46 protein-coding genes and 5 pseudogenes are annotated in these 56,971 nt (G+C 74.4%); 29 read left to right on the top strand and 22 right to left on the bottom strand.

Annotation, left to right across the window (positions count from 1 at the left end):
• The first annotated feature begins 250 nt into the window (after window positions 1-250).
• Window positions 251-733, top strand: coding sequence for an ATP-binding protein (locus ACFF45_RS07865; protein WP_381343789.1), 483 nt, complete (start codon window positions 251-253; stop codon window positions 731-733).
• Between the two features lie 47 nt (window positions 734-780).
• Here the strand turns inward: ACFF45_RS07865 and ACFF45_RS07870 are convergent, their stop codons facing one another.
• Window positions 781-1,827: a DUF2637 domain-containing protein gene (locus tag ACFF45_RS07870; RefSeq protein WP_381343792.1), complete on the bottom strand. Its 1,047-nt coding sequence runs from the start codon at window positions 1,825-1,827 to the stop codon at window positions 781-783.
• 316 nt (window positions 1,828-2,143) lie between these two features.
• Window positions 2,144-2,992, bottom strand: a complete 849-nt coding sequence (locus ACFF45_RS07875) for a (2Fe-2S)-binding protein (RefSeq protein WP_381343794.1) — start codon at window positions 2,990-2,992, stop codon at window positions 2,144-2,146.
• 175 nt (window positions 2,993-3,167) lie between these two features.
• Here ACFF45_RS07875 and ACFF45_RS07880 point away from each other — a divergent pair, with 175 nt between their 5' ends.
• Window positions 3,168-4,013 (top strand): GntR family transcriptional regulator, encoded by an 846-nt coding sequence (locus ACFF45_RS07880; protein ID WP_381343797.1) that lies wholly within the window; start codon window positions 3,168-3,170, stop codon window positions 4,011-4,013.
• A 741-nt stretch (window positions 4,014-4,754) separates the two neighbouring features.
• Here ACFF45_RS07880 and ACFF45_RS07885 read toward each other — a convergent pair.
• Both ACFF45_RS07885 and ACFF45_RS07890 read right to left on the bottom strand, forming a co-directional pair.
• Window positions 4,755-5,522, bottom strand: a complete 768-nt coding sequence (locus ACFF45_RS07885; RefSeq protein WP_381344064.1) for a hypothetical protein — start codon at window positions 5,520-5,522, stop codon at window positions 4,755-4,757.
• Between the two features lie 141 nt (window positions 5,523-5,663).
• Window positions 5,664-7,337, bottom strand: a complete 1,674-nt coding sequence (locus ACFF45_RS07890; protein ID WP_381343799.1) for a PucR family transcriptional regulator — start codon at window positions 7,335-7,337, stop codon at window positions 5,664-5,666.
• A 367-nt stretch (window positions 7,338-7,704) separates the two neighbouring features.
• Between ACFF45_RS07890 and ACFF45_RS07895 the strand changes: the two genes are divergently transcribed.
• The 5 genes and pseudogenes from ACFF45_RS07895 (at window position 7,705) to ACFF45_RS07915 (ending at window position 13,277) form a co-directional block, all read left to right on the top strand.
• Window positions 7,705-8,595 carry an FAD binding domain-containing protein gene (locus ACFF45_RS07895; RefSeq protein ID WP_381343802.1) on the top strand — a complete coding sequence of 297 codons (891 nt, stop codon included), beginning with the start codon at window positions 7,705-7,707 and terminating at the stop codon, window positions 8,593-8,595.
• Window positions 8,595-9,176, top strand: a complete 582-nt coding sequence (locus tag ACFF45_RS07900) for a (2Fe-2S)-binding protein (RefSeq protein ID WP_381343804.1) — start codon at window positions 8,595-8,597, stop codon at window positions 9,174-9,176. The genes ACFF45_RS07895 and ACFF45_RS07900 overlap by 1 nt, the downstream gene beginning before the upstream one ends.
• Before the next feature lie 2 nt (window positions 9,177-9,178).
• Window positions 9,179-11,578: a xanthine dehydrogenase family protein molybdopterin-binding subunit gene (locus tag ACFF45_RS07905; protein WP_381343807.1), complete on the top strand. Its 2,400-nt coding sequence runs from the start codon at window positions 9,179-9,181 to the stop codon at window positions 11,576-11,578.
• Window positions 11,579-11,790: 212 nt separating this feature from the next.
• A pseudogene (locus ACFF45_RS07910) lies at window positions 11,791-12,042 on the top strand (NCS2 family permease); the annotation flags it as partial.
• Window positions 12,043-12,122: 80 nt separating this feature from the next.
• Entirely contained in the window at window positions 12,123-13,277 is a 1,155-nt protein-coding gene (locus ACFF45_RS07915; protein ID WP_381343810.1) for an XdhC family protein, read from the top strand.
• 289 nt (window positions 13,278-13,566) lie between these two features.
• Here the strand turns inward: ACFF45_RS07915 and ACFF45_RS07920 are convergent, their stop codons facing one another.
• On the bottom strand, window positions 13,567-14,007 hold the full coding sequence (locus ACFF45_RS07920; RefSeq protein WP_381343812.1) for an SRPBCC family protein: 441 nt from the start codon (window positions 14,005-14,007) through the stop codon (window positions 13,567-13,569).
• A gap of 427 nt (window positions 14,008-14,434) precedes the next feature.
• Here ACFF45_RS07920 and ACFF45_RS07925 point away from each other — a divergent pair, with 427 nt between their 5' ends.
• Genes ACFF45_RS07925 through ACFF45_RS07935 form a run of 3 tightly spaced genes read left to right on the top strand, consistent with a single transcriptional unit; the run spans window position 14,435 to window position 15,959 of the window.
• Window positions 14,435-15,436 (top strand): glycosyltransferase family 2 protein, encoded by a 1,002-nt coding sequence (locus ACFF45_RS07925; RefSeq protein ID WP_381343815.1) that lies wholly within the window; start codon window positions 14,435-14,437, stop codon window positions 15,434-15,436.
• Entirely contained in the window at window positions 15,433-15,744 is a 312-nt protein-coding gene (locus tag ACFF45_RS07930) for a hypothetical protein (RefSeq protein ID WP_381343817.1), read from the top strand. The genes ACFF45_RS07925 and ACFF45_RS07930 overlap by 4 nt, the downstream gene beginning before the upstream one ends.
• Window positions 15,687-15,959 carry an HAD hydrolase-like protein gene (locus ACFF45_RS07935; protein WP_381343820.1) on the top strand — a complete coding sequence of 91 codons (273 nt, stop codon included), beginning with the start codon at window positions 15,687-15,689 and terminating at the stop codon, window positions 15,957-15,959. Before ACFF45_RS07930 ends, ACFF45_RS07935 begins: the two co-directional genes overlap by 58 nt.
• A 757-nt stretch (window positions 15,960-16,716) precedes the next feature.
• On the opposite strand, the gene ACFF45_RS07940 is transcribed toward ACFF45_RS07935, so the two are convergent.
• Together ACFF45_RS07940 and ACFF45_RS07945 are read right to left on the bottom strand one after the other, a co-directional pair.
• Entirely contained in the window at window positions 16,717-17,655 is a 939-nt protein-coding gene (locus tag ACFF45_RS07940) for a polysaccharide pyruvyl transferase family protein (protein WP_381343823.1), read from the bottom strand.
• 48 nt (window positions 17,656-17,703) lie between these two features.
• Complete coding sequence (locus ACFF45_RS07945) at window positions 17,704-19,770, bottom strand: SpoIIE family protein phosphatase (RefSeq protein ID WP_381343825.1); 2,067 nt, start codon at window positions 19,768-19,770, stop codon at window positions 17,704-17,706.
• A gap of 176 nt (window positions 19,771-19,946) precedes the next feature.
• Here ACFF45_RS07945 and ACFF45_RS07950 point away from each other — a divergent pair, with 176 nt between their 5' ends.
• Window positions 19,947-22,580, top strand: a complete 2,634-nt coding sequence (locus ACFF45_RS07950) for a SpoIIE family protein phosphatase (protein ID WP_381343827.1) — start codon at window positions 19,947-19,949, stop codon at window positions 22,578-22,580.
• 265 nt (window positions 22,581-22,845) lie between these two features.
• Here the strand turns inward: ACFF45_RS07950 and ACFF45_RS07955 are convergent.
• Window positions 22,846-23,025, bottom strand: a pseudogene (locus ACFF45_RS07955) (CorA family divalent cation transporter); the annotation flags it as partial.
• A gap of 1,001 nt (window positions 23,026-24,026) precedes the next feature.
• On the opposite strand from ACFF45_RS07955, the gene ACFF45_RS07960 reads away from it, so the two are divergent.
• Entirely contained in the window at window positions 24,027-24,497 is a 471-nt protein-coding gene (locus ACFF45_RS07960; RefSeq protein ID WP_381343829.1) for a hypothetical protein, read from the top strand.
• A gap of 61 nt (window positions 24,498-24,558) precedes the next feature.
• Here the strand turns inward: ACFF45_RS07960 and ACFF45_RS07965 are convergent, their stop codons facing one another.
• The 5 genes from ACFF45_RS07965 to ACFF45_RS07985 form a co-directional block, all read right to left on the bottom strand.
• Complete coding sequence (locus ACFF45_RS07965) at window positions 24,559-25,242, bottom strand: restriction endonuclease (RefSeq protein WP_381344067.1); 684 nt, start codon at window positions 25,240-25,242, stop codon at window positions 24,559-24,561.
• The gene (locus tag ACFF45_RS07970) at window positions 25,242-25,454 is read right to left on the bottom strand and encodes a hypothetical protein (RefSeq protein ID WP_381343832.1); all 213 of its coding nucleotides are present in this window, start codon (window positions 25,452-25,454) and stop codon (window positions 25,242-25,244) included. The genes ACFF45_RS07965 and ACFF45_RS07970 overlap by 1 nt, the downstream gene beginning before the upstream one ends.
• A gap of 257 nt (window positions 25,455-25,711) precedes the next feature.
• Window positions 25,712-26,725, bottom strand: coding sequence for a magnesium and cobalt transport protein CorA (locus tag ACFF45_RS07975; protein WP_381343834.1), 1,014 nt, complete (start codon window positions 26,723-26,725; stop codon window positions 25,712-25,714).
• Window positions 26,726-27,045: 320 nt separating this feature from the next.
• Window positions 27,046-27,837 (bottom strand): S1 family peptidase, encoded by a 792-nt coding sequence (locus ACFF45_RS07980; protein WP_381343837.1) that lies wholly within the window; start codon window positions 27,835-27,837, stop codon window positions 27,046-27,048.
• Between the two features lie 188 nt (window positions 27,838-28,025).
• The gene (locus tag ACFF45_RS07985; protein WP_381343840.1) at window positions 28,026-30,842 is read right to left on the bottom strand and encodes a helix-turn-helix transcriptional regulator; all 2,817 of its coding nucleotides are present in this window, start codon (window positions 30,840-30,842) and stop codon (window positions 28,026-28,028) included.
• A gap of 435 nt (window positions 30,843-31,277) precedes the next feature.
• On the opposite strand from ACFF45_RS07985, the pseudogene ACFF45_RS07990 reads away from it, so the two are divergent.
• From ACFF45_RS07990 to ACFF45_RS08025, 8 genes and pseudogenes are all read left to right on the top strand, one after another.
• Window positions 31,278-32,503 (top strand): annotated as a pseudogene (locus tag ACFF45_RS07990) (AMP-binding enzyme).
• Window positions 32,504-32,551: 48 nt separating this feature from the next.
• The gene (locus tag ACFF45_RS07995) at window positions 32,552-32,980 is read left to right on the top strand and encodes a VOC family protein (RefSeq protein WP_381343842.1); all 429 of its coding nucleotides are present in this window, start codon (window positions 32,552-32,554) and stop codon (window positions 32,978-32,980) included.
• Between the two features lie 120 nt (window positions 32,981-33,100).
• On the top strand, window positions 33,101-33,607 hold the full coding sequence (locus tag ACFF45_RS08000; protein ID WP_381343845.1) for a hypothetical protein: 507 nt from the start codon (window positions 33,101-33,103) through the stop codon (window positions 33,605-33,607).
• 55 nt (window positions 33,608-33,662) lie between these two features.
• Window positions 33,663-33,917 carry a hypothetical protein gene (locus ACFF45_RS08005; protein WP_381343848.1) on the top strand — a complete coding sequence of 85 codons (255 nt, stop codon included), beginning with the start codon at window positions 33,663-33,665 and terminating at the stop codon, window positions 33,915-33,917.
• Window positions 33,918-34,051: 134 nt separating this feature from the next.
• Complete coding sequence (locus ACFF45_RS08010; protein WP_381343851.1) at window positions 34,052-35,074, top strand: LacI family DNA-binding transcriptional regulator; 1,023 nt, start codon at window positions 34,052-34,054, stop codon at window positions 35,072-35,074.
• Window positions 35,075-35,746: 672 nt separating this feature from the next.
• Window positions 35,747-36,874 carry a GH12 family glycosyl hydrolase domain-containing protein gene (locus ACFF45_RS08015; RefSeq protein WP_381343853.1) on the top strand — a complete coding sequence of 376 codons (1,128 nt, stop codon included), beginning with the start codon at window positions 35,747-35,749 and terminating at the stop codon, window positions 36,872-36,874.
• A gap of 322 nt (window positions 36,875-37,196) precedes the next feature.
• Window positions 37,197-39,422, top strand: coding sequence for a glycoside hydrolase family 6 protein (locus ACFF45_RS08020; RefSeq protein WP_381343855.1), 2,226 nt, complete (start codon window positions 37,197-37,199; stop codon window positions 39,420-39,422).
• Between the two features lie 143 nt (window positions 39,423-39,565).
• Entirely contained in the window at window positions 39,566-40,663 is a 1,098-nt protein-coding gene (locus ACFF45_RS08025; protein WP_381343858.1) for a lytic polysaccharide monooxygenase auxiliary activity family 9 protein, read from the top strand.
• 67 nt (window positions 40,664-40,730) lie between these two features.
• On the opposite strand, the gene ACFF45_RS08030 is transcribed toward ACFF45_RS08025, so the two are convergent.
• Complete coding sequence (locus ACFF45_RS08030) at window positions 40,731-41,372, bottom strand: hypothetical protein (RefSeq protein ID WP_381343861.1); 642 nt, start codon at window positions 41,370-41,372, stop codon at window positions 40,731-40,733.
• Between the two features lie 559 nt (window positions 41,373-41,931).
• Window positions 41,932-42,753, bottom strand: a complete 822-nt coding sequence (locus tag ACFF45_RS08035) for a TIM barrel protein (protein WP_381343864.1) — start codon at window positions 42,751-42,753, stop codon at window positions 41,932-41,934.
• Window positions 42,754-42,887: 134 nt separating this feature from the next.
• On the opposite strand from ACFF45_RS08035, the gene ACFF45_RS08040 reads away from it, so the two are divergent.
• The 7 genes and pseudogenes from ACFF45_RS08040 to ACFF45_RS08070 form a co-directional block, all read left to right on the top strand.
• On the top strand, window positions 42,888-43,139 hold the full coding sequence (locus ACFF45_RS08040) for a hypothetical protein (protein ID WP_381343867.1): 252 nt from the start codon (window positions 42,888-42,890) through the stop codon (window positions 43,137-43,139).
• A 47-nt stretch (window positions 43,140-43,186) separates the two neighbouring features.
• A complete protein-coding gene (locus ACFF45_RS08045; RefSeq protein WP_381344069.1) occupies window positions 43,187-43,498 on the top strand; it encodes a helix-turn-helix domain-containing protein in 312 nt (103 codons plus the stop codon).
• A 183-nt stretch (window positions 43,499-43,681) separates the two neighbouring features.
• Window positions 43,682-44,197 carry a 2-oxo-4-hydroxy-4-carboxy-5-ureidoimidazoline decarboxylase gene (gene uraD, locus ACFF45_RS08050; protein WP_381343870.1) on the top strand — a complete coding sequence of 172 codons (516 nt, stop codon included), beginning with the start codon at window positions 43,682-43,684 and terminating at the stop codon, window positions 44,195-44,197.
• Window positions 44,194-44,598, top strand: a complete 405-nt coding sequence (gene uraH, locus ACFF45_RS08055; protein WP_381343872.1) for a hydroxyisourate hydrolase — start codon at window positions 44,194-44,196, stop codon at window positions 44,596-44,598. The genes uraD and uraH overlap by 4 nt, the downstream gene beginning before the upstream one ends.
• Before the next feature lie 6 nt (window positions 44,599-44,604).
• Window positions 44,605-45,528 carry a factor-independent urate hydroxylase gene (pucL, locus tag ACFF45_RS08060; protein WP_381343875.1) on the top strand — a complete coding sequence of 308 codons (924 nt, stop codon included), beginning with the start codon at window positions 44,605-44,607 and terminating at the stop codon, window positions 45,526-45,528.
• Between the two features lie 127 nt (window positions 45,529-45,655).
• On the top strand, window positions 45,656-47,035 hold the full coding sequence (locus ACFF45_RS08065; RefSeq protein WP_381343878.1) for an 8-oxoguanine deaminase: 1,380 nt from the start codon (window positions 45,656-45,658) through the stop codon (window positions 47,033-47,035).
• 283 nt (window positions 47,036-47,318) lie between these two features.
• Window positions 47,319-47,605 (top strand): annotated as a pseudogene (locus ACFF45_RS08070) (solute carrier family 23 protein); the annotation flags it as partial.
• A gap of 235 nt (window positions 47,606-47,840) precedes the next feature.
• Here ACFF45_RS08070 and ACFF45_RS08075 read toward each other — a convergent pair.
• From ACFF45_RS08075 to ACFF45_RS08090, 4 genes and pseudogenes are all read right to left on the bottom strand, one after another.
• Entirely contained in the window at window positions 47,841-48,263 is a 423-nt protein-coding gene (locus tag ACFF45_RS08075) for an acyl-CoA thioesterase (protein WP_381343880.1), read from the bottom strand.
• Between the two features lie 47 nt (window positions 48,264-48,310).
• Window positions 48,311-48,940, bottom strand: coding sequence for a hypothetical protein (locus ACFF45_RS08080; protein WP_381343883.1), 630 nt, complete (start codon window positions 48,938-48,940; stop codon window positions 48,311-48,313).
• A 47-nt stretch (window positions 48,941-48,987) separates the two neighbouring features.
• A pseudogene (locus ACFF45_RS08085) lies at window positions 48,988-49,573 on the bottom strand (histidine phosphatase family protein).
• A gap of 36 nt (window positions 49,574-49,609) precedes the next feature.
• Window positions 49,610-50,818, bottom strand: coding sequence for a pyridoxal phosphate-dependent aminotransferase (locus tag ACFF45_RS08090; protein ID WP_381343886.1), 1,209 nt, complete (start codon window positions 50,816-50,818; stop codon window positions 49,610-49,612).
• 85 nt (window positions 50,819-50,903) lie between these two features.
• On the opposite strand from ACFF45_RS08090, the gene ACFF45_RS08095 reads away from it, so the two are divergent.
• Window positions 50,904-51,530 carry a winged helix-turn-helix transcriptional regulator gene (locus ACFF45_RS08095; RefSeq protein ID WP_381343888.1) on the top strand — a complete coding sequence of 209 codons (627 nt, stop codon included), beginning with the start codon at window positions 50,904-50,906 and terminating at the stop codon, window positions 51,528-51,530.
• Between the two features lie 53 nt (window positions 51,531-51,583).
• Here ACFF45_RS08095 and ACFF45_RS08100 read toward each other — a convergent pair whose 3' ends face one another.
• The 3 genes from ACFF45_RS08100 to ACFF45_RS08110 all read right to left on the bottom strand — a co-directional run bounded on the left by ACFF45_RS08100 (window position 51,584) and on the right by ACFF45_RS08110 (window position 55,227).
• Complete coding sequence (locus tag ACFF45_RS08100) at window positions 51,584-52,360, bottom strand: hypothetical protein (protein WP_381343890.1); 777 nt, start codon at window positions 52,358-52,360, stop codon at window positions 51,584-51,586.
• Window positions 52,360-53,634, bottom strand: coding sequence for a VWA domain-containing protein (locus tag ACFF45_RS08105; RefSeq protein WP_381343893.1), 1,275 nt, complete (start codon window positions 53,632-53,634; stop codon window positions 52,360-52,362). Before ACFF45_RS08105 ends, ACFF45_RS08100 begins: the two co-directional genes overlap by 1 nt.
• 99 nt (window positions 53,635-53,733) lie before the next feature.
• Window positions 53,734-55,227, bottom strand: coding sequence for an IucA/IucC family protein (locus ACFF45_RS08110; RefSeq protein WP_381343896.1), 1,494 nt, complete (start codon window positions 55,225-55,227; stop codon window positions 53,734-53,736).
• A gap of 111 nt (window positions 55,228-55,338) precedes the next feature.
• Between ACFF45_RS08110 and ACFF45_RS08115 the strand changes: the two genes are divergently transcribed.
• Complete coding sequence (locus tag ACFF45_RS08115; RefSeq protein ID WP_381343899.1) at window positions 55,339-56,853, top strand: IucA/IucC family protein; 1,515 nt, start codon at window positions 55,339-55,341, stop codon at window positions 56,851-56,853.
• Window positions 56,854-56,971 lie beyond the last annotated feature (118 nt).

Below are 56,971 nucleotides of genomic sequence, written 5' to 3' on the forward strand. Positions count from 1 at the left end.
CTCCGCCCGTGCCCGGCGGCCACGGCCGGACCGGCAGGCCGGAGTCGGCCGCCGGGGCCGAAGCGGGCGGGCCGGACCGCGCCGGACGTACGGTGCGGCGACCGGGCGGGGTGCCCGGGACGGCCGCGGTCGTGGCCGAACACCTGGTCGTCGGCAATCCCGGATGACTGTCCCGTTGCCCATCGGGCAAGGATCCCCGTGAACGTGTTCGAGCAGGAGGGGAACCGACATCGGCACGCGGGCGGGGGACATGAAGAGGCAGGCACGAGGGGGCGGCCCCGCGGCGGCCGGGGCGTTCCCGGCGGGGACGGTGGAGGAAGAGGCCGACGGCGCGACGGCGCGGGCCCGCGCGCCGCAACTGCGGCGCAGACTCGGGCGGGCCGACCTGCGCGCGGTCCCGGAGGCCCGCAGGGAACTGCGCGACCTGCTGCGGCACTGGGGACAACCCGGCCGGGCGGAGATCGCGGAACTGCTCACCAGCGAACTCGTCACCAACGCGATCGTCCACACCGACGACGACGCGGTCCTGACGGCCACCGTCGGCCCCCAGGGACTACGGGTGGAGGTGCGGGACTTCGTGCCCGGCCGGCCCCGGCGGCGGGTGGCGCACAGCGACGAGGACACGCACGGGCGGGGGCTGGTGCTGGTGGAGTCCCTCGCGGACGCGTGGGGGGTGCGGCCGCACGAGGTGGGCAAGTCGGTGTGGTTCGAACTGGACGCGGACGCCGCCTGAACGGCACGGGGGTGCGGCCCCGGTCGGACCGCACCCCCGTCCGGTGACTAACCGAACTGCTGCTCGAGGTCCTTGAGCTTGCGCTCCAGGGAGTCCAGGCGCGGCAGGGCCATGGTGTCGTCCTCCGCGGTGAGGTCGACGGTGACCGGCTCAGCGCCGCTGCGCACGGGCTGCAGTGAGGGCCGCGCGCGGACGGGCAGTTGCTCCGCCGTGGATAGGGCAGGCTCCGCGGTGACACGCTCGGCGCCCTGCTCCACCGGGGGCAGCTCGGCCTGCCGTCCGCCGGCCCGGCCGACGAAGCCGCGCCCGTGGCCCCGGCTGATCGCCTTCAGCTGCGCCCGCTCCAGCCGCTCCTGCTCGCGCCGCCGCAGCCGCGCCTGGTCCTTCTGCCGCTTGTCCTCGCGCACCTCGTCGACCGCCTCGTCGAGGGTGCGGACGTTCTCCAGGAGCATCAGCGACCAGGCCCTGTACGTCTCACGCGGCGCCCGCAGCCAGCGGACGATGCGGATCTGCGGCAGCGGGCGCGGGATCAGGCCCTGCTCGCGCAGCGCGGCCCGGCGGGTCTGCTTCAGGGCGCGGTCGAAGAGGACCGCCGCCGACAGGGACATGCCCGCGAAGAAGTGGGGGGCGCCGTCGTGGCCGAGACCGCGGGGGGCGTGCACCCAGTTGAACCAGGCCGCCGCGCCCGCGAACGTCCACACCAGTATCCGGGAGCCGAGCGCGGCGTCACCGTGGCTGGCCTCGCGCACCGCGAGCACGGAACAGAACATCGCCGCGCCGTCCAGGCCGAACGGCACCAGGTACTCCCAGCCGCCGGAGAGGCCGAGGTTCTGCTGGCCGAAGCCGACGAGTCCCTTGAAGGAGAGGGCCGCGGCGACCGCGGCGCAGCAGAACAGGAGCACGTAGGAGGCGGTGCCGTACATGGCCTCCTTGCGCCTGCGGCGCTCCTCCATACGCTCCCACGAGTCGTCCGCGCTCGTGTCCTTCCCCGCGGAACGCTTGCCGCGCTGGAGTACCGCAACCGCCGTCAGCATGCCCGCGAGCAGTACGGCGCACGGAAGTAGCCAGTTCAGCGATATGTCGGTCAGTCTCATCTGGGGTCCCTTGCATTGGGATAGGGCGTAACGCCCGCCATGGTGGCCCAAACCCACCGGCCCTCAGGGGGTTTCGGGGCAAGAGGCCGCCAGCGAAGTGCAAGTGGGATGCCCGGGACGGCGTTCTGCTCGAACTGCCGCTTGAGGGGCGGGAGTTGAGTTCGAACAAGACTACCCGTACGGGTGGTTCTTGGGAAAGTTCCCGCGACTCGTGAGGAAGTTGTGAACTCATCATCCGGGTGGGGCCGCACGGGCGGGCCGTGCGCGGACGATCTTACGGCACGTCACGGGGTGGGAGTGACACCGGGCGGCAGGCTCAACCGGAGGCGGCGGCCAGCAGCTTGGTGACGCGGTCCGCGTCGCAGGTGCGCGGGCAGGTGGCGCAGGCGTCGTCGGGGCGGAGCGTGTAGAACATGCAGCAGCTCGCCCGGTCCCGGGTCGGCAGCGTCTCGCCGTTCGGACCGGTCAGCTCGCGGAAGGCGGCCGAGCCGACGTACGGCCCGGTCGCGCCCGGCAGCAGCAGTTCCAGTTCCCGGCGCGCGCGGTCCTGTGCGCCGAGGAGGTGCGCGACGTACCACAGGCTCTCGACGATCTCGTCGGTCGCCATGCCCCACAGGGCGCGGCCGCGGCGGCGCATCCGGGGGCCGAAGGCGGCCAGGACCGGTTCGAGGTGCTCCGCGACCGCCGCGCGCACCTCTGCGCGCAGCGCCTCCTCGTCCGGGACCACGCGGGCGCCGGGCAGGGCGGCGGCGGGGTCGCCGGGCAGGCAGGCGAAGCCCTGCGGGCGCACCGCCAGGCGGCCCATGGCCAGGCCCGGGGCCGTGCGGTCGTACGCGACGTGCGTCACGGGGCAGCGAGGGACGCGGCGGCCGAGGAACCACGGGACGGTGATCAGCAGGCAGGCCGGCCAGGCGTAGCGGTGCAGGCCGAAGCCGGCGACCACGTCGGGGCGGGCCCGCAGGCCGTAGTCGCGGATCACCTGGGCGTCGTCGTGGGCGAGGAAGCCGTCGAGGGCGGTGCCGCCCGCGGCGAGGGCGGCGGTGGTGAGCCATCCGGAGCCGGCGGGGAGGGGGTCGGCGAGGCCGAGTTCCGTGATGCCGAGGCTGGGGACGGCCTCCGTGAGGCGGGCGTACGCGTCTGCTGTGGCCGAGGCGGGCGCGGGCATGCGGGGACCACCCATCATCGACGTTCGGGGCCGGGGCCCGGGGCCAAAAGGTAAGGCTTACCTTATCTCGAAAGTGGGAGATTTGAACGGATGAGTTCTGGCCTAAGGTGCTTGACGGATGAGTGACAAGCCGCCGTAATGACCCGAAGTGCTGACACGTCCGGAGGAGGGCCCCGTGGAGCGAGGTGTGCAGGGGGCCTCCGGCGTGTGGGTGCCGTGGGTGGGGGTGCCGGCGCAGGCGTCGGGGGTGGGGCGGGGGCCGGAGCGGGGTCGGGATCGGGAGCGGGAGCAGGAACGGGTGCGGGGGTGCGGGTCCGGTGCCGGGTCCGGGGCCGGGGCCGGGGCCGGTGGGGCGGGGGCGGTTGTGCGGGGGGAGCACACGCACGGTGAGCAGGTGGCGCGGTCGGTGCAGCGGGCGTCCGTGCGGGGGCAGATCCTCGACGCCCTGCGTACGGCGCTGGTGCGGGGGGAGCTGCGGCCCGGGCAGGTGTATTCGGCGCCGGTGCTGGGGGAGCGGTTCGGGGTGTCGGCGACGCCCGTGCGGGAGGCCATGCAGCAGCTGGCCCTGGAGGGCGCGGTGGAGGTCGTGCCCAACCGGGGGTTCCGGGTGGTGCAGCGGGACGCGCGGGAGCTGGCCGAACTGGCGGAGGTGCGGGGGCTGATCGAGGTGCCGGTCATTCTGCGGCTGGCCCGTACGGTGAGCGCGGAGCGGTGGGCGGAGGTGCGGCCGGCGGCGGAGGCGACGGTGCGGGCGGCGTCGTCGGGGTGCCGGGCGACGTACGCGGAGGCGGATCGGGCGTTTCACCGGGCGGTGTTGTCGCTGGCGGGGAACGAGCAGTTGGTGCGCATCGCGGACGATGTGCACCGGCGGGTGCAGTGGCCGTTGGGGGCGGCGGCGCGGGGGCGTACGGAGATGGTGGCCGACGCGGCCGAGCATGCGGCGTTGCTGGATGCGTTGGTGGTGCGGGATCTGGAGGCGGTGCGGGTGTTGGTGGGGGTGCACTTCGGGGTGGAGTGCTGACGGTGTCGTGCCGGGTGTCTGCGGGTACCTGTGGCGCCGGGTGTCTGCGGGTACCTGCGTGCCGGGGGCCTGCGGGTATCTGTGGTGCCGGGTGCCTGCGGGTATCTGTGGTGCCGGGTGCCTGCGGCGGCCTGTGCGGGAGGTGCGTGGTTGCTGTGGCGCTGTCTGCCGGTGGGTGGGTCGGGGCCGTGCCGGGGGGTGTCCGTCCTCGGAACGGCGCGGAATCGGTTGCTTACCGACGTACCCGGGTTGACGCGCCAACCGCTGCGGGCGGACACCCCCCGGCACGTCCCCTTCCCGCCGTGGGCGGGTGCGGGCAGCGCCCCAGGAGGGTCTGTCCTTTCCCGCCGTGCGCGGGTGCCCCCTCACGGGGGGTCTGTCCTTTCCGGCCGTGCGCGGGTGCCCCCTCACGGGGGGTCTGTCCCTTCCCGCCGTGCGCGGGTGCCCCCTCACGGGGCGTCCGTCCCCTCCCGCCGTGCGCGGGTGCGGGCAGCGCCCCAGGAGGGTCCGTCCCTTCCCGCCGTGCGCGGGTGCCCCCTCACGGGGGGTCTGTCCCCTCCCGCCGTGCGCGGGTGCCCCCTCACGGGGGGTCTGTCCCCTCCCGCCGTGGGCGGGTGCGGCCTTTGGGGGCGGTTCCTTTCCGTCGTGGGCGGGTGCCGCCCTCATGGGGGTCCCTTCCTGCCGTGGGCGGGTGCGGGTCGTGCCTCCGGGGGCCTTTCTTTTCGCGGGCGGCGGGCTGGGTCATGCCCTTGCCGTTCCCGGGGCGGGTGGGGAGAGTTGGGTGGCCAGCCAGGTGGGGACGCCGCCCAGCAGGCGAAACAGGCGGCGGGCCTCCTCACGCAGGCGGGACGCCTCCGGTTCGGGCTGGGTGTCGGCCAGGGACGCGAGGGCGGGGGCCGTTCCGACGAGGTAGCCCAGTTCCTCGCGGATGCGCAGGGACTCGGCGAAGCCGTGGCGGGCCTCGGCCAGTTCGCCCTCGCGCAGGGCCAGGCCGGCCAGGTGGCGCCAGGTGAAGGAGAGGAGCAGGGCGTTGGCGTGGGCCGTGGCGCCGGTGTGGGCGCGGCGGTAGGCGGCGAGGGCGGCCTGCGGGGAGTGGGCGAGGTTCTCGGCGAGCAGGCCGCGGCGGAAGTCCAGCAGCGGGCGGCCGGGGGCGTCCGGGGGGATCAGGGCCGCCGCCCGGCCGAGGGCCGCCCGGGCCTCGTCGGCGCGGTCGCGGACGGTGTGCAGGGTGGCCGCGTAGGCGAGCTGGCCGCGTTCGCAGGCGGCCGCTCCGCGCTCCTCGTCGGTGTGGGCCAGCGCCTCGGCCGTGCGCAGGGCGTCCTCGGCCTCCTCCCAGCCGCGCTCGGTGTAGAGGCAGCGCTCGACCAGCAGGGCGGCGCGTTGCAGCGCCGCCGCCGGGGTGGCCGGGGGCAGCAGGGCCGCCGCGTCGACCCAGCAGGCCCGGGAGCGCAAGCGCCAGACCGCGGTCTGGAGGGGATCGTCGTCTGCGGTCGTTCCGGTACCGGACATGGCGGTATGCGCCACGTTGCCCTCCCCGAGCGCGCCATCGAGCTGTTGAGTGGTGGCATTCCAACACCTATCCGGCTGCCTGGCCAAGGGGGCGGGTGAAGGATTTCACAAAGTCGTGGGACTCGTCGGCCGGGGGGTGTCTCAGCTCATGCGCAGCGCCAGGAAGAAGTCGAGCTTGTCCTCCAGGCGCGAGAGGTCCCGGCTCGTCAGCTGCTCGATCCGGCCGACTCGGTAACGCAGGGTGTTGACATGCAGGTGGAGGCGGGAGGCGCAGCGGGTCCAGGAGCCGTCGCAGTCCAGGAACGCCTCCAGGGTCGGGATGAGTTCGGCGCGGTGACGGCGGTCGTACTCCCGCAGCGGGTCCAGGAGGCGGGCGGTGAAGGCGCGGCGCACGTCGTCGGGGACGAAGGGCAGGAGCAGGACGTGCGAGGCCAGTTCCTGGTGGCCCGCGGCGCAGACCCGGCCCGAGCGGGCCGCCGCCACCCGGCGGGCGTGCCGGGCCTCCTCCAGGGCGCCGCGCAGGCCCTCCGCCGAGTGGACGGCGGCGCTGACGCCGAGGGTCACGCGGCCGTCGTCGTGCAGGCCGGCCGAGAGCGGGTCCCTGACCGACCGCAGCAGGGCGTCGGCCAGGACGCCGCTCTCCGAGCCGTCGTGCCCGGCGGCGACGGCCGGCAGGGGGACCAGGGCGATCGCCTCGTCGCCGGTGTGGGCCACGGCGATGCGGTCGGAGGGCTCGGGACCGGTGGCCGAGGGGTCCACCAGGATCTCCTCCAGCAGGGACTGGGCCACCGGGCCGGTCTCGAGGCCGGCGCCGTCCCACTCGACGCGGGCCACGACCACCTGCCAGTGGGGGGCCGCGCCCAGGCCGGGCAGCAGTACCGGGGCGGCGACCCGCAGACGGGCCGCGATCTCGGCGGGGGCGGCGCCGGTCTGAACGAGTTCCAGGACCTCCTGGGCCAGCCGGCGGCGGACCGTGCGGGCGGCGTCGCGGCGGTCGCGTTCGACCGCGATCAGCTGGGTGACGCCGTGCAGCAGGTCCAGGCGCTCCTCCGCCCAGTCGCCGGCGTCCGCCTCGACGGCGAGCAGCCAGTCCGACAGGACCGTCTCGCGCACGTCCCGGGGGCCCTGCGGGGAGCGGCCGCTGCTGCGGATCGGGAAGAGGGAGTAGGTCGTGGTGCCGAGGATCAGACGGTGCGGGCCGTGCCGGCCCGTGCGGGCGGCCGCCAGGTGTTCGGCCGCCAGCCCGGCGCACGCCTCGGGGGGCAGCGCGGGGCCGCCGACCCTCGGGCCGGCGATCAGCCGTCCGGTGGGGGAGAGGACCCAGGCGCGCAGGTCCAGGTCGGAGCCGAGCAGGTCGAGGACCACGTCCGGGCCGCCGCCCGCCGGGCCCGAGGTCATCATCCGGCGGTGCCGGTCGACCACGGCGGCCAGGTCTCCGGCGCGCTCGCCGGAGACCTGCCGCACGACGTGCTCGGTGATCGTGGCGAAGGCCACCGACTCGTGCACGGCGAACAGGGGGAGGCGGTGCCGGGCGCACGCCTGGACCAGGTCCTCGGGCACGTCGCCCAGCTCGGCCTCGCCGGCCGCGAGGGCCGCGACCCCGGCCTGCGCCAGGAGCCGCGCGAAGGGCTCGGAGTCGTCCGCGTTCCGGCGCCAGGCCAGACCGGTCAGCACCAGTTCACCGCCGGAGAGGTAGCGGCTGGGGTCCCGCAGGTCGGTGGTCATCACGCCCCGCACGGCGCGGTCCAGCTCGTCCTCGCCGCCGAGCAGCTTGAGGCCCAGCGCGTCGGTGTCCAGCAGTGCGCGCAGCCGCATTCTCGTCGCCGCCGTTCTGTGTCCGGGAAATCGCGGTGGATCGTGACGGGTCCCTCCGGTGAGCGGCCCGCGCGGTGGCCGGTCGCGCGGTGCCCGCCGTCTCCCGTGCTGTGTCCCAGGTCACGCCGGCTGTGCCGGACGTTTCCCCGGGACATCGGAGAGGTTGCCAATGACCTCCGTTCATACGAATCTACAAGATGACTGTCGTGGCCAGCCAACTCCTTCATGGTTTCGGTGACTGACCCCGTTGGAGCACGGCACGGTGTACTGACGTCGATCCGCGTCAACAGCACATGGACGAGCCGGGCCCGCCGCACCCGGATCGGCTCAATCCGTACGCCCCACGAGACGAAGAAGAGAGCCGGTCATGGACTTCCTTCGCCCCGCCAGCTGGGAGGAGGCGCTCGCCGCGAAGGCCGAGCACCCCACCGCTGTGCCGATTGCGGGCGGCACCGACGTGATGGTCGAGATCAACTTCGACCACCGCCGGCCCGAGTACCTCATGGACCTCAACCGCATCGGCGACCTCTCCGAGTGGGAGGCCGGCGAGGACTCCGTGCGGCTGGGTGCCTCCGTCCCCTACTCCCGGATCATGCAGCACCTGCGCGCCGAGCTGCCGGGTCTGGCCCTCGCCTCGCACACCGTCGCCTCCCCGCAAATCCGCAACCGCGGCGGCGTCGGCGGCAACCTCGGCACCGCCTCCCCGGCCGGTGACGCCCACCCCGCCCTGCTCGCCGCCGGTGCCGAGGTCGAGGCGGAGTCGGTACGGGGCTCCCGGCGCATCCCGATCGACGCGTTCTACACCGGCGTCAAGCGCAACGCGCTGGCACCCGACGAGCTGATCCGCGCCGTGCACGTCAGGAAGGCGGACGGGCCCCAGCAGTACTCGAAGGTCGGCACGCGCAACGCCATGGTCATCGCCGTGTGCGCCTTCGGACTGGCCCTGCATCCCGAGTCGCGGACCGTCCGGACGGGGATCGGCTCGGCCGCTCCCACGCCCGTACGGGCCGAGGCAGCCGAGGAGTTCCTGAACGCCGCGCTGGAGGAGGGCGGCCTCTGGGACAACGGGAAGGTCATCGCCCCGTCGGTCGCCAGGCGGTTCGCCGAGCTGTGCTCGGGCGCCTGCAACCCGATCGACGACGTCCGGGGCACGGCGGGCTACCGCCGGCACGCGGTGGGCGTCATGGCCCGCCGGACCCTGACCTGGGCCTGGGAGTCGTACCGCGGCACCGCCGCCCACACGGAGGGAGTCGCGTGATGCGCGTCAGTTTCACGGTCAACGGCCGTCCGCAGGAAGCCGACGACGTGTGGGAGGGCGAGTCCCTGCTGTACGTGCTGCGGGAGCGGCTCGGACTGCCCGGTTCCAAGAACGCCTGCGAGCAGGGCGAGTGCGGCTCCTGCACGGTCCGGCTGGACGGGGTGCCGGTGTGCTCCTGCCTGGTCGCCGCCGGACAGGTGGAGGGCCGCGAGGTCGTCACCGTGGAGGGACTCGCCGACTACGCCCGGCAGCGCTCCGAGGGCGGCTGCGCGTCCGGCGCCCGCGGGACCTCGCTCCAGGACGCCCGGGGCTGGGCCGCGCGGGGACAGGACTCGCAGACCGGCGAGGGCGCCGGCCTCTCCCCGGTCCAGCAGGCGTTCATCGACGCCGGCGCCGTGCAGTGCGGCTTCTGCACGCCGGGCCTGCTGGTCGCCGCCGACGACATGCTGGAGCACAACCCGAAGCCGACCGACGCGGACATCCGCGAGGCGCTGTCGGGCAACCTGTGCCGCTGCACCGGCTACGAGAAGATCATGGACGCGGTCCGGCTGGCGGCCGCACGGCAGGCAGAGGCGGTGTGACCATGGCTTCCCCCGGCGGAACCCCCGCCAAGCTCACCCAGGGCGCGCGGACCAGGGGCGGCATCGGCGAGTCCACGCTCCGCCCGGACGCCACCCTGAAGGTCACCGGCGAGTTCGCGTACTCGTCCGACATGTGGCACGAGGACATGCTGTGGGGGCAGATCCTGCGCTCCACGCTCGCGCACGCCGAGATCGTCTCGATCGACACCGCCGAGGCGCTGGCCATGCCGGGCGTGTACGCCGTGCTGACGTACGACGACCTGCCCGCCGAGGTGAAGAACTACGGTCTGGAGATCCAGGACACCCCGGTCCTCGCGCACGGCAAGGTACGGCACCACGGTGAGCCGGTGGCGATCGTCGCCGCCGACCACCCGGAGACCGCGCGCCGCGCCGCCGCCAAGATCAAGGTCGACTACCGCGAACTGCCGGTCGTCACCGACGAGGCCGCGGCGACCGCTCCGGACGCGATCCTGATCCACGAGGGCCGCGACGACCACCACGCCGGGCACGTCCCGCACCCGAACATCGTGCACCGCCAGCCGATCGTCCGCGGCGACGTGGCGGAGGCCCGCGGGCGGGCCGACGTGATCGTCGAGGGCGAGTACACCTTCGGCATGCAGGACCAGGCCTTCCTCGGCCCCGAGTCCGGGCTCGCGGTGCCGGAGGAGGACGGCGGCGTCCACCTCTACATCGCCACCCAGTGGCTCCACTCCGACCTGCGCCAGATCGCGCCCGTCCTCGGCCTGCCCGAGGAGAAGGTGCGCATGACGCTGGCCGGCGTCGGCGGCGCGTTCGGCGGCCGCGAGGACCTGTCGATGCAGATCCACGCCTGCCTGCTGGCGCTGCGCACCGGCAAACCCGTCAAGATCGTCTACAACCGGTTCGAGTCCTTCTTCGGGCACGTCCACCGCCACCCGGCCAAGCTGTACTACGAGCACGGCGCCACCAAGGACGGCAAGCTCACCCACATGAAGTGCCGGATCGTCCTGGACGGTGGCGCCTACGCCTCCGCCTCCCCGGCGGTGGTCGGCAACGCCTCCTCCCTGTCGGTCGGCCCGTACGTCCTCGACGACGTCGACATCGAGGCCATCGCCCTCTACACCAACAACCCGCCCTGCGGCGCCATGCGCGGCTTCGGCGCGGTCCAGGCCTGCTTCGCCTACGAGGCGCAGATGGACAGGCTGGCGCAGAGGCTCGGCATGGACCCGGTGGAGTTCCGGCAGCTCAACGCCATGGAGCAAGGCACGATCATGCCGACCGGGCAGCCGGTCGACTCCCCGGCGCCGGTCGCCGAACTGCTGCGCCGCGTCAAGGCGATGCCGATGCCGCCGGAGCGCCAGTGGGAGTCCAGCCAGGGCGCCGACGTACGGCAGCTGCCCGGCGGCCTGTCCAACGCCACGCACGGCGAGGGCGTCGTGCGCGGGGTGGGCTACGCGGTCGGCATCAAGAACGTCGGCTTCTCCGAGGGCTTCGACGACTACTCCACCGCCAGGGTGCGCATCGAGGTCGTGGGCGGCGAGCCCGTCGCCACCGTCCACACCGCCATGGCGGAGGTCGGCCAAGGAGGTGTCACCGTCCACGCGCAGATCGCCCGCACCGAGCTGGGCGTCGACCAGGTGACCATCCACCCGGCCGACACGCGGGTGGGCAGCGCCGGTTCGACGTCCGCCTCGCGGCAGACGTACGTCACCGGCGGCGCCGTGAAGAACGCCTGCGAGCTGGTCCGGGAGAAGGTGCTGGACCTCGGGCGCCGCAGGTTCGGCTCCTGCCACCCCGCGTGGGCCACCGCCGCGCTGCTGCTGGAGGGCGGCAAGGTCGTCACCGACGCCGGTGAGGCGCTGGCGGACCTGGTGGACGTGCTGGAGGGCGAGTCCGTCGAGGTCGAGGAGGAGTGGCGGCACCGGCCGACCGAGGCCTTCGACCTGCGCACCGGCCAGGGCAACGGTCACGTCCAGTACTCCTTCGCCGCGCACCGCGCCGTCGTGGAGGTCGACACCGAGCTCGGCCTGGTCAAGGTGGTCGAGCTGGCCTGCGCGCAGGACGTGGGCAAGGCGCTCAACCCGCTGTCCGTCGTCGGCCAGATCCAGGGCGGCACGACCCAGGGGCTCGGCGTGGCGGTCATGGAGGAGATCGTCGTCGACCCCAGGACGGCGAAGGTGCGGAACCCCTCCTTCACGGACTACCTGATCCCCACCATCCTCGACACGCCGGCCATCTCGGTCGACGTCCTCGAACTCGCCGACGAGCACGCCCCGTACGGGCTGCGCGGCGTCGGCGAGGCCCCCACCCTGTCCTCCACCCCGGCCGTCCTCGCGGCGATCCGCGAGGCGACCGGCCTGGAGCTGAACCGGACGCCGGTCCGCCCCGAGCACCTGACCGGCACGCAGCTCCCCGAGGGCTGAGAAGACCCGCCGGGTGGCTCCGCCCCCGGCACCCGTTGTCCGTCTCGGGCCGTCCCACGAGTCGTGCGCGTCCCACGTCCCGCGACCGCCCCGGCGGTCGACGCGGGTGCCCCTGTGAACCTTGGGAGACGACCCCATGCCCCAGCAGTCACTGGAGTCGGGGACCGCTGCCGACGACGCGGGCGAAGCAGTCCTCGTCCCGGCCGGCCGGGCCGGGCGAGGTCGCGGCCGCCGCCCCGGTGGTGATCGGGGCCATGACGATGACGAACGCCCGGCACGTGGACCGGTCCGACCGCGCCACCGCGGTCCCGCTCTTCCCGACCGTCGTGATCACGCCGTTCACGTACCCGATCACCGCCGGGGTCGCCGCCGGCGTCATCTCGTACGCCGCCGTCCGGGTCGCGCGGGGCAGGTCGCGGGAGATCGGTGCCCTCGTGCGGGCGCTGATGGTGATCTTCGCACTCGACGCCGACGAGGGCCGCCCGGGTGTCTGCCACCACCCGGCTGCCCGCCCTTTCCCCATCGCCGTGAAGGAGACCGAGAGATGCTGGACATCGCCGACGAGCTGCACCGGTGGGTCGAGCAGGGACGTGACTTCGCCGTGGCCACCGTGGTGGCCGTGGGCGGCAGCGCCCCGCGCCCGCCCGGCGCCGCCCTCGCGGTGGACGCCGACGGCACGGCCGTCGGCTCGGTCTCCGGCGGCTGCGTGGAGGGCGCGGTGTACGAGCTGTGCCGGCAGGCTCTGCGGGACGGCGAGCCCGTCCTGGAACGCTTCGGCCCCAGCGACGAGGACGCCTTCGCGGTCGGCCTGACCTGCGGCGGTGTCATCGACGTCCTGGTCACCCCGGTCCGCGGCGGCGATCCGGTCCGGCCGGTGGCGGCCGCCGCGGTGGCCGCCGCGGCGCGGCGCGAGCCCGCCGCGGTGGCCCGGATCGTCTCCGGCCCCGGCGGGCCGGCCGGCGGCCGCGCGCTGCTGGTCCGCCCCGACGGCTCGTACGAGGGCGGCTTCGGCGCCCGTCCGGGGCTGGACCGCGCGGTCGCGGCCGAGGCGGGCGCCTTCCTGGACGCCGGCCGCACCGGCACCCTGGAGATCGGGGAGCGGGGCTCCCGGTGCGGTGCGCCGCTGACGGTGCTGGTCGAGTCGTCGGTCCCGGCCCCCCGCATGATCGTCTTCGGTGCGATCGACTTGGCCTCGGCGCTGGTCCGGGTCGGCAAGTTCCTCGGCCACCACGTCACGGTGTGCGACGCCCGCCCCGTCTTCGCGACGCGGGCCCGTTTCCCCGAGGCCGACGAGATCGTCGTCGAGTGGCCGCACACGTACCTGGAGCGCACCGGCGTGGACGGCCGCACCGTGCTGTGCGTGCTCACCCACGACGCCAAGTTCGACGTACCGCTGCTGAAGCTGGCGCTGCGGCTGCCGGTGGCGTACGTCGGCGCCATGGGGTCGCGCCGCACCCACCTGGACCGCGACAGGCGGCTGCGCGAGGCCGGCGTCAGCGACCTGGAGCTGGCCCGCCTGCGCTCGCCCATCGGCCTGGACCTGGGCGCCCGGACGCCGGAGGAGACGGCCCTGTCCATCGCCGCCGAGATCGTCGCCGCCCGGCGCGGCGGCAGCGGGGCGCCGCTGACCGGCGCGCACACCCCGATCCACCACGACCCGCCGGGGGCGCCGGCCGGGCGGACCGGGTCGGTGGCCTGACCCGGTTCCCAGCGGTCGGTCTCCTGGTGGAGTCGGAGCAGGTCCACGCCGTGGTCGCCGCCGTCGGGGGCGCGGACGACCGCGGGGACGTGCTGCTGGGCGGGTGTGCCGTTCGTGCCGCCCATGCCGCCGCCGCTGTCCCTGGTGCCGTAGGCGAGCGGGGGCCTGGGGGAGCCCGTCGAGGGACGCCTGCGCGGCCTTGACCAGCGCGTCGGTGGAGACGGCCGGTGGAGTGGATGGCGCAGAGGTCGTCGACGACCGTGCCGTCGGTGGTGACGTGGTGGACCGGTCACCGCCCGCGCAGCAGGCGGTTCGCCGCGCGGCCGAACATCAGCCGGGACGCCTTCCCCAGGGCGCCGTCGAGGACGGGCGGCAGCAGCCGTACGTCGATCTCCTCGCGCCAGACCACCCGGGCGCGCCCGCCCGGGCCGGGGCGCACCTCGATCTCCGCCCAGCCGAGCACCACGCGGCCGCGTTTCTCCAGCCGGCACCGGCCGGGGGCGTCGTCGGCGGGCGGCTGCCAGACGGTGACCTCCATCCGGTCGTCGAAGGCCAGCGGCCCGAGGCCGGAACGGGCGACGAACACCGTGCCCACCCGGGTCGGCGGCGGCGTCAGCACGGTGATCCGGGTCAGCGGGACGGCGTCACCGTGCCGGGGCCAGTCCGTGAGCCGGCGCCAGGCCTCGGACGGGGGGAGGGGCGCCGTGCGTTCGAGGAGGAAGGTGGCCACGGGGCGATCCTAGGGCGGGACACCCTCTGGAGCGTTTCCCTGCGGGCGGAGTCATCCGCCGGTCGGATGTCCGTCGGCCGGATGTCCGTCGGCCGGCACGTTCCTCCGTCGCGATCGGTGTTCTGCTCGGCGCGCCTGTGGCCGACGCCTGCTGCTCCGGCAGCGGTCACGCGGTGACCGGTTCGCCCACCGTGCGGTGCACCACGCTGTCCGGCGGTGTCGTCATCCCGATGTCATGCACCCGACCCGGCAAGGGACCCCGTGGTCACCGCGATCCTCCAGAACCACTTCGGCTACCCGGCCCGGTGCGCGTCACCCGCGCCTCGGGACGGACCGCCTCGCGCGATACCTGCGGTGTGCAGCCGCTTGTCGTGCCCCGTGGGCCCCGGGAGGGTTTGAGACGGCCGCACTCTGGCACCCGCCAGTCATGACCACCGCCTACGCCGTGGTGATCCCCACGCTCGTCCGTGACACCCTCGCCGACTGTCTCGCCGCGCTGGCCGCCGCGACCGGCCCGCCACCGCGCGAGATCGTCCTGGTCGACGACCGGCCCGTCCCGGATCCGGGCCCGCTGGAGCACCCCTTGAACGTCCTCGGCGACCTGCGCGACCGTACGACCGTGCTGCACGGCGGCGGACGCGGACCCGCCGCCGCCCGCAACACCGGCCTGCGCGCCGTCGCCTCGCCCTGGGTCGCCTTCCTCGACGACGACGTGCAGGCCGGCCCGCACTGGTGCGAGCAGCTCACCCAGGACCTCGCCGCCGCGGGCCCGGACACGGCGGGCGTGCAGGGCGTGATCGCCGTACCGCTGCCCGGCCGCCGCCGCCCCACCGACTGGGAGCGCGAGACCGTCGCCCGGGCGCGGGCCCGCTGGGGCGCCGTCGACATGGCCTACCGCACCGACGCCCTCAAGCAGGCCCGCGGCTTCGACGAACGCTTCCTGCGCGCCCACCGGGAGGACGTCGACCTGGCGCTGCGGCTGCTCGACGCCGGGTGGGGCATCCGGCAGGGTCGGCGCACCACCCGCCACCCGGTGCACCCCGTGGGCCGCTGGGCCTCGCTGGCCGCCCAGCGCGGGCACGCCGACGACGCGCTGATGCTGCGGCTGCACGGCGCCGGGTGGTGGCACAGGGTGGCCGCGCCGCGCGGCCGTATCCGCGGCCACCTCGCGGTGACAACGGCGGGTGCCGCGGCGTGCGTGCTCGCCGGGGCCGGACGCCGTACGGCCGCCGCCGTCGCCGCCCTGGGCTGGGCCGCGGGCACCGCCGAGTACGCCTGGGCGCGCGTCGCGCCCGGGCCGCGCACCCGGGACGAGGTGACCACCCTGCTGCTGACCAGCGCGCTCATCCCGCCGACGGCCAGCTGGCACTGGCTGAGCGGACTGTGGCGGTACCGGGGCGCACCCGCGTGGCGGGAGGTGGCGTCGTGAGCCGGATCCGCGTCGTGCTCCTCGACCGCGACGGCGTCCTGGTCGAGGACGTCCCCGACAACGCCGACCCCGACCGCGTCCGCCCCGTCGCCGGGGCCCGGGAGGCGCTCGCGCTGCTGCGCGCCCACGACGTGCGCACCGGCTTCCTGACCCGGCAGCCCGGCGTCGCCGGCGGCCGGCTCACCGAGGCCGACGTACGCCGGGTCGACGCCCGGGTCGAGGACTCCTCGGCCCCTTCGACCTGCGCGGGGTGTGCCCGCACGCCCCCGCGGACGGCTGCCGCTGCCGCCCGCCCGAGCCGGGCCTGATCCTGTGGGCCGCCGGACGCCTGTGCACGCCCCCCGCCGGCTGCGCCGTGATCGGCGACACCGACGCCCACCTGGAGGCCGCCCGCCGGGCGGGGGCGCGGGGCGTCCTCGTGGCCTCCGGCCGCACCCGGCCCGGGACGACCGCCCCCGACCTGGGCACGGCGGTACGGTCCCTGCTGCTGGGCGACGATCCGGCGCCCCGCGCTCCGCGCTGAGCCGCACGGGGGCGCCGCCGGAAGTTCCGTCCGGGACGTCCGGTGGTCATGCACCGGACCCGGCGCCGCTGCCGGCCGAGGTCCGGCCGGGGGCCGGCCGCGGTCGGGCGGGTTCCCGTCAGCGCCGGCGCGGTCGTCCGTGCTGTCGTGGGCGGGGGCGGGACTTGGCCGAAGGGTCTCCCGGCAGCCTCAGCGGCGCTGTCCGTGTTCCCGTGGTCAGGGGCGTGGTCCGGCCGGGTGCCGGGTCGGGGGTTCTGCCGTCAGTCCTGGCGCAGCTGTCCGTGTTCTCGTGGTCAGGGGCGTGGTCCGGCCGGGTGCCGGGTCGGGCGGGTTCCCGTCAGTCCCGCGCCGCCGCCCGCGCCCTCGTGGTCAGGGGCGTTGGCCTGGCCGGGCGGCGGGTCGGACGGTCCGCCGGGCGTCGGGTCGGGCGGGCTCTCGTCGGGCGTCGGGTCGGGCGGACTGTCGTCGGGCGGCGTGGCGTGCGGTCTCCCGTCAGGCGTCGGGTCGGACGGTAAGCCGTCGGTGCCGGTGCCGGTGCCGGTGCCGGTGCCGCCGCCCGCGCCCCGTGGTCAGGGGCGTTGGCCTGGCCGGGCGGCGGGTCGGACCGTCTGCCGGGCGTCGGGTCGGGCGGGCTCTCGTCGGGCGTCGGGTCGGGCGGACTGTCGTCGGGCGGCGTGGCGTGCGGTCTCCCGTCAGGCGTCGGGTCGGACGGTAAGCCGCCGGTGCCGGTGCCGGTGCCGCCGCCCGCGCCCCGTGGTCAGGCACGCGGCCCGGCCGCCCTCGGGTGGCCCCCCGCCAGCCCCAGCGCCGCCGTCAGCGTCTCCGTACCGTCGTCTATGCCGGTGCCGTCACGGAAGCGGTCCCGGGTGTGCCGGGCGGTCTCCCGGCCGGTGGTCAGGCACCATTCCCACCAGTGCTCCAGCCCGGCCACGGCGAGCCGTTCGGCGGGGATCAGCGCGGGCCAGCCGCAGGCGCGCGCCTGCGCGGTCACCTTCGCGCCGCCCGTGACCGGGTCGACGGCCAGCGCCGCGGTGCCCGCGCGCAGCGAGAGCACCAGCCCGTGCAGCCGGTCCGTGACGACGAGGTCGAGCCGGCCCAGCACCGACGACAGCTGCGCCGGGGTCGCGCTCAGCCGCCAGTCGTGGATGTCGAGCCGGGTCTCCAGCTCCAGCCGCGCACAGTCCTTCCCGGCCAGCCACCGCGTGACCGTCCCGGCGACCTCGGCGTGCCGCCGCCGGCCGCCGTACTCGTGCTGCCCGTGGGTGAGGATCACCCCGACGACCGGCCGGTCCGGCACGGCGGGCGCGCGGGCCGACAGGTCCACCAGCGGCTCGGCGGACGGCGCGTCGCGGGCCAGCACCCGGTGGAAGCCGGCGACGGCCGGACCGGCGGGATCCACGACCGAGGTGCCGACGGCGACCCGTACGCAGCGCGCGAACCGCCGGTGCAACTCCTCGACCTGCGGCCCGTGCACCGGCCCGCACACGAACACCAGGTGGGAGTACGCCTCGGGCCGCACCTGCGCCAGGTGCAGCGCCGCCGGCCGGAACCCCGGGCTCCAGGCGACGTCGTACGGCGCCCCGGCCCGCCGCAGCACGTCCTCCACCCGCCGCAGGGCCAGCACGTCGCCGGCGGTCGCCTCGCCGTCCCGGAAGCTGAACCACCCGGTGAGCAGGATCCGTCGCAGGTGCTCCATGGTGCCGACGGGTGCCCCGCGCCCCCAGCGGCCAATCGCCGCCACCCCCTACAGGGCGCGCGCGACGAGCAGGGCCACGTCGTCGTGGTCCTCGGGGTGGCGCAGGCCGTACAGCAGCAGGTCGCAGGTCTCCTCCAGGGGCCTGCGGGGTTCGTCGAGCAAGGTGAGCAGCACGTTCAGGCGTTCGTCGATGGGATGGTGACGGGTCTCGACGAGGCCGTCGGTGTAGAGCACCAGCAGGTCCTCGGGGGCCAGCTCGACCGTGGTGGTGGTGAAGGGGACGCCGCCGATGCCGAGCGGGGCGCCGGCGGGCAGATCGAGCAGCCTCGGGGCCTGGCCGGGGCGGGCCAGCGCGGGCGGCATGTGGCCCGCGTTGGCGATGCGGCACGTCCGGGTGTCGGGGTAGTACACGGCGTACACGCACGTCACGATGTAGTGCTCCAGATCGCAGGTGATCTTGTCGAGGTGCTGGAGCACGGCGCCGGGGTCGAGGTCGAGGTCCGCGTACGCGCAGGTCGCCGTCCGCAGCCGCCCCATGGTGGCGGCGGCGTCGATGCCGTTGCCCATGACGTCGCCGACGACCAGCGCGGTCTTGTCGTCGTTCAGGCCGATCACGTCGTACCAGTCGCCGCCGACCTCGCTGGTGGCCTGCGCCGGCTGGTAGCGGGAGGCGAGCTCCAGACCGGTGTGGTGCCGGCGGTGGTCGGGCAGCAGGCTGCGCTGCAGGGTCAGGGCGGTGTTGCGCACGCTCTGGAACCAGCGGGCGTTGTCGATGGCCACGGCGGCCCGGCTGGCCAGCTCACCGGCCAGCACGACATCGTCCTGGTCGAACGGCACCGGATTGCGGCTGCGCTTGAGGTCGAGGGCGCCGAGCACCTCGCCGTGCGCGATCAGCGGCACGGCGAGGTACGAGTGGACACCGGCCCGCGCCAGCAGCGCGCCGGCCTCGTCGTCCCGGGCGATCCGCGGCAGGTCGCACTCGCCGACCTGCCGCACCAGAACCGGCCGGCCGGTGTGCACGCACAGGGTGATCAGGCGGTCGCCGTCGTAGGAGGCGAGGTCGCCGGGCGGGTCGGCGGCGCGCAGCGCCACGGTCGGATGGGCCGCCTTCAGGGCCAGGGCGCGGAACAGCTCCGGCCCGTTGTCCGGGGGCCGGGTGCGGCGGCAGGCCAGCGCCGAGTCCAGGACGTCCACGGCGACGATGTCGGCCAGCTCGGAGGCGGCGACGTCGGCCAGTTCGCGCGCGGTCTGCTCCACCTCCAGCGTGGTGCCGACCCGGGTGGAGGCGTCGGCGATGAGGGCCAGACGCCGCCGGGCCCGGTCGGCCTCGGTGGCCGCGCGGTGCCGTTCGGTGACGTCGACGACCGAGGTCGCCGCGCCCAGGACCCGCCCGCCGGGGTCCTCCAGCCGGTAGAACGACAGGGACCAGGCGTGCTCGTGCTCGGGGTCGGTCGGCGGGCGGCCCACGTGGTACTGGTCGAGCAGCGGGGTGCCGGTGGTGAGCACCTGACGCAGGCAGGACTCGATGGTGTCGATGTCCGGCAGGTGCAGCGTCTCGCGCAGGTGCCGGCCGATGTGGTCCCCGGCGGGCACCCCGTCGATCCGCTCCAGCGCCGGGTTGACCAGCAGATAGCGCAGCTGGGGGTCCATCAGGGCCAGGCCGATGGGGGACTGGTTGATCAGCCGTTCGCACAGCGCGAGGTCCGTCTCGACGCGCTGGAGCAGGTCGTGGTCGGCGGCCAGGCCCAGCGCGAAGACGTCGCCGAGGTCGTCCAGCAGCCGCATGTTGCGGAACTCCGTCAGGCGGCTGCTGCCGTCCTTGTGCCGGATCGGGAACGCGCCGGCCCAGCTCCGGCCGGTCTTCAGCACCTCCGCGAACAGCTTCGTCACGGCCGGCAGGTGCTCGGGGTGGACGAACAGCCGCGCCGCGTACGTGCCGAGCGCCTCCTCGGCGGAGTAGCCGAAGAGCTCCTGGGCCTGCGGTGTCCAGAACACGATGCGCCCGTCCGCGTCGACCACCATCGCGGCCACGCTCAGCACGTCCAGCAGGCCGACCGGTCTGGGCTGCTCCGGGCCGTACTCGTCCCCGTCGGGCTGGGCGGATTCGGCTGTCATCCCTGGTCCTCCTCCACCGGCCGGCGGACGTGACGACGTGCCCTTCCATGCTGCCCCCGCCCCCCTGCCTTGCCCAGTCCGGGGGCCGCCGCGGCGGCCCGGGCCGTGCACATCGGACGGACAAGCAGGACCATGGGACAAACAGGAACATGGTCGTGTAAAAGATGGGAACGTCCATGGACGCCGCGCGACACGGTTCCGAGACGCCGCCCGCCGGAGCGCGCGATCTCTTCGACGCGTCCTCCGACGCGGTGGCGGTGCTGTCCGCCGCCGGGGTGGTGATCGGCTGGACGCGGGCGGCCGAGAAACTCCTCGGGCACCCGGCACGGGAGGTCGTCGGCGGCTCCGCCGCGCGTCTGCTGGCGGTGCCCGGCGATCCGGTCCGCGCGTCCGGCGTCGCCGACCGGTGCCGGACCGGAGTGGGGTGGAGCGGACTCGTCCCGCTGCGCCACCGCGACGGCCGCCGGCTCGACGTCGACCTGCGGGTCTCCGCCTGCTTCGGGCTCGGCTCGCAGGAGTGCTTCCTGGTCTCGGCGCGGGAGCAGCGCCCGCGGTGGACGATGGGCCAGTCCGTCCTCGACGGCTTCCTGACCCGCTCGCCGGTCGGCATGGCGGTGGTGGACCGGGAACTGCGCTTCGTCTGGCTGAACGACACACTGGAACGCTTCGGGGGCGTGCCCCGCGAGCAGCGGCTGGGCCGCCGGCTGAGCGAGTTGCTGCCCGGGCTCCAGGCCGACACCATCGAGGGCCTGATGCGCAAGGTGCTCGCCACCAAGGTCCCCGTCACCGACTACGAGCACGTCGGCTGGAGCTGGGCCGACCCGCACCGCCAGCGCGCCTACTCCTCGTCCTACTTCCCGCTGGTGGACGCCGGCGACCGTGTCACCGGCGTCTGCTACATGGTCCTGGACGTCACCGAGCGATGGAACGCGCGCCAGTTGCTGTCGCTGGTCGCCGACGCCGGGACCGGCATCGGCCGGACCCTCGACGTGATGCGCACGGCGCAGGAACTCGCCGACTTCGCCGTGCCGCGGTTCGCGGATTTCGTCGTCGTCGACCTGCTGGAGACCGTCCTCAGCACCGAGGGGCACGGGGCCGGGCCGACCGACGCGTCACCGGCGTCCGCCCGGCTCGTGATGCGCCGCGCCGGGATGCGGTCGGTGCGCGAGGGGTGTCCCGAGGCCGTCGCGCGGATCGGTGACCGGGTGGACTTCCTGCCGCCGCCGCACAAGGTGGACCTGCTCATCGACGGCGAGCCGATCCTCGTCCCGGTGCTCGACCCGTCCGACGCCCTGTGGGTCGCCGAGCAGCCCGCGCGGGCGGCGAGCATCCGCGAGTTCGGGCTGCACTCCCTGATAGCCGTGCCGATGCGGGCGCGGAACACCGCCCTGGGGCTCGCCACGTTCCTGCGGTCGCTCAACCCGGTGTCGTTCCAGGCCGACGACGTCCTGCTCGCCCGCGAGGTGGTGGCACGGGCGGCGCTGTGCGTCGACAACGCCCGCCGCTACACCCGGGAGCACACGGCGGCGCTCACCCTGCAACGCAGCCTGCTGCCCCAGGCGTTGACGGGTGGTACGGCGCTGGAGGTGGCCTCCTCCTACCTGCCGGCCGACCCGAGCGGCGGGGTCGGTGGCGACTGGTTCGACGTCATCCCGCTGTCCGGCGCCCGCGTGGGCCTCGTCGTCGGCGATGTCGTCGGCCACGGCATCTCCGCGGCCGCGGCGATGGGCCGGCTGCGCACGGCGGTGCAGACCCTCGCCGACATGGAGCTGCCGCCCGCCGACCTGCTGGCCCACCTCGACGACCTGGTGCTGCGGCTGAGCGAGGAGAAGACCGACCAGAGCACGACCGCCTTCCTCGGCGCGACCTGTCTGTACGCCGTGTACGACCCGGTCAGCAGGCGGTGCACGATGGCCCGCGCCGGACACCCGCCGCCCGTCGTGGTCACCCCCGACGGCCGGGTCTCCTTCCCAGAACCCCCGGCCGGTCCGCCGCTCGGGCTGGGCGGGATGGGCTTCGAGTCCGGCGAGATCGAGCTCCCCGAGGACAGCCTCCTGGGGCTGTACACCGACGGCCTCATCCTCGGCCTCGGCGACATGGAACTCGGCATGACCCGGCTCGGCGAAGCGCTGGCCGGCCACCCCGCGGGCCCTGACGGCGCGTCGGCCGGGCACCCGGCCGGCCCCGACGGCCCCGACGGCCTCGACGGCCCCGACGGCCTCGACGGCCTCGACGGGGCGCCCGCGGCACGCGCCGGGCGCGGGGGCGGTGACGCGGAGGCGGGCGGTGACACGGGCGCGGGCGGTGACACGGACGTGGCCACCCCCGCGGGCGCCCCCGACCTCGCGGCCCTGTGCGCGTCCGCCGTGCAGCGGCTGGTGCCCGTGCCCCAGCCCGACGACATCGCGCTGCTGCTGACGCGCACCCACGCCCTGGGCGCCGACCACGTCGTCGTCTGGGACGTCCCGGTCGACCCCGCCGCCGTCGCCGACGTCCGGGCGCGCGCCACCCGCCAGATCGCGGCCTGGGGCCTCGACGAGCTGTCCATGACCACGGAGCTGATCGTCAGCGAACTGGTCACCAACGCGATCCGCTACGCCGCGCCGCCCATCCGCCTGCGTCTGCTCCGCGACACCTGGCTGACCTGCGAGGTCGCCGACGCCAGCAGCGCCGCCCCGCGACTGAGGCACGCCCGCACCACGGACGAGGGGGGCCGCGGCCTGTTCCTGGTGGCCCAGCTGGCCCACCGCTGGGGCGCCCGCCACACCTCCGACGGCAAGATCATCTGGGCCGAGCAGGAGATCCCGTAGGCCCCGTGCGGAGTGACCGGACACCGCGGACTCCGTTACGCGGGTGTGATCGCCGCTCCCTGGTGCGATGCCGACGCCGCGCCCGTCGTCGCGGTGGGCCGGGGCCCCAGCGGGCCGGGGGCCGCCGCGATGGTGCGCCGTGCGGGACTGCTGGTGCCGGTGCCGGTGCCGGTGCCGGTGCCGGTGCGGTGCGGTGCTGGAGCGGACGGACCGGGCGGGGGGCCACTGGCGCAACCAGGGGAGGGGGTGGGGGGCGCGGAGCGGCTCAGAGCCAGTCCTTCCGCTTGAAGATCAGGTACAGGCTCACGCACACCACGCCCATCAGGCCCACCGCGAAGGGGTATCCGAGGCTCCAGCCCAGCTCCGGCATGTGGGCGAAGTTCATCCCGTAGACCGTCCCGACCAGCGTCGGCGCGAACAGGATCGCCGCCCACGAGGAGATCTTCACTCTCAGCGCGCTGACCTGCGGGAACCTACTGCAGAGTCGCCCTGACCTGCGGCGATCCGCCTTTCAGGCCCTTTCGTGGCGCTGCCCGTTTGTACGGCCGATCCTCCCCAGCCGCTGGCCGGCGACCTCGTCCCAGTCTCCCTCCAACTTGCTCCTCCTGAGGCTGGAAGCGAGGGCACGTGCTCGTCGTGGCTGGGACGGTCGTGCGGTGGGTTGTGCATGCGTGTCCTTGAAGAGGTAGGGCTGGTCATGTGAAGGGGCTGTTGAGCCGGGTCGACCGGTTGGGGACCGGTCGCTCGTGACGCGCGACGCTGCCGGCGCTGTCTGGGGACCGGGCGGGGACGGTCCCCGATTCGGGAGACGCTCGGTCCCCAGTGGCATGGGCGTGGGGACCGGTCCCGTCTCGGTCCCGTAGTCGTGGGTGGGGACGGTCCCCGACGTGGCGACCTGACGGTCCCCGAACCGTCGCAGGGCCGTCCGAGATGGTGGGGATCGTGGGGACGGTCCCCACTGAGTCGGGGATGTCAGGGGGGGACCAGCGGAAACAGAGTTGGGGACCGGTCCCGTGGTGCCCGACGGGCGCAGCGCGATCCCCGGTCAGCCAAACCGGGGATTCTCCAGACCATGGAAGTACTCAGCTCCGCCCGCTTGGCAGGGGACAGGAGCGGATTCGTCATGTCCCAGGTCCGCCGCCACAGAATGCCGGTGGAAGAGCCCGAAGGTTAAGATAAGTGCGAAGTGTTGCTTGTGGCAGCGAAATTCCGCTGAATGCCCGTTTCTCTCCCAGGATCTCGCCGTTCGTGAGGGGATTTCTGAACGTACGAGAAGCTGCCGCATACCTGGGACTGTCGCCCGACACCCTTTGAGAGGTCTTCGGGCTGTCGCCGGCGGACGTCGACTTCGAGCGCGGCCTCATCCGCGTTCGCCGACAGGTCCAGCTCCTATACGGCCGCCTGTACTTCACCCTTCCCAAGGGCGGGAAGACCCGCGTCGTCGACATGCCGCCTTCGGTGGCCGCCGAGCTGCGCGCACACCTCCTGCAGCATCCGGCCGGCGAGGTCGAGCTGCCGTGGGGTGGCCCGGAACCAGATCGGGAGAAGCGAGCCTTTCCGCTGGCCCTGACCACGACCTACGGCAACGCGATCCGCGCCAACATCTTCAACGACGAGGTGTGGAAGCCCGCTCTCGCGAAGGCGGGGGTGATCCCCGTGCGGGGGAAGGGCCAGCGCTGGAAGGCCTCCCGCAAGGACGGCTTCCACGTCCTCCGGCACACCTACGCCTCGGTCATCCTCAAGGCGGGCGAGTCCGTGGTCACCCTCGCCCGGTGGCTCGGCCACTCCAGTCCCACCATCACCCTCGACCACTACGCCCACTTCATGCCCGAGGCCGGAGGCAAGGGGCGTGCGGCTGTCGACGCGCTGCTCGGAGTGGCCCCTCAGTACGTCCCAGAAGACCTTGCCCTTGCCTGAGAACGGGTGGCACAGCACATGCTGTGCCACCCGTTCTCGTTGGCGGGGCACGCGCTGAGTCTCATGCCGCTCGACGCCACGGCAGGCGCGCGCGTCTTGCGGGCAGGCCGAGGAGTTCGTGCAACGCCTTGCCTTCGTGGGCCCAGTGGTTCAGTCGGTTGCGGTCCACCCACCGCACGCCGTGACGGTCGCCCCAAGCCATGGCGTCGCGGGTGAACGCGCCGTTGGTGACGACGACCGCGTGGTCCGCCCTGTGTGCGGGACCCGCCGTTCCGTTCACCTGGTACATCACCGACGAGCCGACCTTGCCGCCGACGCGGGTGTGCTTCGCCTGTACCACGATCCGCCCAAGGGGGACCCGGACGCCGATCACGTCCGCGGCCTGGTCTCCGCCCCCGCCCACCCTCCTGGCCGCCCAGCCGTCGCGGACGAGGAGGTCGCGCAGCGCGTGCTCGAACTGCTGGTCGTCCATCGCGTCCAACTCGGACAAGGTGATGCGCAGACGGGCCAGCCTCTCGTTGTCCGCGCGATGCCGACGGGAGCCCCGTACCCGGAGGCAGGCCAAGCCGACGGCGGCGGCGAGACAGATCAGGACCACCAGCGGCCAGGCCGCGGCGGCCCTCGTCAGGAGGCGCGATGCGGCCTGCGCCAGTGCGACCGTGAGCGCGAGGGCAACGGCTGCCGCACCCAGTAGGTCTGCGGTACTGCGCGGTCGCCACCGAATCCTTCGCCGCCGCCGGGCCATCACTGCCCGGCCGCTGGCGCGGAGACGGCGGGCTTCGGCGCGGGCTGCTGTTCGGTGGTGCTGTCGCCGAACCCGAAGACCTGGCCCCAGAGCCACACCACCGCGCACAGGCCGGCCACGGCCCAGATGCTCAGGCCCTTGGCGGACTTCGGACCCGGCTTGCGGCGGAGGTGGCTTCGTACGCGCACGTATCCGTCCGGAACCTTCGGCATGCTGATTCCCTCCCCATCGGGCCGCACCATGCGGACCTCCAGATCGGTTGTAGCTGCGGCCACTGACAGAACCTGATACACCGTCATGATCGTGTGGGTGGCAAGGGTGCAAGTCGGCCAAGTCTGCACGAGTCCCTGGCTGACTGCATGGCCCGCTGGCCTGCGAGTGGGCTTTCCGGTTGTGTCCCCACGAGGCCTCTGAGGCGGTGATCAATGGTTGGCTTGCGCTAAGTCGATCAAGCTCGTGTGGCGGGTCGCTACAGCCAATCGCGCTTCTTGAAGATGACGTACAGGCTCACGCAGACCACTGCCATCAGAAGGATGGCGAAGGGGTAGCCGCCTGCCCACTTCAACTCCGGCATGTCCTCGAAGTTCATGCCGTAGATGGTTCCCACGAGTGTGGGCGCGAACAGGATCGCCGCCCACGAGGAGATCTTCTTGATCTCCTCGTTCTGCTCGAAGCCCGCCTCCGCCAGCGCCCGCATCTCCGCGTTCTGCTGCTGGGTGACGAGGGTGGCGTTGACGGTGAGGATCTCGGTCAGCGCCTGGCGGAAGCCGTCGACGCGCTCGCTGGTGTGCGTGACGTGGTCGGCGACGTCCCGCAGGTAGCGCTGGAGCTCCTCGTCCGTGCCGTACTTGGCGAAGCCCGCCATCAGACCGTGCAGCATGCCGACCAGCGGGCGGGTGGCGCGCTGGAACTCGACCATCTCGCGGGAGAGTTCGTAGATGCGGCGGGAGACCTCCGGGTCGCCGCGGAAGACCTCGGTCTCGATCTCGTCGATGTCGGTCTGCACGCCCGCGACCACGGGCGCGTAACCGTCGACGACCGCGTCGAGGATGGCGTACAGCACCGCTTCCGGGCCCAGCCTCAGCAGCTCCGGCGACTCCTCCATGCGCCGGCGGACGGCGGACAGGTCCGGCGCCGCGCCGTGCCGGACGGTGATCAGGAAGTCGGGGCCGACGAAGACGTGCAGCTCGCCGAAGTCGACCTCCTCCGGTGCGTCGAGGTAGCGGGCCGCCCGCAGGACCACGAAGAGGGTGTCGCCGTAACGTTCCAGTTTGGGCCGCTGGTGGGCCTCCAGGGCGTCCTCCACGGACAGCGGGTGCAGCCCGAACTCCTCCGCCAGGGAGAGCAGTTCGCCCTCGGTGGGGCGGGCCAGGCCGATCCAGGCCATGCCGGACGGCTTCTCGCGCAGTTCCCGGTAGGTGTCGGCGAGGGTCGCGGGGGAGGAGACCCGGACACCGTCCTCGTACAGCGCCGCCTGGACCACGCTGCCGGCCTCCGCGGGCCGCGCGGGCGGCGGACCGACGGCGGGCGGCGGACCGCTCTTCGGCGGCTGCGGGGGGAGGGGGCGCCGCCGGCTCGGCTTCCTGGCGTTCTTCTAGGCGATGGGACACCTCCCGGTGGGCCTGCGGCGGTGTGACCGGGGACCAGGATATCCGGGGCCAGGGACACCGTGACGGGGAGGTGCGCGCGACCGGGCGGGACGCGGGCCGCGGCCGCATGGAGAGGGGGCGTTGCGGGCCGCTCGTGGAGGCCCGCAACGCCCCCTGGTTCACTCACCTGAGGGGTACTCAGGAGCATGTGGCGCTAGGAGTTCACCTGCGCGGTCACCAGGCCGGAGAAGGTCGTCAGCCGGGTGTAGACGCCCGGGTACCCGGGCTGCGCGCAGCCCTCGCCCCAGGAGGTGATGCCGGCCAGGACGCCCCCGACGAGCAGCGGGCCACCGCTGTCGCCCTGGCAGGCGTCCACGCCGCCGGAGGTGTGTCCGGCGCACACCATGTCGCTCGCGACGAAGGCGGAGCCGTACGCGCCGCGGCAGCCGGTGTCGGACACGGTCGGCACGGTCGCGGTCCGCAGCTGGTTGGAGGAGCCGCCGTTCTGGGAGGTGGTGCCCCAGCCGAGCACGCGGGCCGTGGTGCCGGCCGCGTACACGGAGGTCTGCGCGGAGGAGACGTACGTCGCCGTGCCGTACGGCATCGGCGTCGACAGCGTCAGCACCGCGACGTCCTCGCCGTCGGTGACGTCCGTGTAGCCGGGGTGGACCCAGATGCCGCTGACCCGGCTCACCGTGCCGTTGGTGCCGTTGCGGTAGGTGCGGCCGCCGACGACGCGGACGCCGCCCGTGGTCTCGCCGACCATGCAGTGCGCGGCGGTCACGACCTTGGTGGGCGAGACCAGGGTGCCGCCGCAGAACTGGTTCTGCGCGGCGTCCGTGATCTGCATCATGAACGGGTACGCGGTCGTGGTGGTCGTCGTGCCGCCGACGATCGGCTGCGGGGCGGCGACGGCGGCGGGGGCGGTGAGCAGCGCGGTCGCGGCGGCGGCGGTCGCCGCGGCGAAGGCGGCGGCGGCGCGTCTGGCACGGGTGAGACCGGACATGAGTCTCCTCAAGTGGTGGCCGGTGGGGGCGCGCGGGCGGGGTGGAGCACGGGAGCCTCGGGACAGGTCCCCGTATGCCCGGCGAGCGGCACGTGACGACGCTAGGGCCGGCGGCCCGCCCGGCCCAATGAGGGAACCCCCTAGGGGGAGTGGGGGAGGGAAAACCCTCGGTCGGGTGCCGCCCGCCGTCAGGTGACGTGCCGTCCCGCCGCCAGCCGGACGATGTCCACCCGCGAGCGGATCCCCAGCTTGCGGTAGACCCGGGTGAGCGTCGCCTCGACCGTCTTGACGCTGATGAACAGCCGCCCGGCTATCTCCCGGTTCGTCGCGCCCTCCATGACCAGCGCCGCCACCTGACGCTCCATCGAGGCGAGCCCCTCCAGCGCGGCCCTCACGTCCGCCGGGGCCGGCCGCCGGTCCGGCACCGCGCCCGCCACCACGGCCGCGTCGACCTGCCGCAGCCAGGGCAGCGCCCGGCACCGCCGCATCAGCCGCGCCGCCTCGTCGTACGACGTCGGCCCGGGCCCCCGCCGGGCCCGCAACCGGGCCAGCTCGAAGGCCGCGCGCGCCTCCTCCAGCCCGTAGCCCAGCTTGCCCAGCCGGTCCTGCGCCGACGTCAGCCGGGCGACCGCCGCGTCGTGGTCGCCGCCCGCCGCCCGCACCAGCGCCTCCGCCCGGTCCAGCACGGCCAGCACGCTCTCCCGCCCCAGCCGCAGCGCCTGCTCCCGGGTCACGTCGATGACGTCCTGGGCCTCCGCCGGCGCACCCACCCGCACCAGCGCCTCCGCCAGGTCGCCGTGCCAGCGGCCGCGCGCCGGGTCGGTGACCCCGAGCCCGTTCTCCAGCTCCCGCACCCGGCGCAGCGAGCGGACGGTGCCCGGCGCGTCCCCGGCGACCAGCCGGACGTAGCCGAGGGCGGCCAGCGCGCGCGAGAGGTAGATCTGGTCGCCGTCCTCCTCGGCGTGCCGCACCGCCTCCCGGGCCAGCGCCAGCGCCTGGTCCACGCTGCCGCCGGAGGCCTCGGCGAGCGAGGCGAGCATCGCGGAGGCCACCTCGCCGATGCCCAGGTCACGGGCGAGCCCGAGGCTCTCGCGGGCCAGGTCCAGGGCGCGGCCGCAGTGCCCGGAGCGCAGTTCGGTCTCGGCCAGCAGCCGCAGGAAGTGCACCTCGCTCTCCACCATCCCGCGCCGCCGCACCTCGCGCAGCAGCGTGGTCACCGTGCCGCGCGCCTCCGGCAGCTGGTCGCTCATCAGCAGCCAGCGGAACCGGGTCGAGCCCGCCCCGTTGTGGTGGCACGCCACCTGCGGGTCCTGCGGCTCCTTCAGCGCCCGCTTGATGGTCGCGGGCGCGTCCGGGTGACCCATCAGGGTCTCGGCCTGGGCCTGGAAGGCGAGTGCCAGCAGCTCGGTCCGGCGGTCCCCGGCCCGCGCCGCCAGGCCCGCGGCGTGCGCGGCCTCCTCCCGGCCCTCGGCGAAGTCGCCCTCGACGACCAGCGCCCGCCACGCCAGCTGGTAGTGTACCAGGGCGAGCAGCCGCGGGTCGTCGCCCGCGTCGGCCAGCGCCTGCGGGAAGACGGCGTCGACCTCCCCGAGCGCCTGTCCCGCCGCCTCGATCACCACCATCCAGGCCCGCACCCGCTCCGCGGGCACCGTGGCCCGGGTCAGCACCTCCCGCGCGATGTCCCGGGCCAGGTCCACCTCGCCGGCGGTGATCGCGTCCTCGGCCGCCTGCAACCGCCGCTCGTCCGGCCCCGGCACGCTGTCGGCCGGCGCGTGCCGGGCCGCGAGCAGCCCGAGCGAGGCGGCCACCGAGGGCGCCCCGCGGTCCCGGGCCAGCATGGCGGCCCCGGCGAGCCGCGCCGCCACCTGCGGATCGGTCCCCGTCGTCGCCAGCGCCAGGTGCCGGGCCCGCTCGATCGGGTCGGAGGCCGCCGTCGACAGGGCGGCGTGCGCGGCCCGCCGCTGGTGGGCGGGCGCCTCCGCGTACAGCGCCGCCGAGATCAGCGGATGCGCGAAACGTACGGCGGAGCCCTCCGGTTCCGTCATCAGCAGTCCGAGCCCGGCCGCCCGGGCCGTCTCGGCCTCGGCGTTCTCCCGGCCGGCCGCGTGCAGCAGGGACAGCGTGGGCCGGGCGCCGGCGCTGGCCACGAGCAGGGTGTGCCGGGCCTCGCCGGAGAGGATCTCCAGCCGGCTGAGGACGAGTGCGCGCAGCGAGGTCGGCACCGGCAGCGGCTCGCCCGGACGCGGCGGGGTCGGGTTCTCGGCGAGGGCGCGGCCCAGCTCCAGCGCGAACAGCGGGTTGCCGCCGCTGGTGCGGTGGATGTCCCGGACGGTGGAACGCGGCAGCCCGGTGTAGCCGCGGTGGTCGAGCAGCGCGGAGACCTGGGCGCGGGAGAGCGGGCCCAGGCGGACGGCGAGCGTGTCGGGGGGAGCGGTGCGCAGGTGGCGGTCGTACTCCTGGCCCTCGGTGCGCACCGCGCAGAGCATCGTGACGGGCGTGTCGCCGAGCCGGCGGGCGGCGAAGCCGAGCAGCTCGGAACTGGCGGAGTCCAGCCACTGCACGTCGTCGGCGACGACGAGGACCGGCCCCTCGGCGGCGAGCGCGCGCAGCGCGGACAGCACGGCCAGGCGCAGCGCGAGGCCGTCGCGCTGGAGGGTGGACTCGCCGCGGCCGGTGAGCGCCGACTCCAGTGCGGTGCGCTGTGCGGCGGGCAGCTTGCCGGACACCTGGTCCAGCACCAGGCCGAGCAGGTCGGCGAGGGCCAGGAACGGCAGATGCGATTCGGACTCCGTCGCCGAGCAGCGCAACACGGTCCGGGCCGCCTCGGCGTAATCCGCGGCCAATGCCCGCAGCACGGTCGACTTTCCTATTCCCGCGGGCCCGTGGAGCAGCACACTGCCCCCGCGGCCGAGCTGCTCACGCGCCGCCGTGAACGGTTCCTCCCGGCCGATGACCAGGTCGGGGCGGCCGCTGGCAGGCTCCTCGAAGTCCCGTCGCACGGTCACCGCTCCCTCCGAGTGTCGTGTCCGGGCCAAATTCTAGGCAACATCTCATTGACATCCGGAGTGATGGGACGGTGAGGGAGATAACAGCGGCGGGCCCCCGGGAAAAAGCGGTCCTCCCCCGAACCACCGAAACGGCCGAAACAGCCGGTCCGGCCGGTCCGGCCGGTCCGGCCGGACCGCCCGGACCGCCCCGGACCGCCCCGGACCGCCCGGACCGCCCGGACCGCCCCGGGCGGACCGGACCGCCCGAGCCGCCGGACACCACGGCAGCGCCCCGCCCGCCGCGCGGCCGTCACCGCCCCGCACCGGGCGCTTCCACCGCCATGTCCTCGCTCCTTCCCCGGGCACGCGCTGCCGTTCCGGGGTAGGGACACGCACCACGGATCACACGATGGCGACGAGCCGCCCGGCACGGTCCGGCACCGAGGAGGACGGATGACGACGGCGACGGAGGAGTTCCGCAGCGCCCGGGACTTCCTGCTGGAACACCGCGAGGACCACGACACCGCGTACGCGGGCTTCCGCCGGCCCCGGACCGAGTACTTCGACTGGGCGCTGGACCGGTCCGACGTCGTCGCGGCCGGGAACGGACGCACCGCCCTGCACATCGTCGAGGAGGACGGAAACCGACACCCTGCTCTCCCACGCCGGGCCGGCGGACCGCTCGGACCGCTCGGACCGGGTGGCCAGCTGGCTGCGGGCCCGTGACGTCCGCGCGGGGGACCGCGCCCTCGTCATGCTCGGCAACCAGGCCGAGCTGTGGGAGACGGCGCTGGCGGCCATGCAGTTGCGCGCGGTCGTCATCCCGGACACCCCGCTGCTCGGCCCCGCCGACCTGCGCGACCGGGTGCAGCGCGGCCGGCTGTGGCACGTGCTCGTACGGGCCGAGGACGCCGGCGAGTTCGCCGGGGTGCCCGGCGACTGCACCCGCGTCGCGGTCGGCGGCACCCCGGTGGGGTGGCAGCCGTACGCGGAGGCGTACGCCGCACCGCCCGGGTTCACCCCCGACGGTCCCACCCGCGCCGACGACGCTGTGGGAGACGGCGCTGGCGGCCATGCAGTTGCGCGCGGCCGTCATCCCGGCCACCCCGCTGCTCGGCCCCGCCGACCTGCGCGACCGGGTGCAGCGCGGCCGGCTGCGGCACGTGCTCGTACGGGCCGAGGACGCCGGCAAGTTCGCCGGGGTGCCCGGCGACTGCACCCGCGTCGCGGTCGGCGGCACCCCGGTGGGGTGGCAGCCGTACGCGGAGGCGTACGCCGCACCGCCCGGGTTCACCCCCGACGGCCCCACCCGCGCCGACGACCCGCTGATGCTCTGCTTCAGCCTCCGACTACAAGATCTCCCCGTTCGAGCTGGAGAGCGCCCTGCTGGAACACGAGGCGGTCGCCGAGGCCGCCGTCGTACCGGCACCGGACGCCCCGCGCCTGGCCGTGCCCAAGGCGTACGTCGTCCTCGCGGAGGGCCGGGAGCCCGGCCCGGACACCGCGAAGGCGCTGTTCGAGCACTCCCAAGAGACGCTCGCCCCGTACCAGCGCATCCGCCGGCCGGAGTTCGCCCCGCTGCCCAAGACCGTCTCCGGCAAGATCCCCGCCGCAGCGAGCTGCGCGAGGCCACGGCGGCGGGCTCGGACGCCGAGTACCGCGAGGAGGACTTCCGGTGACGCGAAAACGGGATGGCAGCGTCCGACCCCGCTCGGTAAGGTGCGCCGATGCCATCGGTCAAGCAGTTCCAGGTCACCTTCGACTGCGCGGAACCGGAGCGGCTCGCCCGCTTCTGGTGCGAGGTGCTGGGGTACGTCGTAGCGCCGCCACCGAAGGGGTTCGCCACGTGGGACGACTACCAGCGCTCGCTGCTCCCTGAGCAGCAGGGCGCCTGGTTCGCCTGCGTCGATCCCTCGGGCGCGGGCCCGCGGCTGTTCTTCCAGCGCGTCCCCGAAGGGAAGGCCGCCAAGAACCGGGTGCACCTCGACGTGCGGGTCGCGACCGGACTCGTGGGCGAGGAGCGCCTGGCCGCCCTGGAGGCCGAGTGCGCGCGACTGGTCCCGCTCGGCGCCGTTCACGTGCAGACGCTGTACGACGGCAACGACGCGTGCATCCCGATGCTGGACGTCGAGGGCAACGAATTCTGTCTCGACTGAGCGTGCCCCGTCGTCCTGGTCCCGCCCGCGACGGCCGGCCCGGGCTCCGCTCGCTGGTACCGGCGATCCCAGGAAAAGGAGCCCCTGGCTGATCGTCCGGCAGTGCGGCACCGTGACCGCATGACCACGCCCGCAGCCCAGGACGCGCAGAACGAGGACGCCTGGAGGACGACCACGAGACGCGGCGTCCTTCTCGCCGGCGCCGTGGCGCTCCTCGTCGGTGTGACGGGGTGCTCGGCCGACGACTCCGGTTCCGGCAGCACCAGCGCTTCCCGCACGCCGGTGAACGTGGCGGACGCCGTCCCGATCCGGGACCTGCGCGACTCGTTCCTGACCGACCGGGCCCGCGCGGAGCGGGAGTGCTACGGCCGCTCGGTGACGGTCCGGGCCGTCGTGCTGACGACGGGTGCGAGCGAGTTCGGGACGCCCACCATCGAGGCGTCGGACGTGCCGGGCGGCACCCATCTCGCCAGCATCGTCCTTCCCTACGACGACCGCCGCGCGGAGTCCTTCCGCCGTCTGGAGAGCGTCGAGGTCGGCCAGGAGATCGTCGCAGTCGCGACCTGCAACGTCTTCGTCGACGGGGACGACTTCCTGGTCCTCAAGAACTCCGACATCACCGGTTGAGGGAGTCAGGGAGACCAGGGCAACTCGGGCAGACTCACAGGAACGTGGAAGAACAGTGGACACGCAGCACACCCCCAACGCGGCCGTCGCCAGGCGTTCGCGTATCGCGTCGTACGTCCTCGCCCTCGTCGGGACGTTCAGCGCCGTCTTCGGTGAGAGCACCCTGCGGGCGATCGACGCCGGTACCGGGCACGCGATCCCGTACGGCGTGTACTCGACCGCCCACTACGCCATCCTGGTCGTCGCGCACGTCGCCACGCCGTTGGCGGCGGCCCTCTTCGGCGCCGCGCTCGTCCTGAAGAGGCTGTGACGGCGACCGCCCGAAGACCACCGGCGTCCGGCTCGCCGGCGCGCCGCGCGAGCGGTACGGCGTCCTAGACGCAGCCGGGGTGTTCGATCACAGGGGTCCGCGGCCCGTAAGATCGGGTGCCCTTGGGGGTGGTTATGGGGAAGCGGCGTCCCGGCACGCCGACGCTGGAGGAAGTGGCCGCGCTCGCCGGAGTGGGGCGGGGCACCGTCTCCCGCGTCATCAACAACGCGGCGGGCGTGAAGGAGTCGACCCGCCGTGCCGTGCAGCGCGCCATCGCCGAACTGGGCTACGTGCCCAACCTGGCGGCGCGCTCCCTGGCCGGCCGGCCGGCGGACGCCGTGGCGCTGGCCATCACGGAGAAGGACTGGCGCAAGTTCGGGGAGCCGTTCTTCGCGGAGGTGGTCCGGGCCGTCGGCGACGCGCTGGCCGACACCGCCGTGCAGCTGCTGGTCACCCTCGTCCGTACGGACGCCGAGCGGCAGCGCTTCGTCGAGTACGCGCGCGGCGGCCGGGTGGACGGGGTGCTGCTGATGTCCGTGCACGCCGACGACCCGCTGCCCGACATGCTCGCGGACGCCGGACTGCCCACCGTCCTGCTCGGCCGGCGCTCGGGCGACGAGCGGGTCACGTACGTCGACGCGGACAACACCGGAGGCGCCCGCGAGGCGGTCGCGCATCTGCTGCACGGCGGACGCAGGGCCATCGCCACCATCACCGGCCCGCTCGACATGTACGTCGCCCAGTGCCGGCTGCGCGGCTACCAGGAGGCGCTGGAGCGGGCCGGCGTCGGGACCGGGGCCTCCTGGGTCGCCGAGGGCGACTTCACCGAGACCAGCGGACGCCGGGCGATGGCCGAGATCCTGCGCCGGCACCCGGCCGTCGACGCCGTCCTCGCCGCGTCGGACGCCATGGCCGCCGGCGCGCTGGCCGTGCTGCGCGCGGCCGGACGCCGGGTGCCCGAGGACGTCGCGGTGATCGGCTTCGACGACTTCCTGCTCGCCCAGCACGCCGAGCCGCCGCTGACGACGGTCCGCCAGCCCGTCGAGGAGATCGGCCGGACCATGGTGCGGCTGCTCCTGGAGGAGATGGAGCAGCCCGAGGTGGCCTGGCGGCACGTGATCCTCCGGACGCGCCTGGTGGTCCGCGACTCGGCCTGAGCCGCCGGTGCCCCGGCGCCGCCCGCCGTGCGCTCCCGGCGCCACACGGGTTTGCCGCTTCTCTTGACACCCAGGGTGGCTGCTGGCTACATGTCCAGCAGGGTGGGAGCGCTCCCAAGATCATTCCGGCGTCGGGTCCCGCACGTTTCCCGCGTACGGAACCGGCCCGCCGGGCCTCCGCGCCCCCGCCCGAGCCGGCCCGGCCGGGCCGCCTCACCGCACGGCACGACCCCGATCCTTCCTCCCGCACGCCCCCGTACGGAAAGGACGATCCGTTGCGCCCGCACCCGCCCCATCTCGCCGGACAGGCCGGACAGGCCGGACAGAGGCAGGCCGCACGGGCCGAACGGGCCGGACAGGCCCCGAATCCCGGACGCACCGAAGGCGCCGGACCGGCCGCCCGCACCCGGCACCGCGCGGTTTCGGGAGCGCTCCCAACTCCTGCCTGTGACAGATCCGTTCGAGGCAAAGGTCGATCGCATGGCCGGGAACAGGTACGTCGAGAACCGTCCGACGCATTCGCTCCCGCAGGGTTGTCAGGGACATGAGTCGACTCCTACAGTCCCGTTCGACACCAGGGGAGTGGGAGCGCTCCCATGAACTGACGGATGGGAGCGCTCCCGAATCACGTCCCCCGTCGATTCCGGCTGTTCCTCCGAGAGAGGCCCCCGCATGCGACCGTTATCGATCCACCGCACCGCACGCGGCCTGGTGGGCGCGCTGCTCACCGCCGTCGCCACACTGGCCGCGCTCCTCGCCGCCGTCCCGCCGGCCCAGGCGGACACCACGATCTGCGAACAGTACGGCTCGACCGTGATCCAGGGACGCTACGTCGTCCAGAACAACCGCTGGGGCACCGCCGCCACCCAGTGCGTCACCGCCACCGACACCGGCTTCCGGCTCGCCCAGGCCGACGGCTCGGTGCCCACCAACGGCGCCCCGAAGTCCTACCCCTCGGTCTTCAACGGCTGCCATTACACCAACTGTTCGCCCGGGACCCGCCTCCCGGCCCAGGTGAGCACCATCTCCAGCGCGCCCAGCAGCATCTCGTACGGCTACGTCTCCAACGCCGTCTACAACGCCTCGTACGACATCTGGCTGGACCCGACGCCGCGCACCGACGGCGTCAACCGGACCGAGATCATGATCTGGTTCAACCGGGTCGGCCCGATCCAGCCGATCGGCTCCCCGGTCGGCACCGCGAACGTCGGCGGCCGCGGCTGGGAGGTGTGGACCGGCAGCAACGGCTCCAACGACGTGATCTCCTTCGTCGCCCCGTCGGCGATCAGCAGCTGGAGCTTCGACGTCATGGACTTCGTCGACCAGACCGTCGCCCGGGGCATGGCCCAGGCGAACTGGTACCTGACGAGCGTCCAGGCCGGTTTCGAGCCGTGGCAGAACGGCGCGGGGCTCGCGGTGAACTCCTTCTCCTCCACCGTCAACACCGGCGGTGACGGCGGCGGCGATCCGGGCGGGCCCGGCGGCGCCTGCAGGGTCACGTACACCGCGAACGCCTGGGCGGACGGCTTCACCGCCGACGTCACCGTCACCAACACCGGTACCGCCCCCGTCGACGGCTGGCGGCTCGGCTTCACCCTGCCCTCCGGGCAACGCGTCGCCAGCGCCTGGAACGCCTCCGTCGCCCCGGCGGCCGGAGCGGTCGTGGCGAGCAACGTCGCGCACAACGCGCGGATCGCGCCCGGCGGCAGCCAGAGCTTCGGCTTCCAGGGCGTCCACAGCGGGACGTTCACCAAGCCGAGCGCGTTCAGCCTGAACGGCACCGCCTGCGCCGTCGCGTGACACTCCCGGGTGCCGCCGTGCGCCGAGGCCGGCCCGGCCGGTGACACCGACGCCACCGGCCGGACGGCCGGACCCCACGCGGGCGTGACGGGGCCGGCCCGCCGGGTCGGCGCGGCCGTCGCCCAGGGCCGGGCCACCGTCCGCACCGCCCGCCCACGACGGCGCCCCGCCACCCGGCGCCACCGCCTCGTTCGGCTTCACCGCCGCCGGCCGGCCGGGCGCGCCCGCCCCGCAGTGCGCCGGCACCCCCTGACCACGACCCCCGGCCGACGACGCACCAGCGCCGTCCGCATCCGCACCCGTACCGCATCTGGAGGTAGGCATGCCAGACCGCTTCGGACGAGCCGCCGTACGCCCGCACCGACCACGCCGACGCCGTACGTCCGCCCTGGCCACCGGGCTGGCGACACTGCTGCTCGGGGCGGCCGGCCAGGTCTCCGCCCCGCCGGCGGCCGCCGCCGAGCCGCACGCGGACAACCCCTTCGCCGGCGCCTCGTTCTACGTCAACCCCGACTACGCGCGCCTGGTCGACGGGTCCATCGCCCAGACCGGTGACGCCACGCTCAAGGCGAAGATGCAGACGGTCAAGAGCTACCCGACGGCCGTCTGGCTGGACCGCATCGCCGCCATCCACGGCGGCGCGGCCAACGCGGGCCGCAAGAGCCTCGCCGACCACCTGGACCTGGCACTGGCGCAGAAGAAGCCCGGCCAGCCGCTCGTCGCCACCTTCGTGGTGTACGACCTGCCGGGCCGCGACTGCGCCGCCCTGGCCTCCAACGGCGAACTGCCGCTCACCGCGGCGGGCCTGGCCCGCTACAGGAGCGAGTACGTCGACGCCATCGCCGAGGTCTTCGCCGACCCCAAGTACCAGGACATCCGCATCACCACGGTCATCGAGCCGGACGGTCTGCCGAACCTGGTCACCAACCTCTCCGACCCCGAGTGCGCCCAGGCCAGGAGCAGCGGCATCCAGGTCGACGCCATCCGGTACGCCCTGAACAAGCTGCACGCCATCCCGAACGTGTACACGTACATGGACTTCGCCCACTCCGGCTGGCTCGGCTGGGACACCAACCTCTCCCAGACCACCCAGCTCTACACGGACGTCGTCAGGGGCACCACGGCCGGCCTGCGCAGCGTGGACGGCCTGATCACCAACGTCTCCAACTACACGCCGCTCGCCGAGCCGTTCCTGACCGACCCGAACAGGACGGTCGGCGGCAACATGATCAAATCCGGCAGGTACTACGAGTGGAACCCGAACTTCGACGAGTCGGACTTCACCCAGGCCGTCCACGCCGCGCTGGTGGCCCAGGGCTGGCCCGCCTCCACCGGCATGGTCGTGGACACCTCCCGCAACGGCTGGGGCGGCGCCGGGCGGCCCACCGCGGAGGGCACCAGCACGGTCCTGGACACCTACGTCACCCAGTCCAAGGTGGACCGCCGCACCCACCGCGGCCTGTGGTGCAACGTCAACGGCGCCGGCATCGGCCAGCCCCCGCAGGCCTCGCCCGCCGGCCATCCGGACTCGCACCTCGACGCGTTCCTGTGGATCAAGCCGCCGGGCGAGTCGGACGGCGCCGGCAAGGACATCCCGAACGACGAGGGCAAGCGTCCGGACCCGATGTGCAACCCGGAGTACACCGCGCCCAACGCGGGCAACAACCCGACCGGCGCGATGCCGGACGCGCCGCTGGCCGGCCACTGGTTCCACAACCAGTTCGCGATGCTGGTGCGCAACGCCCACCCGGCCGTGCCCGCCGACGGCGGGGGCGGCCCCGGCGACCCGGACGACACCACCGCCCCCACCGCGCCGGCCGGCCTGAGGGCCACGGCGAGGACCGCCGGCAGCGTCTCCCTGGCCTGGACCGCGGCCACCGACGACGTCGGCGTGACCGGCTACGACGTGTACCGCGACGGCACCAGGGTCGCCTCCACGGCCGGCACCGCGACCACGTTCACGGACACCGGGCTGAGCGCGGCCACGGCCTACGCCTACACCGTCCGGGCCCGGGACGCCGCCGGGAACGTCTCCGCGGCCTCGGCCGCGCTGACCGTCACCACCGACACCGGCGGCGGCAACCCGGACCCGGCCGGCGGGATCAAGGTCGCCTCCAAGAACAACGACTCCTCGCCCACCGACAACGCCATCCGTCCCGGCCTGCGCATCACCAACACCGGCAGCGGCCCGCTGGACCTGACCAAGGTCACCGCCCGCTACTACTTCACCCGGGACGGCGGTGCGCCCACCGTCAACGCCTGGTGCGACTACGCGGCCCTGGGCTGCGCCGACGTCAGGCTCCGCGTGGTCGCGCTGAGCACGCCGGTGGCGGGCGCGGACGCCTACCTGGAGGTCGGCTTCGCGTCCGGCACGCTCGCCGCCGGCCGGGACACCGGCGACATCCAGCTGCGGATGGCCAAGTCCGACTGGTCGGCCTTCAACGAGGCCGGTGACTACAGCCGCACCACCGCCACGTCGTACGCCGACGCCCCGGCGGTCCCCGCCTACCTGGGCACCGTCCTGGCCTGGGGCGCGCCGCCCGCCTGACCCGCGCGGCCCCTCCCCGCACCCCCTCGCCCGTCCGGCGGCACCCTGCCCGGGCGGGCGGGGGCTCCCTCACATCCACCGGCACGGAGCCGCAAGGAGGGAAGACCCACCCGCGACAACCCCCACGAAGCTCAGGAGACACCATGGCTCGACGCAAGAGACGACTCGTTTCCCTGGCGGCGGTGCTGGCGACCCTGCTCGGCGGAGTCGGCCTGGCCCTGTTCGGCCAGGGCGACGCGCAGGCGCACGGCGTGACGATGACGCCCGGATCGCGGACCTACCTCTGCTACCTGGACGCCAGGACCGGCACCGGCGCCCTGGACCCGGCCAACCCGGCGTGCAGGGCCGCGCTCGCCGAGAGCGGCTCGACGGCGCTGTACAACTGGTTCGCCGTGCTCGACTCCAACGCGGGCGGCCGCGGCGCGGGATACGTCCCGGACGGCAGGCTGTGCAGTGCCGGCGACCGCTCCCCGTACAACTTCACCGGCTACAACGCCGCCCGTGCGGACTGGCCCCGGACGCACCTGACCTCCGGGGCGACGATCAGGATCAGGCACAGCAACTGGGCGGCGCACCCGGGTTCCTTCCGGGTGTACGTCTCCAAGCCCGGTTACTCGCCCACCTCCCCGCTGGGCTGGGGCGACCTGGAGCTGATCCAGACGGTGACCAACCCGCCGCAGTCGGGTTCGGCCGGGTCCGAGGGCGGTCACTACTCCTGGGACCTGAGGCTGCCCTCGGGCCGCTCGGGCAACGCGATGATGTTCATCCAGTGGGTGCGCTCGGACAGCCAGGAGAACTTCTTCTCCTGCTCCGACATCGTCTTCGACGGCGGCAACGGCGAGGTGACCGGCATCCGCGGCTCGGGCAGCGCCCCGACGCCCACGCCGGCTCCGACGACGCCCGCACCGACGCCGACCGACGCCGACCCGCACACCGGGTGCATGGCCCTGTACCGGGTGACGAACCACTGGAACGGCGGCTTCCAGGGTTCCGTCGAGGTGATGAACCACAACGCGGCACCGCGCGACGGCTGGGCGGTGCGCTGGCAGCCGGGCGCCGGCACCAGGATCAGCCAGGTCTGGAACGGCGCGCCGAGCACCGGCTCCGACGGCACGGTCACGGTCAGGAACGTCGACCACAACCGCACCATCGCGCCGGACGGCAGTGTCACCTTCGGCTTCACGGCCACCTCGACCGGCAACAACCTGCCGGCCGGCACGGTCGACTGCGTCACCCCCTAGGCACCCTCCGGCCGTGCGGCGGCGCCGGATCCCGCAGCGGGCGGGTCCGGCGCCGCCGTGCGCCGGCTCAGCGCAGGGTGGCGTGCAGGGCGTCGGCGGGCCGGTTCACCGGGCGCGGGGTGCCGGCGGGGTCGTCCACGACGTACAGCGGGACGCCCAGGGCGTCGGCGGCGGCGCGGGCCCCGGCGGCGTACCCGGTCAGCGAGAAGTACACGCAGCGCGCGGACTCCGACATGGCCGTCAGCCACAGGCACTCCACGTCCCGCGGGGTGGCCGGCCGCGTGGACGGGTCGACGTGGACGAGCAGTCCGCGGGCGGCGAGGCCGACCCCGGACGGGGGCCGCCGGTCGGCGCGGCGCAGGTCGCGGTGGCCGAGGCGGTGCAGATAGAGGGCGGCGGCCGTGACGGCGTCGAGGACGGCGCACCCGGCGGCCGGCCGCCCGGGGCCGGGCGCGGCCACCGGGACGTGCAGCACCGTGCCGCAGGGACAGCCCAGCTCCGGGCGCGGCCACTGGTTGTGCCGGCCGCAGGACGCGCACCGCACGGCGACCCACTCCTCGTCCCAGTTGCGGTGCGTCACGGCCGTCGGCGCGGTGTGCCGGTCCAGCGGCGGGCCGGCCGGGGCGCCGCAGGCGCAGGGGTACGACGGCGCGGTGAAGAGGTGCTCGCGGCGGCAGGCCGGGCAGCGCACCGGCAGGCTCTCGGGCATGGCCACATGGTGCTCCGGCCGCTCCCGGTCTGTCCGCCCCTTGACGGCATTCGGCACCCGCCCCCACCTTGCTTCCCATGAACAAAAGTTAATTTCCAGTATGCGGAAGCGTTGGCGTGGTTGCCGGTGCCGTCCCCGCCGCCGCAGCCGTGGCCGCCGCCTCCGTACAGGTGTCCGCCGCCGGCCCCGCCGTCGCCCGCCGCGTGGTCCTCGGCGGCGCAGGTCCGGCGCAGGTCGCCGCCCCGGCCGAACGGGAGGCGCCCCTCGTCGCGCATCGCATCCCACCCCCGTCGCCCGGGACCCGCCGTACCCCCGTGCCGGCGGGTCCCGGTGTGTGGGGAGTACGTGCCCGCGGCGGGGCGCGCGCGAAGCCTGCGGGGGCGGGTTCAGAGCTTGATGTGAGGTAGCCGTACCGGGCGCACGCCCCGCGGCGTACCCGGGAGTTCGCCCCGCCGGGTCCGGGCAGGGCGATGGGCGCCGGGAAGGCGGGGCTCGTTCCCGGCGCCCTCGGCCGTCCGGCTCTCCGGCGGGCGGGGCCGGGCAGCCTTCCGGTCGGGGGTCAGCGGGGCAGCCAGTCGAAGGCCTCGGCGCTCGGGCGGTCGCCCGGCTTGTACTCGAGGCCGACCCGGCCGTCGTAACCCGCCTTCTTCAGCTGGTCCAGGAGGTCTTCGAGGGGGAGTGAGCCCGTGCCCGGGGCGCCGCGGCCCGGGTTGTCGGCGATCTGGACGTGACCGGTCTTCGGCGCGTACCGCTCGATGACCGCCGGCAGGTCCTCGCCGTTCATGGACAGGTGGTACAGGTCCATCAGGAACCTGGCGTTGCCCAGGCCCGTCGCCTCGTTGACCCTGTCCGCGATGCCGACCGCGGCGGGCGCGCTCACCAGCGGGTACAGCGGCGACTCGGTCCGGTTGAGCGCCTCGATCAGCAGGACCGCGCCGATCCGGTCGGCCGCCCGCGCCGCGAGCACCAGGTTCTCGAGCGCCAGCGCGTCCTGTTCGGCCGGGTCCACGCCCTCGACGCGGTTGCCGTACACGGCGTTGAGGGCCGTGCAGCCCAGCGAGCGCGCGAAGCCGGCGGCCACGCCGACGTTGGCGCGAAACCGCTCCGACTCCTCGCCCGGCACCGACAGGGCGCCGCGGTCCGGGCCCGGGAGCCGGCCGGCGTAGAAGTTCAGGCAGGTGAGCCGTACGCCCGCGTCCGCGATCGCCCGCCCGAGGGCGTCGAGCTCGGCGGGCCCGGGGGTCGGGGTGTCGGTCCAGGGCCACCACAGCTCGACCGCGGTGAAGCCGGCCGCGGCGGCGGCCGCGGGGCGCTCCAGGAGCGGGAGTTCCGTGAAGAGCATCGACAGGTTGACGTTGTAGCGCTGCTCCGCGAATCCCATCGGCCCGGCGCTCCTTCCGTACTTGTATTCCGTATTGTGGAATCTGTTTTCCGTTTATTGGAAGATTGCCGCCCGCTGGCCGGGCTTGTCAAGGGGGCGCGGCGGAAGACGGCGAGGCGCGTTAGGTTGAGCGCGTGCGACTGAGAGTGGAATTCACGACCGAGCCCTTCGGCCTCGACGAGGCGCCCGCGCCCGCGCTGGTGGCGCGCGAGGTCGTCGAGGCGTCGGAGCTGGACGCGGCGGACGTCGGCCCGTTCGGCAACAGCGCCGAGGGCGGGGCCGACGCCGGGCCGGCGGCCGTCGACGCGCCGCTGCGCACGACTCTCCAGGCGGGTGCCACCCGGGTCTCGCTCCAGGTCGACGTGGTCGCGGAGGGTGACCGGTGAATGCGGACGAGCCCTTCGTCGCGGCGGTGAAGCCGCTGGTCGACGCCATGGGCGGCGAGCTGCTCCCGCCGGACGAGGCCGGCCCCGACGACGTGGTGCTCGCCTGGCAGGGCGCCGACGTGGTCGCCGTGCGGCTGCCGCAGCTCGCCGACTCCCTCGACCGCATCCTCGCGGCCATGGAGCGCGAGCGGGGCAAGCCGCTGTCCGAGCTGGACCGCAGGTCCAAGCAGGAGGCGGTGCGCATACTGGAGGCGCGGGGTGCCTTCTCCGTGCGGCACGGGGTGGAGACCGTGGCGAGCGCGCTCGGTGTCAGCCGGTTCACCGTCTACAACTACCTCAACCGCGAGAAAGAAGCCTGACAGGGCCTGACAGGGCCTGACCGGGGCCTTGTCCCCGTGGTGCGACCGCCGTCCCGGCTGTTTCGGGGGCGGCGGTTTTTGTCACCCAGAATTTTCAACAGACTGTTGACGCGGTGTTCCGGGGGGCGTTAGCTGTCCGCAGCCCGTTCAGTACGACGGCCGACAAGGCCCACGGAGGCTCCCGTGACGTCCACTGCCACGCCGCCGGGCCTGGCCCGTTTCAACGCCCTGGAGGAGCACGCGGCCCTCGCCGCCCTGCACGAGGCGTGTGCTTCCACGGCCTGGGCCCGCCGGCTGCTCGCCGCCCGCCCCTACGCCACCGCCGAGGACCTCTGCACCGCCAGCGACGCCGCGACGGCCGACCTGACCCCGGGGGACCTGGAGGAGGCGATGGCCGGCCACCCGCCGATCGGCCGCCCCGAGCCGGGCGACCCGGCCTCGGCCCGCGAACAGCGCGGCATGGCCGGCGCCTCCGCGGAACTCCGGGCGCAGATGCTGGAACTGAACCTGGCCTACCAGGAGAAGTTCGGTCACGTCTTCCTGATCTGCGCCACCGGCCGCACCGGCGAGCAGATGCGCGACGCGCTCCGGGAGCGGATCGGGAACCCGCCGGAGCTGGAACGGGAGATCGTCCGCACCGAACTGGGCAGGATCAACCGCATCCGCCTGGCCACCCTCGTACAGGAGGACCGGACATGAGCACCAGCACCACCGCCTCCGTGTCCACCCACGTCCTGGACACCAGCGTCGGCCGCCCCGCCGGGGGCGTCGCCGTCCACCTCGCCGCCCGCTCGGGGCGCGGGGCGCGGTGGCGGGCGCTCGGCGGGTCCGCGACCGACGCGGACGGCCGGTGCGAGGACCTCCCGGCACTGCCGGAGGGCACCACCCACGTACGGCTCGACTTCGCGGTCGGGGTGTACTTCGAGAAGTCCGCGACCGAGCGAGCAGATGCGCAGCAGGACGCCCCCGCGAACCGGGACAGCGGACCCGCCGTGTTCTTCCCGGAGGTGGCGGTCACGTTCGCCGTCGTGCCGGGCGAGCACTACCACGTACCGCTGCTGCTCAACCCGTTCGGCTACTCCGTTTACCGAGGGAGCTAGCAGACCATGCCCACGATCCTGGGACCGAACCAGTACGGCAAGGCCGAGAACCGAGTCGTGAAGATCACGCGGGACGGCGCCACCCACCACATCAAGGACCTGAACGTGTCGGTCGCCCTGAGCGGCGACATGGCCGAGGTCCACTACTCCGGCTCCAACGCCAACGTGCTGCCGACCGACACCACCAAGAACACGGTGTACGCGTTCGCGAAGGAGTACGGCATCGACTCCGCCGAGCAGTTCGGGATCCACCTCGCCCGGCACTTCGTCACCTCGCAGGAGCCGATCCACCGGGCCCGCGTCCGCATCGAGGAGTACGCCTGGGAGCGGATCGAGACCTCCGACGCCGATTCCCGGTTCGTCGGCGCGGACGAGGCCAAGCACTCCTTCGTCCGCACGGGCCGGGAGACCCGGCTGACCCAGATCACCTACGACGGCGAGCGGTGGGAGGTCGTCTCCGGCCTGAAGGACCTGGCCGTGATGAACTCGACCGACTCCGAGTTCTGGGGCTACGCCAAGGACGGGTACACGACGCTACAGGAGGCCTACGACCGCATCCTGGCCACCCAGGTCTCCGGCCGCTGGCGGTTCAACTGGACCGACGACGAGCAGAGGACGCCCGACTGGGAGACGTCCTACGAGCAGACCAGGAAGCACATGCTCCAGGCCTTCGCCGAGACGTACTCGCTGTCGCTGCAGCAGACGCTGTACCAGATGGGCGCCCGCATCATCGACCACCGCAGTGAGATCGACGAGGTCCGCTTCTCCCTGCCGAACAAGCACCACTTCCTGGTGGACCTGGAGCCGTTCGGGCTGAGGAACGACAACGAGGTGTACCTCGCCGCCGACCGCCCCTACGGCCTGATCGAGGCCACCGTCCTGCGCGACGGCTGCGAGGCGCGGATCCCCGTGGACCTCACCAACCTCTGATCCCGGCCCCCTTTCGGCACCCGCGGCCGGCGGCGACGCGGGCACGGCTCCCCGGCCGCGGCACTCAGACTCCCAGGGTCCTGCCGTGCCCTGCCCACCACGGTCCACCAAGCGAAAAGGACGAACCATGGCAGCAGCCCGGCGCATCGTCATCGAGAACTGCGCGATCGCGACCGTGGACGCCGACGACACCGAGTACGCCTCCGGGTACGTCGTCGTCGCCGGCCACCGCATCGAGGCGCTCGGCTCGGGCCGGGCCCCCGAGGGCCTGGAGAACGTCGTCCGCCGCATCGACGCCTCCGGCCACCTCGTGACCCCTGGTCTGGTCAACACCCACCACCACTTCTACCAGTGGATCACCCGGGGCATGGCCACGGACCACAACCTCTTCGACTGGCTGGTCGCCCTGTACCCGGTCTGGGCGCGCATCGACGAGCAGATGACGTACGCGGCCGCGCAGGGCTCGCTGGCGATGATGGCCCGCGGCGGTGTCACCACGGCGATGGACCACCACTACGTCTTCCCGCACGGCTCCGGCGACCTGTCCGGCTCGGTCATCCGCGCCGCCCGCGAGACGGGCGTCCGCTTCACCCTCGCCCGCGGCTCCATGGACCGCAGCGAGAAGGACGGCGGCCTGCCGCCGGACTTCGCCGTGGAGAGCCTCGACGGCGCGCTGGCCGCGACCGAGGAGACCGTCCGGCAGCACCACGACGCCTCCTTCGACGCCATGACCCAGGTCGCCGTCGCCCCCTGCTCCCCGTTCTCCGTCTCCACCGACCTGCTGCGCCAGGGCGCCGAGCTGGCCCGCCGGCTCGGCGTCCGGCTGCACACGCACGGTTCGGAGACCGTGGAGGAGGAGAAGTTCTGCCACGAGCTGTTCGGCATGGGCCCCACCGACTACTTCGAGTCCACCGGCTGGCTGGGCGAGGACGTGTGGATGGCGCACTGCGTCCACATGAACGCCTCCGACATCGCCGCCTTCGCCCGGACCCGGACCGGTGTCGCCCACTGCCCCTCCTCCAACGCCCGGCTGGCCGCCGGTATCGCCCGGGTGCCGGACCTGCTCGCCGCCGGCGTGCCGGTCGGCCTCGGTGTCGACGGCACCGCCTCGAACGAGTCCGGCGAACTCCACACCGAGCTGCGCAACGCCCTGCTCATCAACCGCCTCGGCGCCCACCGCGAGGCCGCCCTGAACGCCCGTCAGGCGCTGCGCCTGGGCACCTACGGCGGCGCCCAGGTGCTGGGCCGCGCCGACCAGATCGGCTCGCTGGAGCCCGGCAAGCTGGCCGACCTGGTGCTGTGGAAGCTGGACACCCTCGCCCACGCCTCCATCGCCGACCCGGTGACCGCGCTGGTCTTCGGCGCGGCAGCGCCGGTCACGCTCTCCCTGGTCAACGGCGCGGCGGTGGTCGAGAACGGCCGTCTGCTGCGCGTCGACGAGGACGCGGTCGCCCGCTCCACGCGGGACGAGGCGCGGCGGCTGGCGCGGATCGCCGCCCAGGGCTGAGCAGGTGCGGACTCCGGCCGGGAGGGACGGACGGCTCCGGCCGGCCGCCGTGGCCCCGAGCGGGATCCACGGCGCCCGCCTCCGGGGCGGGCGCGGACGCGTTCGCCCCGGACCGGTCTCCGCCCCGGTCCCGCACGACCGGCGCACCACCTCCCTGACACCCCCGGCAGCCCTTCCGCGCGGCCGCGTACCCGGCCGGAGGGGCCGCCGTGGCCGCTCAGCCCGGTGCCGTACCGCCCACCGCCCCCGAGCAGCGCGCCGAGCACGTCCCGCCGACGGGAAACTGCCCGCCGTCAGGACGGCGGCCACCGGCCCGCGGCACGTGGCCGCGATGTACGCCAACGTCGTCGCCCCACCCCTGATCGTCGGCGCGGCCGTCGGCCTGTCCGGCACCGAACCGACCTTCCTCACCGGCGCCTGCCTGTGCACCGCGGGCCTGGCGGCCTTCCTCCGGACGCTCGGCCTGGGGAGGATCGCGCCCGGCTGCCGTCCGCCGACGGCGTCACCTTCGCCGGGGTCGCCCCCATGACGGCGATCGTCGCCTCCCCCGAGGGGGCGGGTGAGGAGATCACCGGGGCGGCGACCCGGCCCCCCGCCACACCGTGCGGCCGGCGCACGGCCCGGCCCGCTCGACGGCGCCGTCCCCCCCCGCACGCCGGGGAGACGGCGCCCCGGGAGCGGGCCGGCGCAGGTCGTCAACGCGCACACGGGCCCGGTGCGTGAGGTTCCGGCGGAGTCGTCCCGCGGTGCCGCCGGAGGCGGAGGACGCACCCGCCCCGGCGCGTGCCGCCCCGCACTCCCCGCCTCAGAGACCGAACAGCGCCGGATCCGCCGCCAGTTGCCTGAACCGCTCCCGCGGGTCGGCGACCAGCCTGCGCTCCTTGAGGTCCATCAGCCCGCTGACCGCCTCGATCTCGGCCGCGACCGTGCCGTCGGCCGTGCGCACCTGCTGCACGATCCGGAAGGTCTTGCCCCGCCCCCACTCGAAGCCGCACGTCACCTCGGCCTCGTCACCCGCGAGCAGCTCCCGCCGGTAGCGGATCGTCGTCTCCAGGACCACCGGGCCGATACCCCGGCCGAGCAGGTCGGCCTGGCGGATGCCGGCCGCCTGGAGCAGCGACCAGCGGGCGTGCTCGGCGTAGTTCAGGTAGACGGCCTGGTTGAGATGGCCCTGCACATCGGTCTCGTATCCGCGGACGGTCACGGGCACGGAAAACGCGTCGCTCACGGTGTCCCCTTGTCGTGGTCTCGTTCTCCCCGATCTTGGCATGCCCATCACGCCCGTCGCGGAGAGGCCAGGAGGTACCGCGCCCGCGTCCGCGGCTCGCTGTGCTCGCCCGCCTGCCAGCCCGCCGCCTCCAGGGTGGCCGCGCAGGCCCGCAGCGCCCCGGCGTCCGGCGCGTGCACGGCGACGGCCTCCGGCTGCGGGGTCGCCCGCACCCGGTAGCCCGGCAGGTCCGCGCCGGCCGGCCGGTGCCCCGCGGCCTCCAGTGCGAGCGCGGCGGCCTGCACCAGATGCGTCCGCTCCCAGCCGCACGGCCGGCCGGTGGCACCGTCCGGGTTGGTCATCCGGCGCAGCTCCAGCAGGCCCTGCCAGGCGCTGTGCACCTCGCGGACCCGGGACGGCCCGGCGTCCGGCCCGGCCTCCTCACCGCCGACGCGCGCGGTGAACACCCCGGCGTCGGCGGACGGCTCCGGGACGGGCCTTCCCGCCTCCGTCCGGGCCTCCCGTGTCCGACGCCCCGCCGGGGTCAGGAAGTGGTCGTGCGGCGGCCGTGGATGCCGGAAGGCCAGGCCGCGCCTCACCAGCGCCGCGAGCTGCGCCTCGGTGCCTCTGAGCCGCCCGGTCACGGGGTCGGCGGCGTCGATGACACGCCGCTGGGCGGCGGTCGGCGGTCGGGTCACGGCGTGCTCCCTCCGGGCGCTGGGCAAGGTCCCCACCGCTGCGAAGACTACGACCCGGGTCCGACATTCCGGCTCGCGGCCACCGGCCGCCCGTGCTCGGTGCCCAGCCGGCCCACCGCCCCCGTCCCGGCTGGACCAGCGCGCCGTCCCGCGGCGGCAGCCCGAGCCGCCGTGCCGCCGGCACCCGCGGGACGTGCCCGTGCGACACCAGCACCACCACGCCCCCGGTGGCGGCCAGGGCGGCGTCCACCTCGTCCAGCATCCGGTCGGCCCGCGCCCCGACCTGCCGCACGCTCTCCCCGGGGTGCTCCGGCGGGCCGGGCACCACTGCGTCCGTGAACCGGAACCAGCCGGGCCGCTCCCGCCGGATCTCGACGGTGGTGATCCCCTCGTAGCCCCCGTGGTCCCACTCCACCAGATCCGCGTCCACCCGCACCGCGCCGTGCAGCCCGATGAGGTCGGCCGTCTCCCGCGCCCGCCGCGCCGGGCTGACGGAGCAGGCCCCGATCCGGTGCGACCGGATCAGCGGCACCAGCCCGCGCGCCCCGGCCGGCCGTGCTCGGTCAGCGGGACGTCCGTCAGGCCGGTGTGCCGCCCGGACCGCGACCACTCGGTCTCCCCGTGCCGCACCAGCTAGGGATCTCCCATGCGGCCCACGCCAAGCGGCGGCTACTGCCGGTACCCGCCGAGGAACCGCCCGATCCGCCCGATCGCCGCCTCCAGATCATCCGCGTGCGGCAACGTCAGGATCCGGAAGTGATCCGGAGCCGGCCAGTTGAACCCGGTGCCCTGCACCACCTGGATCTTCTCCCGCAGCAGCAGGTCCAGCACGAACCTCTCGTCGTCGCGGATGTCGTGCACCTTGGGGTCCAGCCGCGCGAACGCGTACAGGGCGCCCTGGGGCTTCACGCACGACACGCCCGGGATCTCGTTGAGCTTCTCCCATGCCACGTTGCGCTGCTCGTACAGCCTGCCGCCCGGCGCGGTCAGCTCGTGGATGGACTGGCGCCCGCCGAGCGCGGCCTGGATGGCGTACTGAGCGGGCGCGTTGGAGCACAGCCGCATGGAGGCCAGCATGGTCAGGCCCTCCAGATAGTCCCTCGCGTGCTGCCTCGGGCCCGTCACCACCAGCCAGCCGGAGCGGAAGCCCGCCACCCGGTACGTCTTGGACAGGCCGCAGAAGGTGAGGACCACCAGGTCGGGCGCGAGCGCGGCGGCCGAGTGGTGCACGGCGTCGTCGTAGAGGATCTGGTCGTAGATCTCGTCGGCGAAGACCATCAGGCCGTGCCGGCGGGCCAGGTCGAGGATGCCCTCGACGATCTCCCTGGGGTAGACCGCGCCGGTGGGGTTGTTCGGGTTGATGATCACTACGGCCTTGGTCCGGTCCGTGATCTTCGACGCCATGTCGTCCAGGTCCGGGTACCAGCCGGCCTGTTCGTCGCAGAGGTAGTGCACCGCCGTGCCGCCGGCCAGGGTGGTCACCGCCGTCCACAGCGGGAAGTCGGGGGCCGGGACCAGGATCTCGTCGCCGTCCTCCACCAGCGCCTGGACGGCCATGGAGACCAGCTCGGAGACACCGTTGCCGAGGAAGACGTCGTCGACGCCGACCTCCAGGCCGAGCGTCTGGTAGCGCTGGGCGACCGCGCGGCGGGCGGAGAGGATGCCGCGCGAGTCGGTGTAGCCGTGCGCCTGCGGCAGCATCCTGATCATGTCCTGGAGGATCTCCGGCGGCGCCTCGAAGCCGAACAGCGCGGGGTTGCCGGTGTTGAGGCGCAGCACGCTGTGGCCCGCCTCCTCCAGCGCGTTGGCGTGCTCGATCACCGGGCCGCGGATCTCGTAACAGACCTCGCTGAGCTTGTTCGACTGCCGGAACTCCATGCGATGCGCCCCTCCGGTTGTGGTGTTGCTTGGTTTTACCAAGTGCAAGCTTGGAAAGTCCAATGACATGTCTAGACTGCGTCACATGTCACCTCGTCGAAGCTACGACCAGTACTGCTCCGCCGCCCGCGCGCTCGACGTCGTCGGGGACCGCTGGACCCTGCTGATCGTCCGTGAACTCCTCGCCGGCGCGCGCCGCTACACGGATCTGCACGCGGATCTGCCGGGCGTCAGCACGGACGTGCTCGCGTCCCGGCTGAAGGACATGGAACGCGACGGGCTGACGACCCGGCGCCGGCTGCCGCCGCCCGGTGCCGCGTACGTCTACGAACTCACCGCGCGCGGGCGCGCGTTGCTGCCGGTGCTCCAGGCGCTGGGCGCCTGGGGGGAGGCGGAGCTCGGTGAGCGGCGGCCCACGGACGCGGTCCGCGCCCACTGGTTCGCGCTGCCGGTGCTGCGGGCCCTGGCGGGCGGGGGGCTGGTCGAAGTGCGGCTGGAGGAGGGGTGCTTCCACCTGGACGCCGGTGCCGGGGAGGGGCCCGTGTACGGCGACGGCCCGGCGCCGCGCGAACCCGACGCCCTGCTGGTCCTCGGCACCGACACCTGCACGGCGGTCGCCCGCGGCGAGGTGAGCGTGACGGACGCGGTGCGGGACGGACGGATCACGGTGACCGGCGACGGCCCGGTGGCCAAGGCGCTGCGGGAGGCGTGAAAGAACGCCGGAAGGCCCGCACCCGGCGGGCCTTCCGAGGGGACGTCAGGACATCAGGCGCCGGTCGGGCGTCCCGGTCCCCGGGTCAGCGCGTAGCCGCCGACACCGGCCAGCGCCGCCAGCGCGCCGCCCACCGCCGTCCACACCCACCGGTCGGACCACCAGCCGGAGGCCCAGCCGTCCTCGGGCTCGACGTCCGACAGCACGGCCGCGTCCTCGTCCGTCGCCGCGGACGTGACGGCGGCCCCGGGCACCAGCGGCTCGGCCAGCGCCCCGTCCACCGCCGTCGCGCCGCCGATCTCCCTGGCCGCCACCCGCACCTCGGCACGCACCGGCAGACCCAGGTCGGACGTCGGCAGGCCCACCGCCGTGAGGCGGACGTAGTACGTGCCGGGCAGCGGGTCGTTGGCCCACGGCTCCGACCAGGCGCGGACCGTGCGCAGGGTGCAGGCCAGCTCCAGCGAGGCGGCGTCCGCGGCCGCGGTCCGGGTCTGGGTGCCGTACTGGCAGGCCTGGCGGCGGCGCAGCCCGTCGTACACGTCGACCTGCCAGGTCTCGGCGGCGTGCGCGTCCGGCAGCCGCACCGTCGCCCGGACGGTGGGACGCTCGCCGGCGTCCGCGGGGAACGACCAGTACAGGTAGTCACCGGCGGAGGCGTCGGCCGTGGCCGTCCGCCCCTGGCCGATCTCGGCCGCCGTGCGGAACGACGTGCCCGCTCGGGCCGGGACCGCGTCGTCGGCCGCGGGGGACGGCGTGGCGTCGGCCGCCGCCGGGGTGACCGTCCATCCCAGCGCCAGCAGCGCCGCGCCGAAAGCTCTCACCACACGCATCAGTTGGTCCTCCAGACCGTGACCCGCCAGCGCGACAGCCAGCCCCACAGCACACCGGCGACGAAACCGGTCAGGACCAGGACGCCCAGCAGCCACCAGCCGCGCCCCAGGCCGAACGCGGCCACGTCGTCCGACGGCGAGGGACCGTCGACCACGTCGATCGTCAGCTCCAGCGGCAGTCCGGGCGCGGTCTGCACGCCGGAGGCCGCCGAGAAGGAGTGGGTGACCTGAAGGCACACCGTCTCGGCCGCGGGCCTGTCCGCCTCCTCGTCCCCGTCGCGCTCGGGCTCCGGGCGGCGCAGCCCCGTGGAGATCACATCCGTGCGGCCGGTGCCCGCCGCCTCGCCCCGCACCAGTTCGCGGCCCCTGACCGTGACCGCCCGCAGCAGCACCCCGTAGGCCGGACCGACCTCCCGGTCCGCCGACACGCTGACGGAGGCGCGCAGCTCCTGGCCGGGCAGCACGTCCACCCGGTACCAGCGCTGCTCGCCGAATCCCGCGCGGTCGGTGTAGAGACCGGACGCCAGCACCGGCGCCGCGGCGCACCGCCGCGCGCCCTCGGTGGCCACCGGCGTCACCACCGGGTCGGCCGCCCGGTCCACCAACTGGTTGACGCGGTCGGTCAGTTCGTCCGTGTGCTCCACGGACGTGTAGGTGCCGCCGGTCGCCTCGGCGATACAGCTCAGCTGCTGCCGCATCCTGGTGCTGGGCACCAGGCCGAGCGTGTCGATGGTGAGACCGATGCCCTTGGCGGCGATCTCGCGGGCCACCTCGCACGGGTCGAGCGGGGCGCAGGTGTCCTCGCCGTCGCTGATCAGCACGATCCGCTTGGAGCCGGTGCCGCCGTCGAGGTCGTCGGCCGCCTCCAGCAGCGCCGGGCCGATCGGGGTCCAGCCGGTCGGCGTCAGCGTGGCCACCGCCGCCTTGGCCTCGGCGCGGTCCAGCGGGCCGACCGGGTAGAGCTGCGCGGTGTCCTTGCAGCCCGTCCTGCGGTCGTCGCCCGGATAGTCGGCGCCCAGGGTGCGGATGCCGAGCCGCACGTCCTCGGGCGTGGCGTCCAGCACCTCGTTGAACGCCTGCTTCGCCGCCGCCATCCGCGACTGGCCGTCGATGTCCCGCGCCCGCATCGAACCGCTGACGTCCAGGACGAGGTCGACCTTGGGCGCGTCGGCCGTGGTCTCGTCGGCGAGCGCCGCCGGCGGGAGCGCGATCCCGGCCGCCAGCGCGGCGAACAGGGCGCAGGCCCCTGCCGCCAGCCGTTGTCTTGTGATCATCGGCGGATCCTATTGATCACAGGTGCCGCGCTCCAAACGGCAGCCGGAACGACCGGATCGCCCAGGGGCGACGGCGGGCCGCGCGGCCGGAGCAGCCGGTCAGCGCAGCGGGTTGGGCAGCTCGGCCCACAGGTCGCCGGTCCCGCCCGGCGTGAGCCGCATCAGCGTCAGCGCCTTGGTGGGCAGCGGACGCGCGCACAGCGCGGCGAGGTCGGGCGTGCGCGGCAGCTCCCGTACGGCCGGCTCCAGCGCCGCCCGCAGCGCCGCCGCCGACCCGGCGGTCCCGGCCAGCGCACCCGCCACCAGCGACCCGAACAGCTTGCGGCGCAGCGCCGTCACGTCGTCCGTGACGATCCGCGCGGGCAGGTCGGGCACCGGGACGCCGTGCCGGGCCAGCCGGGCCGGGCTGACCCGGATGTCGGCCAGGTCCCGGTAGACCAGCCGCACCGGCGCCCCCGTCGCGGACAGCACCACGAGGAGGTTCTGGCCGTGCGCCTCCAGCGCCACGCCCAGCTCCAGCAGCCGCAGCCCGACCCCGAGGGCCAGCCGCGCGAACCCGGCCAGCCAGGACGGGGAACGGGGGAGCGCGGTGGTCGCCAGCGCCGCCACCGGCAGCACCCGCTCGCCCGGCCCCGCGCACGCCCGCGGCGACTCCCGCAGGACCGCCGCCAGGTCCGGAGACCCGTCGGTGACCGCGCCCAGCGTGCGGGTGACGTGCAGCAGCCCGCCGGAGCGCGCCGCCAGCTCGGCCCCGAACGCCGACAGCGTCATGGACGCGGCCACCGACGGCACCGAGATGTCCCGCACGGACGAGGTCAGCCGGGCGGTGAGCGCCGTCTTGACGTGCACCGCGCCGTCCAGGGCGAGGGTGCGCAGGGACATCAGCGGGTGCGCGGTGAGCCCCTCCCCGCAGGGCCGCTTCAGCACGTGCGCCGCCTGCCAGGGGTGCACCGGGACCAGCATCCGCCGCCCGTCCCGCATCTCCCGCGGCCAGGCACCCGTCACCAGGCACGCCTCCGCCGGCACCGGCACCAGCCCGAGTTCCACCAGCGGGCGGTGCTCGGGTGCGAGGGCGAGCTGCTCGGCGACCGAGAAACCGGGCCGCGCCCGGCAGTTGGGGTGGAAGGGATGCCCGTCCACCACCCGCTGCTCCCACTCCCAGTCGGTGTCGGGCCACTCCTGCGGGTGAGGCGGCTGGCCGGCCCTTGACAGGGCCAGCGAGGCCGCGCTGTGGTCGAGTTCGGCGGCGAGGCCCGCGCCGTGCGGTACGGCGAGGTCCGCCATCAGCCGTGCCGGACGGTCGTACGGCACGTCGTCGAGCCGTACCGCGGTGACGTAGGCGGCGGTCGCGTACGGGTCCGGCGCGGGCCCGTGCAGCCGGCGGCCGTCCCGCAGCCGCAGGGTGACGCCGTCCCCGTCCGGCCCGCGGCTCGCGACCCACGGGAGCGGCTCATGGGTGAGCGCGCGCCACAGGCGCGTCAGCACGGCCGCCCGCGCGGCGGGCAGTTCGGCCGCGTACCGCGCGGCGAGCTCCGGCCGGACGGCGGACAGGTCGCCGGCGACCTCGGCCTCGGCGGTGAGGGGACGGTGCACGGGCGGGCTCCTCGGGACGAGTCGGGGCGGACGGCGCGACCCGGTCGGTCACGGCGGGGGACGACGACCGCGATACTGATCGTCTCCGCAGGAATGAACCGTAGGGAACGAGTGGAACGCGTGGACCTCATCCCCCCACCCGCCGGCGCCGACGCCGCGACCCGTGCCGGCGTCGCCGAACGGGCGGACGCCTACGCGGCCGCGCCGCTGCTCAACTGTCTGCTGCGCGAGGTGGCGCGCCCGCTGCCCGGCCGCGCGGGGGTCTACCGGCTGCCTGGCGGCGACCGGCTGCTGCGGGTGCGCGGCGGCCGGCGGCCCGCCGCCCCCGAGGTGTCCACACCGCACGGCTGGCACCGGCTGGACCATCCCGAACTCGTCAAGCTCGTCAGCGAGGAACTGCGCCGCCACACCGGCCTGTCCAACCACGAACTGCCCGCCGAGATGCTCGACAGCCGCGACGCCGTCGCCGCGCTCCTCGCCGCCCGCGCGCGGGCCACCCCGTCCGACGACCCCTATCTGCGTTCCGAGCAGTCGCTGGTCACCGGGCACCCCCATCACCCCGCCCCCAAGGCGCGCGGCGGCGGCCCGGCCGCCGGCTGGCTGCCGTACGCCCCCGAGGCGTACGCCCGCTTCCCGCTCGTCCTGCTCGGGCTGCGCGAGGACGCCGTCGTCGAGGAGGGAGACACCTCGGCGCTCGACGCCCTCGGCGAACCCCCGCCCGGCTACCGGCTGCTGCCCGCCCACCCCTGGCAGCTCGACCTGACCGCCCGCGACCTCGCCCCCGCCTTCGCGGACGGCCGGCTGATCCGGCTGGACACCACCGCCTCGCCGGTCTGGCCGACGGCCGCGATCCGCACGGTGTACGCACCGGAGCGCGACCTGTTCCTGAAGTTCAGCCTCGACGTGCGCATCACCAACGACGTGCGGCGGCTGTGGCGGCACGACCTGCTGAGGCTGCGCCGCACCGACGCGGCCGTGCGCGCGGCCCTCGCCGGCGGCCCGGCGGCCTGGCTGAGCGACCGGGGCTACCGCACCGCGGACTTCGCCTTCGAGGAACTCGCCGTCCTGGTCCGCGACGGGGTGCGCGGCCACGTCCCGCCCGGCGCGACCCCGTTCCTGGCCGCCGGGCTGGTGGAGGGGTTCGCGGGCAGCCCGCTGGACGGTCCGGGCGACCCGGGGCGCTGGTGGGGGGCGTATCTGCGCCAGGTGGTGCCCCCGGTGCTCGCGGCCTTCGCCGGCCACGGCGTCGTCCTGGAGGCGCATCTGCAGAACTCGCTGGTCGCCTGTGCCGCGGACGGGACGCCGGTGCGGGCGCTGTTCCGGGACGCGGAGGGCGTGAAGCTGCTGCCCGAGGTGCCGCGGGCGGCCGGGTGGGAGCGGCTGGTGTACTGCCTGGTCGTCAACCACCTGGCCGAGCTGGCGGAGGCCCTGGCGGAACGGCACGCCGGGCTCGACCCGTGGGCCGCCGTCCGCCGCGAACTGGCCCGGCACGACCTGCCCGAGATCGCCGGCCTGCTCACCGCGCCCACCCTGCCCGCCAAGACCAACCTGCTGCTGCGCTGGACGGGCGCGGACGGCGCCGCCGCCCGCTACCGGCCCCTGCCCAACCCACTGGCCGCCGGATAGCGACGGCCCCCTGGTCCGGCCACCACTCCCGGTCCCGGCAGCCGGCCGCCCTGGCCCGGCCACCGCTCCGGTTCGGCAGCCCTCCGGTCCCGGCCACCATCCTTGGTCCGGCCACCAC

It is taken from the genome of Streptomyces cinereospinus (genome assembly GCF_042430725.1).
Lineage (GTDB): Bacteria > Actinomycetota > Actinomycetes > Streptomycetales > Streptomycetaceae > Streptomyces > Streptomyces cinereospinus.

Excerpts from the sequence above, each read along its gene's own strand:
- ACFF45_RS07865 (WP_381343789.1), top strand. The coding sequence starts at position 251 with ATGAAGAGGCAGGCACGAGGGGGCGGCCCCGCGGCGGCCGGGGCGTTC.
- ACFF45_RS07870 (WP_381343792.1), bottom strand. The coding sequence starts at position 1,827 with ATGAGACTGACCGACATATCGCTGAACTGGCTACTTCCGTGCGCCGTA.
- ACFF45_RS07875 (WP_381343794.1), bottom strand. The coding sequence starts at position 2,992 with ATGCCCGCGCCCGCCTCGGCCACAGCAGACGCGTACGCCCGCCTCACG.
- ACFF45_RS07885 (WP_381344064.1), bottom strand. The coding sequence starts at position 5,522 with ATGTCCGGTACCGGAACGACCGCAGACGACGATCCCCTCCAGACCGCG.
- ACFF45_RS07890 (WP_381343799.1), bottom strand. The coding sequence starts at position 7,337 with ATGCGGCTGCGCGCACTGCTGGACACCGACGCGCTGGGCCTCAAGCTG.
- ACFF45_RS07895 (WP_381343802.1), top strand. The coding sequence starts at position 7,705 with ATGGACTTCCTTCGCCCCGCCAGCTGGGAGGAGGCGCTCGCCGCGAAG.
- ACFF45_RS07900 (WP_381343804.1), top strand. The coding sequence starts at position 8,595 with ATGCGCGTCAGTTTCACGGTCAACGGCCGTCCGCAGGAAGCCGACGAC.
- ACFF45_RS07905 (WP_381343807.1), top strand. The coding sequence starts at position 9,179 with ATGGCTTCCCCCGGCGGAACCCCCGCCAAGCTCACCCAGGGCGCGCGG.
- ACFF45_RS07915 (WP_381343810.1), top strand. The coding sequence starts at position 12,123 with ATGCTGGACATCGCCGACGAGCTGCACCGGTGGGTCGAGCAGGGACGT.
- ACFF45_RS07925 (WP_381343815.1), top strand. The coding sequence starts at position 14,435 with ATGACCACCGCCTACGCCGTGGTGATCCCCACGCTCGTCCGTGACACC.
- ACFF45_RS07940 (WP_381343823.1), bottom strand. The coding sequence starts at position 17,655 with ATGGAGCACCTGCGACGGATCCTGCTCACCGGGTGGTTCAGCTTCCGG.
- ACFF45_RS07945 (WP_381343825.1), bottom strand. The coding sequence starts at position 19,770 with ATGACAGCCGAATCCGCCCAGCCCGACGGGGACGAGTACGGCCCGGAG.
- ACFF45_RS07950 (WP_381343827.1), top strand. The coding sequence starts at position 19,947 with ATGGACGCCGCGCGACACGGTTCCGAGACGCCGCCCGCCGGAGCGCGC.
- ACFF45_RS07960 (WP_381343829.1), top strand. The coding sequence starts at position 24,027 with ATGCCGCCTTCGGTGGCCGCCGAGCTGCGCGCACACCTCCTGCAGCAT.
- ACFF45_RS07965 (WP_381344067.1), bottom strand. The coding sequence starts at position 25,242 with ATGGCCCGGCGGCGGCGAAGGATTCGGTGGCGACCGCGCAGTACCGCA.
- ACFF45_RS07970 (WP_381343832.1), bottom strand. The coding sequence starts at position 25,454 with ATGCCGAAGGTTCCGGACGGATACGTGCGCGTACGAAGCCACCTCCGC.
- ACFF45_RS07980 (WP_381343837.1), bottom strand. The coding sequence starts at position 27,837 with ATGTCCGGTCTCACCCGTGCCAGACGCGCCGCCGCCGCCTTCGCCGCG.
- ACFF45_RS07995 (WP_381343842.1), top strand. The coding sequence starts at position 32,552 with ATGCCATCGGTCAAGCAGTTCCAGGTCACCTTCGACTGCGCGGAACCG.
- ACFF45_RS08000 (WP_381343845.1), top strand. The coding sequence starts at position 33,101 with ATGACCACGCCCGCAGCCCAGGACGCGCAGAACGAGGACGCCTGGAGG.
- ACFF45_RS08010 (WP_381343851.1), top strand. The coding sequence starts at position 34,052 with ATGGGGAAGCGGCGTCCCGGCACGCCGACGCTGGAGGAAGTGGCCGCG.
- ACFF45_RS08015 (WP_381343853.1), top strand. The coding sequence starts at position 35,747 with ATGCGACCGTTATCGATCCACCGCACCGCACGCGGCCTGGTGGGCGCG.
- ACFF45_RS08020 (WP_381343855.1), top strand. The coding sequence starts at position 37,197 with ATGCCAGACCGCTTCGGACGAGCCGCCGTACGCCCGCACCGACCACGC.
- ACFF45_RS08025 (WP_381343858.1), top strand. The coding sequence starts at position 39,566 with ATGGCTCGACGCAAGAGACGACTCGTTTCCCTGGCGGCGGTGCTGGCG.
- ACFF45_RS08030 (WP_381343861.1), bottom strand. The coding sequence starts at position 41,372 with ATGCCCGAGAGCCTGCCGGTGCGCTGCCCGGCCTGCCGCCGCGAGCAC.
- ACFF45_RS08035 (WP_381343864.1), bottom strand. The coding sequence starts at position 42,753 with ATGGGATTCGCGGAGCAGCGCTACAACGTCAACCTGTCGATGCTCTTC.
- ACFF45_RS08045 (WP_381344069.1), top strand. The coding sequence starts at position 43,187 with ATGGGCGGCGAGCTGCTCCCGCCGGACGAGGCCGGCCCCGACGACGTG.
- uraH (WP_381343872.1), top strand. The coding sequence starts at position 44,194 with ATGAGCACCAGCACCACCGCCTCCGTGTCCACCCACGTCCTGGACACC.
- pucL (WP_381343875.1), top strand. The coding sequence starts at position 44,605 with ATGCCCACGATCCTGGGACCGAACCAGTACGGCAAGGCCGAGAACCGA.
- ACFF45_RS08065 (WP_381343878.1), top strand. The coding sequence starts at position 45,656 with ATGGCAGCAGCCCGGCGCATCGTCATCGAGAACTGCGCGATCGCGACC.
- ACFF45_RS08090 (WP_381343886.1), bottom strand. The coding sequence starts at position 50,818 with ATGGAGTTCCGGCAGTCGAACAAGCTCAGCGAGGTCTGTTACGAGATC.
- ACFF45_RS08095 (WP_381343888.1), top strand. The coding sequence starts at position 50,904 with ATGTCACCTCGTCGAAGCTACGACCAGTACTGCTCCGCCGCCCGCGCG.
- ACFF45_RS08100 (WP_381343890.1), bottom strand. The coding sequence starts at position 52,360 with ATGCGTGTGGTGAGAGCTTTCGGCGCGGCGCTGCTGGCGCTGGGATGG.
- ACFF45_RS08105 (WP_381343893.1), bottom strand. The coding sequence starts at position 53,634 with ATGATCACAAGACAACGGCTGGCGGCAGGGGCCTGCGCCCTGTTCGCC.